Below are 50638 nucleotides of genomic sequence, written 5' to 3' on the forward strand. Positions count from 1 at the left end.
CTTCATCACCACCATCATCTGCATGCGCGCGCCCGGCATGACGATGTTCCGGATGTCGATCTTCGTCTGGAACGTCCTGCTGACCGCCGTGCTGGTGCTGCTGGCCTTCCCGGTCCTCGCGGCCGCGCTGTTCGCCCTCGAGGCGGACCGGAAGTTCGGGGCGCACGTCTTCGACCCGGCCAACGGCGGGGCGCTGCTCTGGCAGCACCTGTTCTGGTTCTTCGGCCACCCCGAGGTGTACATCATCGCGCTGCCGTTCTTCGGCATCGTCTCCGAGGTCATCCCGGTCTTCAGCCGCAAGCCGATGTTCGGCTACTCCGGCCTGATCGCGGCCACCATCGCGATCGCCGGTCTGTCGGTCACGGTGTGGGCGCACCACATGTACGTCACGGGACAGGTCCTGCTGCCGTTCTTCTCGTTCATGACCTTCCTGATCGCGGTCCCGACCGGTGTGAAGTTCTTCAACTGGGTCGGCACCATGTGGAAGGGCTCGCTGAGCTTCGAGACCCCGATGCTCTGGACGGTCGGCTTCCTGGTGACCTTCCTGTTCGGTGGTCTGACGGGTGTTCTGCTCGCCTCCCCGCCGATCGACTTCTCCGTCTCGGACTCGTACTTCGTGGTGGCGCACTTCCACTACGTGGTGTTCGGCACCGTGGTGTTCGCGATGTTCGCCGGCTTCCACTTCTGGTGGCCGAAGATGACCGGCAAGATGCTCGACGAGCGCCTAGGGCATGCCCCGCCGCTACGCCGACTACCTGGCCTCGGACGGCTTCACCACGCTGAACACCATCTCGACCGTCGCGTCGTTCCTGCTCGGTCTGTCGATCCTGCCGTTCCTCTACAACGTCTGGAAGACCGCGAAGTACGGCGAGAAGATCGAGGTCGACGACCCGTGGGGCTACGGCCGTTCGCTGGAGTGGGCGACCTCCTGCCCGCCGCCGCGGCACAACTTCCTCACCCTGCCCCGGATCCGTTCGGAATCCCCGGCGTTCGACCTGCACCACCCGGACATCGCCGCGCTCGACTACCTCGAGTACCACGGTGAGCCGGCCAAGCACTTCGAGGGCGTCACGCCCGCGAAGTACGACGCCCCTTCGCTGGGCAAGGGCCTGAAGAAGGAGGGTGACGCCTGATGAAGGAACAGGGCAAGATCTTCATCGGTTTCGCCGTCTTCATCCTGGCGATGGCCATCACCTACGGCGTGTGGACCAACCACTCCGACCTCGGTGTGGAGGCCGCCGGTACCACGGCGCTCTTCCTCGCCTTCGGCCTGTGCGCGATGGTCGGCTACTACCTCGCCTACACCGCCAAGCGGGTCGACACCGGCGCGGGCGACAACCCCGAGGCCGAGGTCGCGGACGACTCCGGCGAGATGGGCTTCTTCGCCCCGCACAGCTGGCAGCCGCTCTCGCTGGCGATCGGTGGCGCGCTCGCGTTCATGGGCGTCATCTTCGGCTGGTGGCTGCTGTACTGGTCGATCCCGATCATCCTGATCGGCCTGTTCGGCTGGGTCTTCGAGTTCTACCGCGGTGAGGACCAGAACCAGTAGGTTCCCCTCTCCTCCGCACCGGGCGGCCGGGCATCCCTGACGGGGTGTCCGGCCGTTCGCGTCGGACCGCCCCGTCAGGGCCCACCGGGTGGTCCGCTCACCCGGTCGGGCCAACCCGGACTGCGGGCGGAGGCTGCCCGGGGCTGACTGTTCTTACGATCTGATACGTCGTCGGTTCGAGGAGGCAGCCCGTGAAGACCAGGCACGGAGTCGCACTGACGGCCGTACTGATGCTGGCCCCGGTGGCCGGCTGCTCCTCCTCCGGGAGTGCCCCGGCCGCGATACAGCCGGTGGGGCCGGTGGACGTGAGCGGGCTGGTGCACACCTCGGCCGGCGGCGAGGTGGACCCGGCGAAACCTTTCAGCATCACCGCGGACCAGGGCGGCCACCTCACCGACGTCACCGTCACCGGAGCCGACGGCCGGGTGGTGGCCGGGCAGTTGGCGGCCGACCTGTTGAGCTGGCAGAGCACCAGCCGGCTCAAGGCGGGCACCAGGTACACGGTGCGGGTGGCCGCCGACGACGGCCGGGGCGGGCGGGGCGAGACCAGCAGCGAGTTCGGCACCGCGGCCGCGCAGCAGTTGCTCACCGCCGAGCTGGGCCCCGACTCCTCGGGCACCGGCCTCTACGGTGTGGGCCAGCCGCTCACCGTGAAGCTCTCCGAGGCGGTCAAGGACCCTGCCGGGCGTCAGGAGGTCGAACGCGGCCTGACGGTGGTCTCCGAGCCCGCCGTGACGGGTGCCTGGTACTGGGTGGACGACAGGAACCTGCACTTCCGGCCGAAGGAGTACTGGCCCGCCAACACGAAGATCCGGCTGGGCTACGACCTGCAGGGCGTGCCGGTCGCCGACGGCCTGTACGGCGGCGAGGCGGTCACCCGCTCACTGCGGACCGGCGACCGGGTCGAGGTGGTGGTGGACGCCGCCTCGCACTACCTGACGTACCGTCGCAACGGCCAGGAGATCAAGTCCATCCCGGTCACCACCGGCAAACCCGGCTTCGACACCCGCAACGGCATCAAGGTGGTGCTGGGGCAGGAGGCCCAGGTCCGGATGAACGGCGAGTCGATCGGCATCCGGGACGGCAGCACCGAGGCCTACGACCTCCAGGTGCAGTGGGCCACCCGGGTCACCTGGAGCGGCGAGTACGTGCACGCCGCCCCCTGGTCGGTCGGCTCGCAGGGCGAGGAGAACGTCAGCCACGGCTGCACCGGTATGAGCACCGACAACGCCAAGTGGTTCTTCGACCAGACCCGGATCGGCGACCTGGTCCAGGTCGTCAACAGCAAGGGCGCCACCATGGAGCGCTTCGGCAACGGCTTCGGCGACTGGAACGTCCCCTGGGACGAGTGGCTCAAGCACTCCGCCCTCGGCCGGCCGGTCGCCACCGCGGGGGCCCAGGCCGCGGCCGCGGGCGACGCTCCGGTGATCGGCTGACGGGGCCTCAGAGCCGCTCGCCGAGCAGCACTGCGAGGCCGTCCAGCAGGCGCTGCAGGCCGAACTCGAACAGGCTGTCCAGGTCGAACTCGTACTCGGCGGCGATGAGCCGCTCGAAGGCCGGGAAGCGGCCGTCGGCCAGCGCGGTCAGCAACGCGGGCTCCTGGGAGTCCAGCCACTCGGCTGCGTCCAGGCCGGTGGCGGCCTCGGCCTCGGTCTCCGCCTCGATGGCGACGGCGGTGCCCCGGATGTAGTTGAACAGGGTCAGGTGCGCGGTGAAGACCGTCGAGGTGTCGAGCCCGCGCCTCTCCAGCGAGGCCAGCACCCACTCGGTGAAGGGCAGCGCGGCCGGCACCGGCCGGGGGCGGGTCAGCGAGAGCACCGGGGCCAGCCAGGGGTGGCTGCGGAAGATCCGCCAGAGCTGCCGGGCGGCCAGTTCGAGCCGGTCCCGCCAGCCGTCCGGTGCGGTGGCGGGCAGCGGCCACTCGGCGAAGGCCGCGTCCATCATCCGGGTCAGCAGCTCGTCCTTGTCGGCGACATGGCGGTAGAGCGACATCGTCGCCACGCCCAGTTCGGCGGCGACCCGGCGCATCGAGGCGGCGGCCAGGCCCTCCCGGTCGGCGACGACGGTCGCGGTGCTGACGATCCGTTCGAGGGTGAGCGCCTGCGCGGGAGCGGTCCGCACCGGGGCGGGCGCCGGCGTGGGGGGCGCCGGACGGTGCCGGGCTGCGACCACGGTGCCGACGCCCGGGACGGCGTGCACCAGCCCGGCCAGGCGCAGTTCGGTGAGCACCTTGGTGGCGGTCGCCATCGCGACGCCCCACTGCCGGGTGATCTCCCGGGTCGAGGGCACCCGGTCGCCGGGGGCCAGCTCGCCGGTCTCGATCCGCTGCCGCAGCTCGGCGACGATCCGGCACCAGCCTGGCCCTGGTCGGCGCCTACGTGCTGGCGGGCGAGCTGGGCGCCGCCGGTGGCGACCACCGGGTGGCCTTCGCCCGGTACGACCGGGTGCTCCGCCCGTACGTGGCCAGGGCCCAGCAACTGCCGCCCGGCGGGGTGAAGGGCTACGCGCCGGACGGTGCGCTGGGCATCCGGCTGCGGGACGCCTCGATGCGGTCGATGAACCGCTGGCCGATGCGGAGGATACTCGCCGCGCAGTTCGCCAAGGCGGGGGACATCACGTTGCCCGAGTACCCCCTGACGGAGGCTCAGCGATAGGCGAGCCCCAGGGCGGTGGTGACGGCGGCGAGGGCGTCGGTGTGGGTGAGGCCGAGGCGGGCGGCGCGTTCGGCGTAGTCGGTGGCGGCTGCGGCGGCGAGGCGGTGGGCGGTGTCGCCGGTGGCGGCGATCAGGGTGCCGCGGCGGCCGTGGGTCTCGACCACGCCGTCGGCCTCCAGTTCGCGGTAGGCGCGGGCCACCGTGTTGGCGGCCAGGCCGAGTTCCTCGGCGAGGGCCCGGACGGTGGGGAGCTTGAGTCCGGCCGGCAGTGCCCCGCTCCGCGCCTGGTCGGCGATCTGGGCCCGGACCTGCTCGTACGGGGGAGTGGCGGCATCGTGGTCGACGGACAGCTGCACGGGATCTCCTGACGGTTCGTTACCACTCATTCTGCCGCAGGAAGGCCGATGGCCCCCCACCGTGAACGGTGGGGGGCCATCGGCTGTGGCGGTACGAGTATCAGTGGTGGCCGTGGCCGCTGGTGATCTCGTGGTGCTCCTCGGCGGTGGGCTTGGGGATCTGGGTCCCCTCGCCGTAGAAGCCCTGGGAGAGCTTCGCGCGGGTCTTGGCGATGACGCCGACCTTGCGCTTGACGCCGTTCTCGTCGAACTCGGCCGGCAGCTCGAGCGGCTGCGGCTGCTCGTGCGCGGTGTACGTGTGAAGCTTGGCCGCGGGCAGCTGGGCGTGCACCTCGACGAACTCACCGTGCGGCAGGCGCTTGATGACGCCGGTCTCGCGACCGTGCAGCACCTTGTCCTTGTCGCGACGCTGGAGGCCGAGGCACCAGCGCTTGGTGACGAAGAAGGTGATCACCGGCACCACGAAGAAACCGACCCGCACGAAGTACGTGATGTCGTTCAGCGAGAGGTGCAGGTGGGTGGCGAGCAGGTCGTTGCCACCACCGATCAGCAGCACCAGGTACAGGCTGATCCAGGCCGCGCCGAGACCGGTGCGGACCGGGGCGTTGCGCGGGCGGTCCAGGATGTGGTGCTCGCGCTTGTCGCCGGTCACCCAGCTCTCGATGAACGGGTAGACCGCGATGGCGACCAGCACCAGCGGGAAGACCATCAGCGGCACGAACACACCGAGGTTGAGGGTGTGGCCCCAGAGGCCGATCTCCCAGCCCGGCATGATGCGGATCAGACCCTCGGAGAAGCCCATGTACCAGTCCGGCTGGGCGTCGGTGGACACCTGGTCGGGGCGGTACGGGCCGTACGCCCAGATCGGGTTGACCGTGGCGATCGCCGAGCAGGCCGAGATGATGCCGAAGACCAGGAAGAAGAAGCCACCGGCCTTGGCCATGTAGACCGGCATCAGCGGCATGCCGACGACGTTCTTCTCGGTCTTGCCCGGGCCCGCCCACTGGGTGTGCTTGTGGTAGAAGACCAGGATCAGGTGCGCGACCAGCAGGCCGAGCATGATGCCGGGAATCAGCAGCACGTGGATGGTGAAGAACCGCGGCACGATGTCGGTGCCGGGGAACTCCCCGCCGTACAGGAACATCTGCAGGTAGGTGCCGACCAGCGGCACGGCCAGGACCGCGCCCTCCATGAAGCGGACACCCGTGCCCGAGAGCAGGTCGTCGGGGAGCGAGTAGCCCATGAAGCCGTCGAACATGCCGAGGAACAGCAGCAGGAACCCGAACAGCCAGTTGATCTCGCGCGGCTTGCGGAACGCGCCGGTGAAGAAGACGCGCATCATGTGCACGAGCATCGCGGCGACGAAGACGATCGCGGCCCAGTGGTGGATCTGACGGATCAGCAGGCCACCGCGGACCTCGAACGAGATGCGCAGGGTGGAGGCGTACGCCTCCGACATCCGGATGCCGTCGAGCGGGGCGTAGGAGCCGTGGTAGACGACCTCGCCCATGCTCGGGTTGAAGAACAGCGTCAGGTAGACGCCGGTCAGGATGATGATGATGAAGGTGTAGAGGCAGATCTCACCGAGCATGAAGGACCAGTGGTCCGGGAAGATCTTCCGCAGGTTGGACTTGGCCAGGGTGTAGAGGCCGAGCCGGCCGTCCACCCAGTCCGCGGCCGACTCCGCCTTGTTGGCGGGCTTGGCACGGGTGCTGGCCGGCTTTGCGGCACCCTTGGTGCTGCTCGCGGTCATCGGCTGCGCTCCCAGTAACTCGGGCCAACGGGCTCGTCGAAGTCGCCGGTGGCGACCAGGAAGCCCTTCTCGTCAACAGTGATCTTCAGCTGCGGCAGCGGGTGACCGGCCGGGCCGAAGATGACGCGGGCGCCGTCCGCCAGGTCGAAGGTCGACTGGTGGCAGGGGCAGAGCGCGTGGTGGGTCTGCTGCTCGTAGAGGCTGATCGGGCAGCCGACGTGGGTGCAGATCTTCGAGTAGGCGAGGATGCCCTCGAAGCCCAGTTCGGCGGACTGCTTGTCCTTGAGGTCCCCCGGAGCGATCCGGACGAGCATCAGGGCGTCCTTGGCGATCTGGACCTGGAAGTCGTGCGCGTCCTCCTCGAGGCCCTCGGGCTTCGCGAAGCTCAGCGAGCCGACGGTGATGTCCTCGGGCTTCATCGGCTCGTTGGTGTTCATGTTGATCAGCTGGATCGGCTTGGCCGGAGTGGCCTCGTCCCAGCCGGTGTGCTCCAGCTTGTCCTCGGGCAGCGGCCCGAGGTCGCGGAGCAGCACCACACCGGAGAGCGGCACCAGGGCCATCGACCCGATCAGGGTGTTGCGGATCATCTTGCGGCGGCCGAAGCCGGACTCGGCGGCGCCGGTCTTGAACTGCTCGATGACGTCCGCGCGGACCTCGTCGTCGGCCTCGATCGCGTGGCGCTCGGCCGGCAGCTCGTGGTCCGACATCAGGGTGCGGGCCCAGTGGACCGCGCCCGCGCCGATGCAGAAGAGCGCCACCCCGAGGGTCAGGCCCAGCGAGAAGTTCAGCGCGCTGACGTGACCGATCGGGAAGATGTAGACGATCTTGTCGATCGGGAAGATCACGAAGGACGCGATGAACCCGACGGTCGACAGCATCGACAGGATGAAGAGCAGCGAGACCTGACGCTCGGCCCGCTGGGCGGCCCGCTCGTCGATGTCGGTGCGACGCGGCTCGTGGGCCGGCAGACCCGGGTCGGCGAACGGGTCACCGTGGGCGGCGACTTCGGTGCCGTGGGAGTCGTGCGACTCCGGCAGGGTGTCCTTGGACATGTCGTGGCTCATGACTTCTTGGCCTTGGTGGTGTGGGCGGCGACCCAGATCGCGATCGCGATCAGGCTGCCGAGTCCGAAGATCCAACCGAACAGACCCTCGGTCACCGGGCCGAGGCTGCCCAGGGTCAGACCGCCGGGGTTGGGCTCGTCGTTGGTGGTGTGGCGGACGAACGCCACGATCTGCCGCTTCTGCTCCTCGGGCATGATGCCGTCGGGGAAGGAGGGCATGTTCTGCGGGCCGGTCTGCATGGCCTCGTAGATGTGCTTGGCGTCCACGCCGTCGAGAGCGGGAGCGTACTTGCCCTGCGAGAGGGCACCGCCCTGGCCCGCGAAGTTGTGGCACTGGGCGCAGTTGGTACGGAACAGCTCGCCACCCTTGGCGACGTCGTCCGGGTTGGTGGAGGTGTACTGCTCCTTGCCCGGAACGACCGGGCCCGGGCCGAGCGAGGCCACGAAGGCGGCCATCTGGTCGATCTCGGGCTGGGAGTAGATGGTCTTCTTCTTCGGCACCTGGGCGCCGGGCTGCTGGGCCGGCATCCGGCCGGTGCCGACCTGGAAGTCCACCGCGGCGGAGCCGACGCCGACCAGGCTCGGACCGTCCGAGCTGCCCTCGCCGTTCAGACCATGGCAGGAGGAGCAGCCCACGGCGAAGAGCTTCTTGCCCTCCTCGATCGCGAGCGTCTGCACCGAGCTGTCGGCCTGCGCCTTCTCGGCGGGCGCGAACGCGGCGTACAGCCCCCCGGTGGCCGCCAGGGCGAAGAGTAGGACGACCAGCGCCGCCAGTGGATGGCGCCGTCGTGCGGAGAGCTTTTTCACGGATTAACCCCGGGGTCAGGATCTGGTCGGCTGGTGGGCGTGCCTCGCGGCCCGGTCTGCCCGGGTCGGCTGCGGGGACGCGCGCGGTCGGTCGGTGCGGGTACGGCTCCGGCCGTCGGCCAGCGACCTGATCAGCTGGTTACTTGATCAGGTAGATGGTCGCGAACAGGGCGATCCACACGACATCGACGAAGTGCCAGTAGTACGACACCACGATCGCGGCGGTGGCCTGCTCGTGCGTGAACCGCTTGGCTGCGTACGTCCGTGCCAGGACCAGCAGGAACGCGATCAGACCACCCGTCACGTGCATGCCGTGAAAGCCGGTGGTCAGGTAGAACACCGTGCCGTACGCGTCCGAGGACAGCGAGAGGCCGTCCTTCTTGACCAGCTCGGTGTACTCGAAGATCTGGCCGCCGATGAAGATCGCGCCCATCACGAAGGTGATGATGAACCACGAGCGGAGCTTCTTCACGTCACCGCGCTCGGCGGCGAAGACGCCGAGCTGGCAGGTGAGGGAGGAGAGCACCAGGATCGTGGTGTTCACCGAGGAGAAGGGCACGTTGAGGGCGTGAGCCTTCTCGGCCCAGAACTCCGCGCCCTTGACCGAGCGGAGCGTGAAGTACATCGCGAACAGGGCCGCGAAGAACATCAGCTCCGAGCTCAGCCAGACGATGGTTCCGACGCTGACCAGGTTCGGCCTGTTGACCGCTCCGTGCGCGTGTCCGGTTTCTGTTGCTGTTGCTGTCGCCACGACGGACATTATGTCGGTCCCTTATTCCGTCTTCACGCCGGGGGGTGTACCTCGGAGTGTCCGGTGCGTGCGGTATGCCCTGTTGGCAGCCGACGGGGCGTCGGACGAGGGCTCCGAGGAGGCGGTGTCCCATTTCTGACGGTTCATTGACGGCAGGTGTACCCGTTCGCTCCGCGTGTTCCTGCGGGGCGCGGGGGTGCCGGTCGGCTAGCGGGTCCGCCGTACGAGTGGAACAGCACTTCTGGGGTGACGATCCGTCGCCCGTGTGCGCGACGGGCGTGGCGGCTCGTCGGACGGAGATCGCGCCAGGGGGTCACCACGGGGGGTGTGCGGGAGTAGCATCCGGAGGTGAACGTGGTCCGGGTCACACCGGGCCGGGTTGAGCCGACACACGGTACGACGCACGGTACAAAAATGAGCACAGCCATATAAGAGGACGAGTACCCGGGAGCAGGGCCCATGGCGCACACGACCGACGAGACGCTCACCGTCCTCGTCTACAGCGACGACCGGAACACCCGTGAGCAGGTCACCCTCGCGCTGGGCCGCCGCCCCGCCGCCGACCTCCCCGAGGTCGACGTGCTGGAGTGCGCCACGGTGCCCGCCGTGCTCCGCGCTCTGGAGAAGGGCGGGATCGACCTCTGCGTGCTGGACGGCGAGGCCGTCCCGGCCGGCGGCCTCGGGGTGGCCCGGCAGATCAAGGACGAGATCTACGGCTGCCCGCCGGTGCTGGTGCTGATCGGCCGCCCGCAGGACTCCTGGCTGGCCGCCTGGAGCCGGGCCGAGGCCGCGATCTCCCACCCGGTCGACCCGGTGGCGCTGGCGGAGGCCGCCGCCACCCTGCTCCGGGGCCGGGTGGCCAAGCGCACCCCGGCGCACCGCTGAGGGGCCGTCAGCCCGCGTCTCACCTGTAGAGAAGCACCCCGCATCCGGGCACCCCGGATCGCTAGGCTGGCTCCAGCATCCCCGATCGAGAGCTGGAGTCAGCCATGGTGAACGCACAACCTGCGAACGGCGGTAGCGACCCCACGCAGGTGGTCCGCACCTGGCCGGACCTGCTGAGCGCACTGCTGGCCGGGCAGGACCTCGGCCAGGGCGACACCGCCTGGGCGATGGACCGGATCATGGGCGGCGAGGCCACCCCCGTCCAGGTGGCCGGCTTCGTGGTCGCGCTCCGGGCCAAGGGCGAGACCGTGGACGAGATCGCCGGTCTGGTCGACTCGATGTACGCGCACGCCGTGCAACTGCACATCCCGGGCCCGGCGGTGGACATCGTCGGCACCGGTGGCGACCGTGCCAAGACGGTGAACATCTCCACCATGTCGGCGATCGTCGCGGCCGCCGCCGGAGCCAAGGTGGTCAAGCACGGCAACCGCGCCGCCTCCTCCGCCAGCGGTGCCACCGACGTGCTGGAGAAGCTCGGCATCAGCCCGGACGTGACGCCCGCCCGGGTGGCCGAGATCGCCGAGGAGGTCGGCCTGACCTTCTGCCCGGCGCCGATGTTCCACCCGGCGATGCGGCACGCCGCCCCGGCCCGCCGTGACCTCGGGGTGCCGACCGCCTTCAACATCCTCGGCCCGCTGACCAACCCGGCCCGGGTCACCGCGCACGCGATCGGCTGCTTCGACACCCGGCTGGCCGGGCTGATCGCCGGTGTGCTGGCCCGGCGCGGCGCCACCGCACTGGTCTTCCGGGGCGACGACGGCCTGGACGAGCTGACCATCTCCACCACCTCGCACGTCTGGCTGGTGAAGGACGGTCAGGTCACCGAGACCGTCTTCGACCCGCGCGAGGTCGGCATCGAGCCGGTGGGCATCGAGGCACTGCGAGGCGGCGACCCGCAGTTCAACGCCGACGTGGCCCGCCGGATGCTGGCGGGGGAGCGCGGCCCGGTCCGGGACGCCGTCCTGCTGAACAGCGCCGCCGCGCTGACCGCGCTGGAGCTGACCGACGCCCCGCTGGCCGAGCAGCTCGCGGCCGGGATGGCGCGGGCCGCCGCCGCCATCGACTCGGGTGCGGCGGAGGCCCTGCTGAAGGACTGGGCGGCGGCCACCACCCGTTCCTGAACGGTGAGTTGAGGGCCCGGCAGGCTACCTGCCGGGCCTTCCTGCTGTCCGGATGGCGGACATCTGTTTGACCACTTCTCGGCGGCTCGCCTAGAGTCCTCGGCAGGTCATGAGTGACAGCGACAAGCCCCAGCTTGCTGTCCGGCAACCCTCCGTCCGTGGCGGGGTGCCCTGGGTGAGGACCGGGCTCCGCGGCGAACCGTCCGCGTGGCAAGCGCGGACGTCGGCGGCACAGCTGCACCCCGAGGTCCCGGACCTTTCCAGGAGTGCACCCTCATGTCCGTTTCCACCGAACTCTGCGCCCCGCTCGCCGTCCTCGGCCACGACGTCCAGGTCCCGCTGGTCTCCGGCGAGAAGGTCACCTACGCCGCCCTGGACTACGCCGCCAGCTCCCCGGCGCTGCAGCGGGTCTGGGACGACGTCGCCGCCTACGCCCCGTACTACGGCAGCGTGCACCGCGGCGCCGGGTACCTCTCCCAGCTCTCCACCGACCTGTTCGAGCAGAGCCGCCGCACCGTCGAGGAGTTCCTCGACCTGCGGGAGGGTGACCAGGTGGTCTTCACCCGGGCCACCACCGACTCGCTCAACCTGCTGGCCGGTGTGCTGCCGGCGGGCACCCGGGTGTTCGCCTTCGAGACCGAGCACCACGCCTCGCTGCTGCCCTGGCGCCGGGACGGCCTGACCGTCAGTTACCTCCGCGCCCCGCGCTCGCACGCCGAGGCGGTCGCCGCACTGGACGCCGCGCTGGCCGAGCAGCCCGCCGAGCACCGGCTGTTCTGCGTCACCGGCGCCTCCAACGTCACCGGCGAGCTCTGGCCGGTCGCCGAGCTGACCGAGGTCGCGCACCGGCACGGCGCCCGGGTGGTGCTGGACGCCGCCCAGCTCGCACCCCACCACCGGGTCTCGGTGCGGGAGTTGGGCGTGGACTGGATCGCCTTCTCCGGCCACAAGCTGTACGCCCCGTTCGGCGCCGGGGTGCTGGCCGGGCGCAGCGACTGGCTGGACGCGGCCGAGCCGTACCTGGCCGGCGGCGGCGCCAGCCGGACGGTGGCCCGCGAGCTGGACGGCTCGGTCGCGGTCGAGTGGCAGACCGGCCCGGCCCGGCACGAGGCCGGCTCCCCGAACGTGATCGGCGCCTACTCCATCGCCTCCGCCTGCCGGGCGCTGACCGAGGCCGGGTTCGTCGCGCTGGAGGCGCGCGAGCAGCAGCTGATCGACCGTCTGCAGGCCGGGCTGGCCGCGATCCCCGAGGTCCGGGTGCTCAGCCTGTTCGGCGAGCAGGCGGCCCGGGTCGGGGTGCTCTCGTTCGTGGTGCAGGGGTGGAACAGCTCGCACTTCTCGGCGGCGCTCTCGGCCGAGTACGGGATCGGCGTCCGGGACGGGCTGTTCTGCGCCCACCCGCTGGTGCGGACCCTGCTCGGCGGTGAGGAGGCCGCACCGTCCGAGTGCGGGGCGCCGGAGCCGTCGCTGCCCGGCGAGCGCAGCCTGAACGCGATCCGGGTCAGCTTCGGGGCCGGGACTCCGGACGAGCACCTGGAGCGGTTCCTGGCGGCCGTCCGCGAACTGGTCTCCGACGGGGCGGCCTGGAGCTACCGCAACGAGGGCGGGCGCTGCGTGGCCGACACCCGGCGGTAGTAGGTGCACCACCAGGGGCTCGGGGAACGGCGACGGTTCATGGCAGGCGGGTCACATGCGAAAGTGCCTGACCCGGTACGCACGGATCACCTTTTACGAGGTCGGCGTCGCAGTTCCCCGAGCCCCTGCCTTCCGAACCTGGGTGTCTATTCGTCGAGGCCCAAGGCGAAGGCTGCTTCGAGGTCGTGCTTGGAGTAGGTGCGGAAGGCGATCTGGGTCTCGGTGTGCTCGACGCCCGGGATCTTGTTGAGGCGGCCGGGGATCACTGCGGCGAGGTCGTCGTGGTGCCGGACCCGGACCATCGCGACCAGGTCGTAGCCACCCGTCACCGAGTAGACCTCGCTGACGCCCTCGATCGAGGCGATCGCCTCGGCGATCTCGGGAATCCGGTCGACGCTGGTCCTGATGAGCACGATCGCGGTGATCACTCTGTCGCTCCTGTCCGTGGGTTCCGGGTCAGCGTAACGGTGACCCAGGTGGCCAGGTACCCGGCGGCGAAGCCGATGACGTGCACCGGGTAGGCCACCCCGGGGCCGTCCTGCCGGACCGAGAGCCACTGCAGCAGGAACCACAGCCCGAGCACCAGCCAGGCCGGGAAGCGCAGCGGCAGGAAGAGCAGCAGCGGCACCAACGTGGTGACCCGGGCCCGGGGGTACAGCCGCAGGTAGCTGCCGAGCACCCCGGCGATCGCGCCGGAGGCCCCGACCAGCGCCCGGACCGAGTCCGCCCCGTGCGCCTCCGCCAGCGCCCAGCCGTAGGTGGCCAGGTAACCGACCGTCAGGTAGCCGAGCAGGAACCGCACCCGGCCGAACCGCTGCTCGACGCCGGGGCCGAAGACGAACAGGAACAGTATGTTCCCGAGCAGGTGCAGCCACCCCGCGTGCACGAACAGCGAGCTGAGCACGGAGAGCACCGGGATCTTCCGGGGCGTCACCGGCGGCGGGCAGTCCGCGGTGGCCGGGGGCAGCCGGCCCAGCTGACCCGCCGTCAGCGGCCGGTTGGACAGCAGCTCGGCGGGCACCGCGCCCCAGCGCTGCTCGTACCGCTGCTCGGCGCAGACCCGGGCCGCGCCGGTGCCGTAGCGGGGGTTGAGGCCGAAGCTCGGGCCGATCAGCAGGGTCAGCGCGCTCAGCCCGATCAGGGTGAAGGTGACGATCGGTGGGCGCTCCGGCGTCCTGCCGTCCGGGGCGTCGAGGTGGTCCAGGACGGGGGTGGCCATAGCGGAGAGCATTCCTCCGGGCGCCGCCGCCGACACCGTCGGGTACTGCGAGTGGCCTACTGCCCGCATCACGGACCAGGTGGACCCGGGTGAACCCGCAGGCAATAGGCTTGGCCTTCCGGACCCTGGGTGACCGCCGTAAGGCGGCACCAACGAGAGGACTTGGCAGAATGACGATCGCCGCCCCGACCGCTGAGACCCGCTGGCGCTGCACCCTCTGTGGCAACCTGACCCGCTTCGACGTGACCCGGTCCTCCAAGGTGGTGGAGTTCCTGCACTTCGACCTCGCCGGTGACTCGAAGGTGGAGGAGACCGAGGTGCTGACCGAGACGCTGGAGTCGGTCCGCTGCCGCTGGTGCAACGCGGTCGACCAGGTCGAGCTGGTGGCCCGTCCGGACGCCGAGCAGGCGGCCCAGGAGCAGCAGGAGTCCTGACGCAGTGCACCGCCCGGGCCCGCGCGGAGTGTGGCGCGGGTCGGGTCGGGGCACGGTAACCGCGACAATTGCAGAGAGCGGTGTGTTTGAGGGCAGCGGCAACCGGCCGTACGGACCCCGCGCAGCAGGATCGGAGCCGAGGACGTGGTGGACGCAGCAAGGGGGGCGGCCGAGTCGCAGGAGCAGCCTCCCGCGGCCACGACCCCGGCCGCCCAGGGACCGGACGACGCTCTGCCACCCGCTCCTGCCGGCAGCCCCGCTTCCACGGATGACGCTGCTCCCGCTGGCGACGTAGCTCCCGCCGGCGGCCCCGAACACCTCGGCCGGCCGCTGCCCGAGGGCGTGCGGCACCGGGTGGTGGGGATCGCCGCCGACGCGCTGGGTGGCCTGCCGGCCGCCGAACTGCCGGTCTCGCTGCGCCAGTACGCGAAGTTCACCCCGGCCCGGCGGGCCAAGTACGCGGCCACCGCGCTGGCCGCCGCGCTGGAGGCGGACCCGGCCTTCCGGGTGCGGATAGCCGATCGGCTCCGGCTCGGGCAGCCGGATCTGGTGAAGGCGCTGGAGGCGGGCAGTGTGCCGGGCGCCGCCGACCCGATGGACGTCGCGGCGGCCGCCTATCTGCTCCGGCCGACGGGCTGGGCCCGGCTGGTCACCGAGGCGGGTGAGCAGGTCGAGCGGGCCGGCGCCGAGGGCGCGGCGGCCGAGGCGGCGCGGCTGGTCGAGAAGCTCCAGGAGGAGCTGGCCGAGCTGCGTACCCAGTCCAGGGCTGACCTGGACCGGCACCGGGCCGACTCCGAGGGCGTACGGCGCGAGGCCGAATCGCTTCGGAAGAAAGTCCGCACGCTGGAGAGCGACACCCGGCGGGCGCAGGCCGAGGCCCGCAAGGTGCAGGCGGAGCTGGCCGAGGTGCGGGCCGCGGCGGCTGTCGAGCACGGTACGGCCGAGGCCGAGGCCCGTCGGCTGCGGCACCGGATCGCCGAGTTGGAGACCGCCCTGGAGGCGGGCCGCCGCTCGGCCCGGGAGGGCCGCAGTGTCGAGGACATGCGGCTGCGGCTGCTGCTGGACACCGTGCTGCAGTCCGCTCAGGGGCTCCAGCGGGAGCTGGCGCTGCCGGTGGCGCAGATCCACCCGGCCGATCTGGTGGACGCGGTGGCACCGGCCTCGGCCTCGCCGCACGACGTGGCCCGCCGGGCGCTGGCCGAGGACGACCCGGCGCTGCTGGACCAGTTGCTGGCGATCCCTCAGGTCCACCTGGTGGTGGACGGCTACAACGTGACCAAGACCGGGTACCCGACGCTGCCGCTGGAGCAGCAGCGGATCCGGCTGCTCGGCGGCCTGGCGATGCTGGCCCAGCGCACCCAGGCGGAGGTGACCTGCGTCTTCGACGGCCAGGACCTGGACGTGCCGGTGATCCTGGCACCACCGCGCGGGGTCCGGGTCCGCTTCAGCCGGACCGGCGAGACGGCGGACGAGCTGATCCGGCGGCTGGTCAGGGCCGAGCCGCAGGGGCGTCCGGTGGTGGTGGTCTCCACCGACAAGGAGGTCGCCGACGGCGTGAAGAAGGCCGGCGCGCGCCCGGTGGCCTCACTGCTCCTGCTGAAGCGGCTGGCCAGGCCGTGAATGTGGCTGACGGCTGGTCAGGGCGGGGTGACCGGCTTGTGTCGGTCCGGTGAATTCCGGTCTGCGGACGGAAGTTCGTGGCGGTAGGGGAGTGGCGCACCCGTGACAACTTCACTAGGGTCTGGCGTCAAACCTATATTCTGGACATGCACCCGAACGGGTGAGATCGGGTCCAGGAGTGATGAAGGAGCTCTTCCTTTGGCTTCCCACCGTCGTCCCAAGCAGTCGAGCCGTGCACGGGTGTCCGTGTTGACCGCTGCCGCTGCGACCGCGGTCGCGCTGTCGGCGCAGGCGGGTGCGTATGCGGCGCCGGCCAAGCCGAGCAAGGACGAGGTCAAGGTCCAGGTCGACCAGCTCTTCAACGAGCAGGAGCAGGCTGCGGAGCGGTTCAACGGTGCCAAGGAGCGGACCGAGCAGCTGCGTAAGCAGGCCGATCAGCTGCAGGACCAGGTGGCTCGTGGCCAGGAGCAGATGACGCAGCTTCAGGGCGGTCTGGCGGCGGTGGCGGCGCAGGAGTACCGCGACGGCGGGGTGGATCCGTCGGTCGCGTTGATGCTCTCCTCCGATCCGGAGAACTACCTGACCAAGGCGTCCAGTGTCGACCAGGTGAACCAGACCCAGACGCAGACCCTGAAGTCGCTGCAGGACCAGCAGCGCCGCCTCGACCAGCAGAAGCAGGAGGCGGCGGCCGTCCTGGCACGCCGAAGGTGACCNACCTGACCAAGGCGTCCAGTGTCGACCAGGTGAACCAGACCCAGACGCAGACCCTGAAGTCGCTGCAGGACCAGCAGCGCCGCCTCGACCAGCAGAAGATCGAGGCCGCGGAGACGCTGGCCGAGCTGGACCGCAACACCAAGGTGCTGAACGACGCCAAGGCCGAGGTGCAGAAGAAGCTCGCCGAGGCCCAGCAGCTGCTCAACTCACTGAGCGCGGCCGACCGGGCGGCGATCCAGGGCGACCGCTCCTCGCGCGGCGCCGAGCGGATCGACGTCGGCTCGCTGCCGCGCGCGGCCGGCTACGCGGGCGTGGCGGTCGCCGCCGCGATGGGCAAGCAGGGCAAGCCGTACGTCTGGGGCGCCACCGGACCGAACTCCTTCGACTGCTCCGGCCTGATGGTCTGGGCCTACGCGCAGGCCGGTGTCTCGCTGCCGCGCACCTCGCAGTCGCAGGCCACGGTCGGCACCAACGTCGGCACCAACGTCGCCAACGCGCAGCCGGGCGACCTGGTGATCTACCACTCCGACGCGCACCACGTCGGGATGTACATCGGCAACGGCCTGGTGGTGCACGCGCCGCACACCGGTGACGTGGTGAAGGTGATGAAGGCCGACGCGATGACGATCAAGACCATCCGTCGGGTCTGATCCACCGTCAGCCTGATGCGGCATAACGGACATCTCCCCATCAAGGTGAACAACTGACGCCTTGTGACACGCGCGGGCCCGCCAAAACCTCCCTGTGATCTGGGACACCTTTGGCGGGCCTCGCTGTGACCACATCCTGAGAATTCATCGGCGCAGCGTGCATTTTCGATCACACTCGGTCGCAATCACCAAAGAATCACGACTTCATTCCGACTTTTTTCTTACAAGGATTTGAACCGATCACGGTTGGGTTACTAGGGTCCTTCTCGAACCACCGCACAGTCGACCACCCAACCTGGGTGGCGGCGGGGGTTACCGCCGAGTCCGAGACACAGCGAGGCAGTCCAACTGCCTTACGGGGAAGCCCCTGCGAGGGCGCTGTCGATCGGAGCCGGGGAACCACGTTCCTCGGGGTGAATCGGCGCCAGGCTGACGGACCGTCGCGAGACGGCTCGGCGGTGAGGCGTCGTAGGGCATCTCTTCCAGCCCGAACCCGTCAGCTCACCCGGTAGGCGGACGTAGGAAGAAGGAGCCCGCCTTCGTGGCGTCCCATCGTCGTCCCAAGCCTGCCAGCCGCACCCGCGTCTCGATCATCACGGCGGCCGCTGCTGCTGCAGTGGCACTGTCCGCCCAGACCGGTGCGCATGCCGACCCGACTCCCACCAAGGACGAGGTCAAGACCCAGGTCGACCAGCTGAACGAGCAGGCCGAGGTCGCGACCGAGAAGTTCAACGCGGCCACGGAGAAGCAGCAGACCCTGCAGAAGCAGGTCAGCGGCCTCCAGGACGAGGTGGCCCGGCAGCAGGCCCAGGTGACCACCCTTCAGGGCACCCTCGGTGAGATCGCCGCCGAGCAGTACCGGACCGGCGGGATATCGCCGACCGTCCAGCTGATGCTCTCCAGCAGCCCGGACGCCTTCCTCGGCCAGGCCGACTCGCTGAGCCAGCTCGGCACCTCGCAGGCCGACACCCTCAAGACGCTGAAGGGCGAGCAGAACAAGCTCGACCAGCAGAAGTCCGAGGCCCAGAACAAGCTCGCCGACCTGGAGAGGACCACCCAGGAGCTCAAGGCCGGCAAGGACGAGATCCAGGGCAAGCTGGCCAGCGCGCAGGCGCTGTTCGACTCGCTCAGCAAGAAGGAGCAGGACGACCTGCGGGCCGCCGAGGCCAAGGCCGCCGCCGAATCGGCCGCCAAGGTCGCCGCCGCCCCCAAGGCCGACGCTCCGGCCCGGGCCACCCGCTCGGAGACCCGCACCGACCTGAGCGGTCTGCCGGCCGGCTCCTACGCCGCCACCGTGATCGCCGCCGCCGAGGCGCAGATCGGCACGCCGTACGGCTGGGGTGCCACCGGTCCGAGCGCCTTCGACTGCTCGGGTCTGATGGTCTGGGCCTTCAACAAGGCCGGGATCTCGCTGCCGCGCACCTCGCAGTCGCAGGCCGGCGCCGGTCAGAACATCGGCACCAACATCGCCGACGCCAAGCCCGGCGACCTGATCATCTACTACGGCGACCAGCACCACGTCGGCCTGTACGTCGGCAACGGCCAGATCGTGCACGCCCCGCGGACCGGCACCCTGGTCCGGCACGAGTCCGCCACGGTGATGCCGATCAGCCGCATCGTCCGGGTCTGACCACCTGTCCGTAGTAACGCTCGCAGGCCCGGCCCCGTGCCGGGCCTGCGGCGTTTCCGGGGAGCCGAGCAAATGTCCGATTGGTGGTCAAATATTCGGCGCTGTAGGGGTTTGGACTAGATCGCTGCGACTCGCTAACGTCTGCCCCCGGACCTTCGCAAGGACAGCCGCCCGACCGGGGCGGCGGCGGTGGCCCGGCGCAGGAACGGAGCCGCCGCCGGTATGTCGACGTACAGTCGTTCTCCCCTGCCAGGTGCCCGCCGGTTCACCCGGGCGCTGGTGTTCACCGCTGCGGCCACCACGGTGCTCGGAGTGGCCGCGACCGGTGCCGCCGGGGCCGCTCCCGGCACCCCGGCCGAGCCGCCCACCCGCAAGGACGTCAAGGCGCAGGTCGACCAGCTCTACGAGGAGGCCGAGCAGGCCTCGGAGAAGTTCAACGCGGCCCTGGAGCAGCAGCGTCAGCTGCAGTCCGACACCGGCTCGCTGCAGAACCAGGTGGCGGCCGGCCAGGACGAGCTGAACCAACTGCGTTCCGGGCTCGGCTCGGTGGCCGCCGCCCAGTACCGGGCAGGCGGCATCGACCCAGCGGTCCAGCTGATGCTGGACTCCGATCCGGCCGGCTACCTGTACCGGGCCCGCACCCTGGACCAGTCGGCGGAGCGGCAGAACGACACCCTGCGCCAGGTGATCGACAGTCAGCGGCGGCTCGACCAGCGGCGGGCCGAGACCACCGCCAAGCTGGCCGAGCTGGAGTCCGTCCGGCGCACCCTGAACGAGAGCAAGCAGGAGGTCAGGCAGCGGCTGGCCAAGGCCCAGCGGCTGCTGAACTCCCTGGGTGCGGGGGAGCGGGCCAGGATGGTCGACGACGACGCCAGGGACGCCGCCAAGCGGGCCGCCCGGGGCGCCGAGCGGGTCGACCTCGGCGACCTGCCCGCCGCCTCCGGCCGGGCCGCCGCAGCGCTGGCGGCCGCCAGCAGCAAGATCGGCTCGCCGTACGTCTACGGCTCGACCGGGCCCCGTACGTTCGACTGCTCCGGTCTGATGTACTGGGCCTGGCGGCAGGCCGGAGTGACCCTGCCGCGCACCTCGCAGCAGCAGGCCGGCGCGGGGCAGCGGATCAGCCTTGCCGAGGCCCGGCCGGGAGACCTGGTGATCTTCTACAGGGACATGCACCACGTCGGGATGTACGCCGGCGGCGGTGTGGTGGTGCACGCGCCGTACCCGGGCGCGCGGGTCCGCTACGAGAGCGTCAGCGCGATGCCCGTCTCCGGGGTGGTGCGGGTCTGAGCGGTGCCCGGCCGTCGGCCGCCGACCCGACCCCGGAGGCCGGGGCGCGGGCCGGCGGCGCCGTGCTGTCCCGCCGGGCCGCGCTGCTGCTCGCGGCGGCCGGTCTGGTGCAGCTCTCGCCGCCATTGGCCCGGCCGGTCGCGGCGCCCCTGGTGGCCCCGGCCACCTCGGCCGGGGCCGAGACGGTCCCGGTCCGGCCCCGGATCGAGGCGCTGCTCGCCGACCGGGCCACGGCCCTGCTCCGGCTGGACCGGACCGCGCTGGCGGCCGGGGTCGCCCCGGTTTACCGGGCTGCCGAGCAGGCCGGGCTGGCCCGGCTGGCCCAGCTCCCGCTGGCCGAACTCTCCTACCGGATCACCGACTTCACCGAGCCGGTCGGTGCCACCCTGACCCTGACCGCCGAACTCGGCTGGCGGGTGGCCGACTTCGACGACCACCCGGCCGTCCTGACCCGGCGGATCGGCTTCGAGCTGACGGACGGCGAGTGGCTGCTGACCAGCGACCAGCCGGTCGGCGGCGCCGCGCTCTGGGACCTCGGCGAGGTCCGGGCGGTCCGTGGCGGGCACAGCATCGTGCTCGGCCAGGCCGATCCGGCCGCGCTGGCCGCGGCGGCGGCCATCGCCGACCGGGCCGTCCCCCTGGTGACCGAGGTCTGGGGCGGGGACTGGGCGGGCCGGCTGCTGCTCGGCCTCCCGGCCACCGGCGAGCAGTTCGCCGCGCTGCTCGGGGTCTCCGCCGCCGGGTACCAGGGCATAGCCGCCGTCACCACGGCCGCCGCCGGGGCACCGCTGCACAGCCCGGCCGACCGGGTGCTGATCAACCCGCAGGCGTACGCCGGGCTCAGCGAGCTGGGCCGCCGGGTGGTCACCGTGCACGAGGCGACCCACGTCGCGACCCGGGCCGACACCCGGCCGTGGACCCCGCTCTGGCTCTCCGAGGGGGTCGCCGACTACACCGGCTACCGGGGCACCGGCCGGAGCCCCCGGCAGATCGCGCCGGAGCTCGCCAGGGCGGCCGCGACCAAGGGCTTCACGGCGGTGCTGCCGACCGACGCCGACTTCGCGGCCGGCTCGGCCGGCATCGGCCTGGCGTACGAACTCGCCTGGTCCGCCTGCGACCTGATCGCCCGCCGGTTCGGCGAGCAGCGGCTGGTCGGCTTCTACCGGGCCGCCGGGGCCACCGAGCCCGCCGGCGGCCGGGAGGAGTGGCTGGACGGGCTCTGCCGGGCCCGTCTCGGCCTCGGGCTGGCCGACTTCACCCGGCAGTGGGGCGAGGACCTGCACCAGCGCTACGCGCACTGAGCGCGGGGATCACTGACGGACGCTCGCGCTGTCGATCCCGTCCAGCAGGTCCTGCTCGTAGGCGATGCCGGGCCGGACCGGATATCCGGCCGGCACCGGTGCCTCCAGCGCGGGCGGCAGCACCAGCGTCCGGACCGGCTCCAGGGCCCGGGTGGAGCGCCAGAGCCGGATGCAGGACAGGATCGCGGCGGCCAGCAGCAGCAGGTTACGCACCGTCAGCGCCACCACGCCCCACAGCTGACTGTTCACCACCTGGTTGAACAGCATCGGGAACTCGAGCGTGGTGAACAGCGTCGCGGCCAGCACCAGCAGGGCCACCGGCCGCTGGCTGGTGCCACGCACCGTCAGACAGACCGCCGTCAGGCCGACCACCCAGACCAGGTACTGCGGGCTGATCACCCGGCTGGTCACGGTGAAGATCAGCAGCGCGGCCAGCGCCGCGTCGAAGGTGGTCGCGGTCTGCCAGCGCTTGGCCCGCAGCCGCCAGAACAGCAGCCAGGCGAAGCCGGCCACGCTGGCCCCGACCGAGACCTTGGAGATCACCGTGACCCACGGCCCGAGCATCTCCACCGAGCCGTAGTTCATCTTCACCTCGCCGTGCCAGCCACCGGCCAGCCGGGCGAAGTGCAGCGGCAGCGCGCCGAGCGACTCCACCTCGATGCCGCGGTCCCGCTGGAACTTGAGGAACTCGAAGGCGCCGTTCATGCCGGCCGCGAGCAGGAAGCCCAGCGCGCTGAACGAGGCCACCGCCGCCGTCCAGGACCGCCTGGTCCGCCGCCCCTTCGGGGTGCCGATCAGCGCCAGCACCGGCCAGACCTTGATCAGCCCGCCCAGACCCAGCAGCGCACCGCCGAGCGCGGGCCGCCGCAGCACCACCAGCAGCCCGGCGACCGCCAGCGCGGTCACCACGATGTCGTACCGGCAGTAGACCGTCGGCCCGAGCAGCGGCACACCCGCGACCCAGACCCAGGCGCCGGTGAAGCTCCGGCCGCGCCGCGTCCCGGCCCGCATCAGCAGGCCCATGGTGAGGGCGTCCACCAGCCCGCAGACCACCCAGAACGAGACCAGGTAGGACCAGGGCAGCAGGCCGGGCAGCAGGATCACCAGGGCGGCGCCCGGCGGGTACTGCCAGGTGACGTCGTCCAGCGGGAAGGTGCCGGTCTGCAGCACCTGGTACCAGCCGTGGTAGATCACCGAGACGTCGGCGGTGACGTCGGCACCGGAGATGCTGACCAGGCCGAGCACCATCAGCACGATCAGCACCCGGGTGGCCAGCCAGCCGCCCGCCAGGCCCCAGAGTGCGCCGCCCGCCGGTGACGTCGCCGGGCCGCGGTCGGCACCGCCCGCGCTGATACCGGTACTCCCGGTCGGGGCCAACTCCACCGCACTCCCTCGTTCGACTTGGTGCGCGCCGCGCAGATCCACCCCCGGGCCCCCGTCCGTTCTCGCCGTGCCGTCTCCGCAAGCATCGACCGGCCCGGGCTGCCCACCCTAATCAACAGCGTGGCCGCACCTGCCGGTCGCGTTCCCGGCACACCGGGGCGTTGACCTATGGTACGGATCAGCGAGCGGTACACCGAGCACCCCCCGACCGAGCGAGCCGTGGCATGCACAAGACCTTGATCGTCACCAACGACTTCCCGCCCCGGCCCGGCGGTATCCAGGCCTTCGTCCACAACATGGCGGTGCGCCAGCCCGCCGGCAGCATCGTGGTGTACGCCTCGACCTGGCGGGACGGCTCCGAGGTGGCGAAGTTCGACGCCGAGCAGCCGTTCCCGGTGATCCGGGACCGGACGAAGATGATGGTGCCGACCCCCCGGGTTACCCGGCGGGCCGCCGAGATCCTCCGCGCCGAGGGCTGTGACTCGGTCTGGTTCGGCGCCGCCGCACCGCTCGGCCTGATGGCCCCCGCACTGCGCCGGGCCGGCGCGGGCCGGCTGCTCGGCATGACGCACGGTCACGAGGCCGCCTGGGCCCAGCTGCCGGTCGCCCGGCAGCTGCTCCGCCGGATCGGCGCGGGCACCGACACCCTGACCTACCTCGGCGAGTACACCCGCTCCCGGATCGCCGCCGCGGTCGGCCCCGAGGCGGCCGCCCGGATGGTCCAGCTGCCGCCCGGTGTGGACGAGCAGACCTTCCGCCCCGACTCCGGCGGTGCCGAGATCCGGGCCCGGCTCGGCCTGACGGACCGTCCGGTGGTGGTCTGCGTCTCGCGGCTGGTTCCGCGCAAGGGGCAGGACACCCTGATCGCCGCGCTGCCGCAGATCCTCCGGGACGTGCCGGACGCGGTGCTGCTGATCGTCGGCGGCGGCCCCTACCAGGGTGAGCTGGAGAAGCTCGCCGAGGCCACGGGTGTCAGCGCCTCGGTCCGCTTCACCGGGGCGGTGCCATGGTCGGAGCTGCCCGCCCACTACGGCGCGGGCGACGTCTTCGCGATGCCCTGCCGCACCCGCCGGGGCGGCCTGGACGTCGAGGGCCTGGGCATCGTCTACCTGGAGGCCAGCGCGACCGGCCTGCCGGTGATCGCCGGGGACTCCGGCGGGGCCCCCGACGCCGTCCTGGAGGGCGAGACCGGCTACGTCGTCCCCGGCGGCTCGCCGGAAGCGGTCGCCGAACGGACCGTACGGCTGCTGCACGACCCCGAACTCCGCCGCACCATGGGCGAAGCGGGGCGCCGCTGGGTCGAACGCTCCTGGCGCTGGGACCTGCTGGCGGGGCGGCTGACCGCACTGCTCGCTGCCGAGTGACCCGCGCTGTCCCCGGCGAAAACCGCTTCGTCTGCCTGAGCTGCCCCCGGCCAGAGGGCGAGCGCTATATTGAACGCGTTCAAAGCTCGGCTGCTGCCGGGCAGGGCGGGAACAGGGGGCTTCGCCATGGGCGAGAAGGAGTTGTTAGGTCTGTTCGGAGGGTGGCTGATGGCCTCGCCCTTCCTGGTGCTGCTGGGTGGCGGTTGGCTCCTGTGGCGGACCCTGACGCGAGGATGGTCGGCGCTGCCGAGGATGCCGGGAGCCGTCGGGCTCGTGGCGGCCGGGATGGCGGGCTGTGCCTACATCGCGGGAGTTTTCTCGGTGCCGTGGTTCGACCCGGGGAATGTCTGCCCGTCCCTGCACCTTCATGACGCTGTCGTCAAGGAGCGCATCTTCCCGATGAGTGCGCAGTGCATGGAGCGCGGCGCGGACAGCGGTGTCGAGCTGGTGCCGGGATGGGTGAATCCGGTGGTCGTCGTCGGCCTGCTTGTCGCCGTGACGGGGTTCGCTGTCGCAGCCGTCCGCTGGGCCGGCCGGCAGCGGGCCGAGCGCCGGTACCGGGAGGAGCTGGCCTGGGCCGAAATGGAGGCCGCGGGTTGGCAGCTGATCCCGGATCAGACGCTCCTGCCGGGCACGCCGGGCACCGTGCCGGACGTGCCCGCGCAGCGCCTCAGCGGCGGTAGAGACCCTCGACCTCGGCGGCGAAGTCCTTCATGACGACGTTGCGCTTGAGCTTGAGCGAGGGCGTCAGGTGCCCGCTCTCCTCGGAGAAGACGGTGTCGAGGATGCGGAACTTCTTCACCGCCTCGGCGTGCGAGACCGCCTGGTTGCCCTCGTCCACGGCGGCCTGAACGGCCGTCAGCAGGTCGGGATCGTCGCGGAGTTCGGCGAGGGTCGCGTCGGTGGGCTTGCCGGTGAGCTCCTTCCACCTCGGGAAGAAGTCCTCGTCGATGGTGATCAGGCAGGCGATGAACGGCTTGCGGTCGCCGACCACCATCACCTCGCCGATCAGGGCGTGGGCCCGGATCCGGTCCTCGATCACGGCGGGGGCGACGTTCTTGCCGCCTGCGGTGACCAGGATCTCCTTCTTCCGGCCGGTGATGGTCAGGTAGCCGTCGGCGTCCAGGCTGCCCAGGTCGCCGGTGGCGAACCAGCCGTCGCGCAGTGCCTCCGCTGTGGCGGTCGGGTTGTTCCAGTAGCCGGTGAAGATCTGCGGGCCCTTGAGCAGCACCTCGCCGTCCTCGGCGATCCGCACTGCGGAGCCGGGCAGCGGCTGCCCGACGGTGCCGATCTTCGGCCGGTCGTGCGGGTTGAAGGCGGTGGCCGCGCAGGTCTCGGTCAGGCCGTAGCCCTCCAGCACGGTGAAGCCGATGCCCCGGTAGAAGTGGCCGAGCCGCTCGCCGAGCGGGGCGCCGCCGGAGATCGCGTGGGTGGCCCGGCCGCCGAGGGCGGCCCGCAGCTTGCTGTAGACCAGCTTGTCGAAGACCGCGTGCTTGAGCCGCAGACCGAGGCCAGGGCGGCCGTGGTCGAGGGCGCGGCTGTACGCGATGGCGGTGTCGGCCGCCCGGTCGAAGATCTTGCCCTTGCCGTCGGCCTGCGCCTTGGCTCTGGCGGTGTTGTAGACCTTCTCGAAGACCCGGGGCACGCCGAGGATCAGGGTGGGCCGGAACGCGGCCAGCTCGGCGGTGACGTCCTTGATCTCGGAGACGTGGCCGAGCTTGATCGGGGCGATCACGGCGGCGATCTCGGCGATCCGGCCGAGCACGTGGGCCAGCGGCAGGAAGAGCAGCACCGAGCTGTGCCCGGTGCGGAACAGCGGCTCCAGACGGGCCGTCACATTGCCCAGCTCGGCCAGGAAGTTGCCGTGGGTGAGCTGACAGCCCTTCGGGCGCCCGGTGGTGCCCGAGGTGTAGACGATGGTGGCGATCGAGTCGGCGGTCGGCACCGAGCGGCGCTCGGTGACCGTGCTGTCGGCGACCTTCGTGCCGGCCGCGGCCAGCTCGGCCAGGGCGCCGCGCTCGATCTGCCAGGTGTGGGCCAGCTCCGGCAGCCGGTCGCGCAGCCCGGCCACCACGGCGGCGTGGGTGTCGGTCTCGGTGACCACGGCGACGGCGCCGGAGTCGCCGAGGATCCAGGCGACCTGCTCGGCGGAGGAGGTCTCGTACACCGGCACGGTGATCGCACCCGCGCACCAGATGGCGAAGTCCAGCACGGTCCACTCGTAGCGGGTGCGGGACATCACGCCGACCCGGTCGCCGGGGGCCACGCCCGCCGCGATCAGGCCCTTGGCGGTGCGGCGCACCTCGGCGAGGAACTGGGACGCCGTCAGATCCACCCACTGTCCGTCCAGCTTGCGGCTGAGAACCGCCACGTCCGAGTGCTGCTCGGCGTTCTGGTGGACCAGGTCGGAGAGGTTACCGCCGCTCGGTACCTGGTAGCGGGCCGGAAGGCTGAACTCGAGCAAGACTGCTCCTCGTCTGCGACGCTGCGGGACGGCAGGACGTTACTGCCCGGTAGGTGAGATTGGCCAGAGTTGTCCGGCCCGGTGTTCGAAGAGTCACACCGGCGACCTGGTCCGGTACTCCCGACTCGCACCCTATGACAGCGCACACGTGACCCGCCGGTAGCCCGGACGGCTGTGACCTGGACCGATGGACCGGCGGCTGGGGGAGCGACGGTGGCGCGATAGCCTTCCCTGGGCGCAACACCTGTAACAGGACAGCGGAGGCCGTGTCATGGCGGAACACACCAGGTCGAGCATCACCATCGACGCCACCCCGGCCGAAGTCATGGCGGTGATCGCGGACTTCGCCGCGTACCCGGCCTGGACCGGTGAGGTCAAGGAGATCGAGGTCCTGGAGACCGCCGAGAACGGCCGGGCCGCGCAGGTGCGACTGCTGCTGGACGCCGGGGCGATCCGCGACGAGCACGTGCTGGCCTACACCTGGGACGGCGACCGCGAGGTCAGCTGGACCCTGGTGAAGAGTCAGATGCTGCGTTCGCTGGACGGCTCGTACGCGCTGGCCCCGGCCGGGAGCGGCACCGAGGTCACCTACCAGCTGGCCGTGGACGTCAAGATCCCGATGCTCGGCATGATCAAGCGCAAGGCCGAGAAGGTCATCATCGACCGCGCGCTGGCCGGGCTGAAGAAGCGCGTCGAGAGCTGACGCCCGCCATGCGGACCATCCTGGTCAGCGGCGACGGGGCCGAAGAGGTCGCCGCTGCCACCGCCCTGCACCACGCGCGGCAGGGGCTGACCACCCATCTGCTGGCCGCCGACGACCCGCACCGGGTACTGGACACCGTGCTCGGCACCCGGCTGACCGAGCAGGCCGTCCGGTACGCCGACGCCCTGACGGTGGCCAGGACCGACGGACCGTCAGCCTTCCGGGCGGCGGTCGGCGGGCTCTCCGGCGTCCTGGGCCCCGCCTTCGACCTGCTCGGCGCCACCCCGCTGGACCCGGAGGAGCTCACCCCGCTGCCCGGCACCGGCCAGCTCGCCCTGCTCCGCTCGCTGCGCACCGTCCGGGCCCAGGTGCTGGTGGTGGCCGCCCCCCGCCCCGCCGAGCTGATCGCCGCGCTCGCACTGCCCGAGCAACTCGACCGCTACCTGGCCCGGCTGCTCCCCGAGCAGCGGCAGGCCGCCCGGGCGCTGCGCCCGCTGCTGGCCGCCGTCGCCGGGGTGCCGATGCCCGCCGAGTGGCTGTTCGAGGCCCGCACCCGGGCGGCCGCCGCACTGGCCGAGGCCCGGGCGGTGATCGAGGCTCCCGGCACCACCGTCCGCCTGGTGGTGGACGCGGCCGCCCCCCGCCCGGCCGAGCTGCGCCGGATCCGGGCCGGGCTCGCCCTGCACCGGCTCCGGCTGGACGCGGTGGTCGCCCACCGGGCGCTGCCCACTGCCGCGAGCGACTCCGCCGACCCCTGGCTGGCCGGGCAGACCGCCCGTGAACGGGACACCCTGGCCGAGCTGGCCGCCGAGCTGGACGTACCGCTGCTGACCAGCCGTCAGCCCGGGCCCGCCCTGGAGGCGGTGGCCGAGCAGCTGTACGGCGGCGCCGCCGCCCCGCAGGCGGCCGAGCACCCCTGGTGGGTGGAGGACCGGCTGGCCGAGGACGGGCTGCTGCTCTGGCACCTGGCGCTGCCGGGCGCCGACCGGGCCGAGCTGGAGCTGGTCCGGCGCGGCGACGAACTGGTGGTCGGCCTGGGCGCCTACCGCCGGCTGCTGCCGCTGCCCGCCGCACTGCGCCGCTGCACGGTGAGCGGGGCCGGGCTGACCGACGGCGTGCTGGTCGTGCGCTTCGCCCCCGATCCCGAGCTCTGGCCCCGGGCCATCGGGTAGCGTCGGCAGGCATCCACTGAAGGAGGGCCCGATGGCCGACGAGCAGTCAGACCGCGCAGCCGGAGCCGACCTGGTGGAGGAGGTGCGCCGGTTCGCCGCGGTGGTGGGGGAGAAGGCCCAGGAGATCGGCGGCCGGCTGCGCGAGCAGAACCCGGAGGTGTACGGCCACCTGGCCGCTGCCGGGGGCGAACTGCTGGCCGCCTACCGCGCGGCCGTGAGCGGCCACGAGCGCAGCTGGTCCGCGCCCGGACACGCCGACGCCGAGCGCATCGACCTTGACGGAGCGTCGGACAAGTAGTGAACCCGCTGGTCAGAGGCGGTGACCGGCCGCCCGCGCGGAGTTACCGAACGAGGCAAATCGTACGACTTCTGAATGCTCGTTCCGCTTCTTCCGGGAAATTGTCTTCGAATAATGTAGGCAGCGGTGTGTACGGGAGCACCCCTGGGCGGGTACCGTTTCCGCTCAGCGGGAACGAGTGAATAGCTGAGGGACACATGGTTCTGACCATCGGCGTCGATGTCGGCGGTACGAAGATCGCGGCCGGCGTGGTCGACGAGAACGGCGAGATCCTCGCCCGGACTCGGGTACCCACCCCGGCCGACCCCCAGTGGGCGGTCGACGCCATCGCGCAGGCCGTACGCGAACTCAAGGAGCAGCACCCGGAGGTCGCGGCGGTCGGTGTCGGGGCTCCCGGCTTCGTCGACCGGGACCGTTCCACGGTGATCTTCGCGCCGAACATCGCGTGGGAGAACGAGCCGCTCAAGGTCCGGATCGAGGAGCTCACCGGCCTCACCACCGTGGTCGAGAACGACGCCAACTGCGCGGCCTGGGCCGAGTTCAGGTTCGGCGCGGCGGCCGCCCACGAGGACGCCGTGCTGATCACCGTCGGCACCGGGATCGGCGGCGGCATCGTGCTGGACGGGCGGCTGCACCGCGGCCGGTTCGGCGTCGCGGGCGAGATCGGCCACCTCAACATGGTGCCGGACGGCCTGCTCTGCGGCTGCGGTGGCAAGGGCTGCTGGGAGCAGTACGGCTCGGGCCGCGCGCTGCGCCGCTACGGCCGGGAGAAGGCCGCCGGTGACCCGATCGCGGGCAAGCGGATGCTGGAGCTGAACGACGGCCTCGCCGACACCATCCGGGGCATCCACATCACCGAGGCCGCCGCCGAGGGCGACCCGCTGGCGCTGGAGTGCTACGCCGAGCTGGCCGACTGGCTCGGCCGCGGCATGGCCGACCTGGCCGCGCTCTTCGACCCCGCCGTCTTCGTGCTCGGCGGCGGCGTCTCCGACTCCGGCGACCTGCTGCTCGCCCCGGTCGCGGCCGCCTTCGAGACGTACATCACCGGCGGCGTGCACCGCCCCCGCGCCGAGGTGGTGCTCGCCACCATGGGCTCCGCCGCAGGCATCGCGGGCGCGGCCGACCTGGCCCGGATCTGACGCTGGATCACCTCGATGGGCGGGCGCTCGGACACCGGGTGCCTGCCCATAGACTCGTCGGATGGACAACACCCCCGACCCGCTGATCGGTACGCTGCTGGACGCCCGGTACCGGGTGGAGCAGCGGATCGCGGTCGGCGGGATGGCCACCGTCTACCGGGCCACCGACACCCGGCTGGACCGGGTGGTGGCGGTGAAGGTGATGCACCCTTCGCTGGCCCAGGACGCCGAGTTCACCGGCCGGTTCATCCGGGAGGCCAAGGCGGTGGCCCGGCTCGCCCACCCCAACGTGGTGAACGTCTTCGACCAGGGGGCGGACGGCCGCTCGGTCTTCCTGGCGATGGAGTACGTGCCGGGGCGGACCCTGCGGGACCTGCTCCGCGACCGGGGCGCGCTGAGCGTCCGGGGTGCGCTGGACGTGCTCGAACCGGTGCTGGCCGCGCTCGGCGCCGCGCACCGCGCGGGCCTGGTGCACCGCGACGTGAAGCCGGAGAACGTACTGATCACCGACGGCGGCCTGGTCAAGGTCGCCGACTTCGGCCTGGTCCGGCTGCTCAGCGGCGCGGACGGGGTCACCGAGACCACCTCGGCCGGCACCGTGCTCGGCACCGTCTCCTACCTCGCCCCCGAGCAGATCCAGCCCGGCCTGCCGACCGACCAGCGGGTGGACGTCTACGCGGCGGGCATCCTGCTGTACGAGATGCTCACCGGCTCCAAGCCGTACCAGGGCGAGAACCCGATGCAGGTGATCTACCGTCACCTGCACGAGGACGTCCCGCCACCGTCCCTGGTCGCCCCCGGCGCGGGTGCCGAGCTGGACGCGATAGTCGCCGCCGCGACCTCCCGCGACCCCGGCGCCCGGCCGTACGACGCGGTGGAGCTGCTGGCCGCGCTGCAGCGGGCCCGGCGTCACCTGACGCCCGCTCAGCTGGACGCCGAGCCGCCCGCCTCCGCCCGGCGCAGCCCGCTGCACCCGACCACCGAGGCCACCTCGGTGCTCAACCCGGTGGAGCGCACCAGCGTGCTGGACGTGCCCACCATGATGCTCACCCGGCCCCGGGCGTACGACGAGCCCGCTCCGGCCAGGCGGTCCCGGCCGCGCCGTTCGCGCAAGCCGCTGATCTGGACCGCGGTGCTGACCGCCGTGCTGCTGCTGGTCGGCGGGACGACGTACACGCTGTCCAGCGCGCTCTACGCCGAGGTGCCCGCGATCGTCGCGCAGACCCAGGCGCAGGCGGTGCAGACGCTGGACGCCGCCGGGCTGCAGGGGAGCTTCGTCCAGCAGTTCAGCGAGACCGTCCCGGCCGGGCAGGTGATGGCGACCGACCCGGGGGTGGGCGCGCGGGCGCGGAAGAGCGACCCGGTGCGGGTGACGCTCTCCAAGGGCCCCGAGCGGGTGTCGGTGCCCGGGGTGGCCGGCCGGCCGCTGGAGGACGCCAGGAAGGAACTGACCACCGCCCGGTTGACGCCGGGAACGGTCACCGAGGAGTACAGCGACACGGTGGCCCAGGGTGCGGTGATCGCCACCCTGCCGGCGGCGGGGACCCCGCTCGCGGTCGACGCGCCGGTGGCGCTGACGGTCAGCAAGGGGATGAGGCCGGTGCCGAACGTGGTCGGGCTGACCAAGGACGAGGCCGAGAAGGCGCTCAAGGACGCCGGGTTCAAGTCGCAGACCTCCGGGCTGAACCTGTTCGGCACCGGCAAGGTGACCAGTCAGAACCCGGCGGCCGGTCAGCCGGCCAAGCAGGGGGCGACGGTCACCGTCACCTTCCCGTTCATCTGAGTCGCTCGACTCGCTGAGGGACCGTCAGCGCAGCGGGCCGTCGCCCGGCTCCTCCTGGTAGGAGAAGCGCTGCTCGGCCCACGGGTCGGCCAGGTTGTGGTAGCCGCGCTCCTCCCAGAAGCCCCGGCGGTCGGCCCGCATGTACTCCACCGCGCGGACCCACTTGGGGCCCTTCCAGGCGTACCGCCCGGGGACCACCAGGCGGACCGGGAAGCCGTGTTCGACGGTGAGCGGCCGGCCGTCGTGGTGGGTGGCGAAGACGGTCGAGGGGGCGGCGAACTCGGCCAGCGTGAGGTTGGCGCTGTAGCCGTACTCGGCCCAGACCATCACATGGGTGACCTGGTCGGCGGGCGGCACCTGTTCGAGGATGGTGGCGGCGGCGATCCCGCTCCACTCGTTGTCGAGCATCGAGAACCGGGTCACGCAGTGGAAGTCGCCGTGCACGGTGACCCGGGGCAGGGCGTGGAAGCCCTCGAAGTCCCAACTGTGCTTCTCCGCCGAGGCGGTGGCCCCGAACACCTGGAAGTCCCAGGTCAGCGGCTTGAACCGGGGGACCGGGCCGTAGTGCAGCACCGGCCAGCCGCGCTGCAGACGCTGGCCGGGAGGGAGCCTCGGGTCAGGCGGCTGGACCTCTTCGTGTTCTGACTGACCCATGGCTCCATGGTGACAGACGGCGGACGCCCTGCCGCGCGCGCCCCTCGGCGCACCATCGCTCGAACGGTATAAATCGGATATTCCGATACATGTTCCAGTAAGTGTGAACTTACTGGAAATTACGCCCGGGACAGTGCCACGATGCCGTCAGCCGTGGTTCCGCGTGTGTTGTAGACGAAGAGCAGGAGGGCACCGCCATGAAGGGCGACGCCGAGGTCATCGAATTCCTCAACGAGCAGCTCACCGCCGAGCTGACCGCCATCAACCAGTACTTCCTGCACGCCAAGATGCAGGAGAACTTCGGCTGGACCAAGCTCGCCAAGTACACCCGGCACGAGTCCATCGACGAGATGCGGCATGCGGAGACGCTGACCGACCGGATTCTCTTCCTGGACGGGCTGCCGAACTACCAGCGGCTGTTCCATGTCCGGGTCGGACAGACCGTCAAGGAGATGTTCGAGGCGGACCGCCAGGTCGAGGTCGAGGCGATCGACCGGCTCAAGCGCGGCATCGTGGTGATGCGGGCCAAGAACGACGTCACCTCGGCCAACATCTTCGAGTCGATCCTGGCGGACGAGGAGCACCACATCGACTACCTCGACACCCAGCTCGAACTGCTGGAGAAGCTCGGCGAGGCGCTCTACCTGGCGCAGCTCATCGAGCAGCCGGAGAGCTGACCTGAGGAGCGGTCAGGCTGCCCTGGCGGCCGGCTGCTCGGGCTCGGCCAGACCGAGCTTCGCGGCCAGCCTGGCTGTCGGGCACGGGCGGGCCCCGTGCTCCCCGAGCAGGGCCTGGATCCGGCGGACGCAGGAGCCGCAGTCCGTACCGGCCTTGCAGCCCTTGGCTATCTCGCGGGGGGTCTGCGCGCCGTCGTCGATCTGCTGCTTGACCTGGGCCTCGGTGACCGCATGGCACATGCACACGTACATCGCGGTTACTCCCAAGGACTAGTCCGGCGCATTGAGCTAAGGCTTACCTTACCCAATAATGCGGGCACGAAAAAGCCCCTCCGCCTTCCGTCATCCGGAAAGCGGAGGGGCCTTCGTCACATCGGGGGTCAGTGACCCCGGTAGAGCTCGGCCACCTGGAAGGCGAGGTCCAGCGACTGGCTCCGGTTCAGGCGCGGGTCGCAGGCCGTCTCGTAGCGCTGGTGCAGGTCGTCGACCATGACCTCGTCGCCGCCGCCGACGCACTCGGTGACGTCGTCACCGGTGAGCTCGACGTGGATGCCGCCCGGGTGGGTGCCGAGGCCGCGGTGCACCTCGAAGAAGCCCCGGACCTCGTCGAGCACGTCGTCGAACTTCCGGGTCTTGTGACCGCTGGAAGCCTCGAAGGTGTTGCCGTGCATCGGGTCGCAGATCCAGACCGGCTGGGCGCCGGAGGCGGTGACCTTCTCCACCAGGGTGGGCAGGTGCTCGCGGACCTTGCCCGCGCCCATCCGGGTGATGAAGGTGAGCCGGCCGGGCTCGCGGTCGGGGTCGAGCTTCTCGATCAGGGTGAGCGCCTCGTCGACCGTGGTGGTCGGGCCGAGCTTCACGCCGATCGGGTTGCGGATCTTCGAGGCGAACTCGATGTGCGCGTGGTCGAGCTGACGGGTGCGCTCACCGATCCAGACCATGTGGCCCGAGACGTCGTAGAGGTCACCGGTCCGCGAGTCGACCCGGGTCAGGGCCGTCTCGTAGTCCAGCACCAGCGCCTCGTGCGAGGAGTAGAACTCGACCGTCCGGAACTCCTCCGGGGCCACCCCACAGGCGTTCATGAAGGCCAGCGCGTTGTCGATCTCACGCGCCAGCTGCTCGTAGCGCTGCCCGGCCGGGGAGTTGCGCACGAAGTCCTGGTTCCAGGCGTGCACCTGGCGCAGGTCGGCGTAACCACCGGTGGTGAAGGCCCGGACCAGGTTGAGCGTCGCCGCGGAGGCGTTGTACATCCGCTTGAGGCGCTCGGGGTCCGGGATCCGGGACTCGGGGGTGAAGTCGAAGCCGTTGACCGAGTCGCCTCGGTAGACCGGCAGGGTGACGCCGTCCCGGGTCTCGGTCGACTTGGAGCGCGGCTTGGAGTACTGGCCCGCGATCCGGCCGACCTTCAGGACCGGCACCGAGGCCGCGTACGTGAGTACGGCGGCCATCTGGAGCAGGGTCTTCAGCTTGTTGCGGATGTGGTCGGCGGAGACGCCGTCGAATGCCTCGGCGCAGTCGCCGCCCTGCAGCAGGAACGCCTCACCACGCGCGACGGCACCGAGCCGGGCGCGCAGCTGGTCGCACTCGCCGGCGAAGACGAGCGGCGGATACGAGGCGAGGTCCGCAAGAGCCTTGCGCAGCGCCTCAGGATCCGGCCATTCAGGCTGCTGCGCCGCGGGCAGGGACTGCCAGGAGTGCTGATTTGTCACGGTCACGGGGTCAAGGCTACGGGTTGCCACCGGAAATAAGGCCACACCGCCCGATGGGTGAGACACCTGATGGACAATGAGCCGAACAGCCTCACCTGTCCCCGACTTGGGTTAGGCTCGCGCCGTGAACACGCCGCACACCTTCTCCTGGTGGTGGACCAACCCCGTGGGTGGTCCACAAGTCGCGCGTTCCTAGACGCACACGACGGCCGCCCCTCGGGGCGGCCGTCGGCGTATGGACAGCCGGACGGCCCTCCCCGGAAGCGGAATCCCACCCCGCACGCCTCCCGGAAGGACCAGTCGAACCGTGACCAGCCTCACTTCGCTGCTGCACCGCCTCTCGGCCGCCGACGCCCCGGCGTACGCCCTGCTGCACCGCCGCACCCCCCGGCACGCGCCGGACACCATCGAGGTCCTGATCGGCACCGCGGGCGCCTACGACGAGCTGGCCGACCTGCCGGTGCCGCTCGGTGTGCCGGCCGGCGGCGGGCGGCACGACCTGCTCGCCCTGGTGCCGTACCGGCAGATCCGCGAGCGCGGATTCGAGGCGCACGACGACGGCACCCCGCTGCAGGGCATCCGGGTCGAGGAGCAGTACACCTTCCCGCTGGCCGAGGTGCTGGCCGCGCTGCCGCAGCTGCCGATCTCGCTCGTCGGCGGTTCGTTCGACATCGACGACCGGGAGTACGCGGAGATCGTCCGCACGGTGATCGCGGACGAGATCGGCCGGGGCGAGGGCGCCAACTTCGTGATCCGGCGGGACTTCACCGCCCGGCTGGACGACTTCGGGCCGACCACCCCGCTCAGCCTGTTCCGCCGGCTGCTGGACCAGGAGCGCGGGGCGTACTGGACCTTCCTGGTGCACACGGGGGAGAGGTACCTGGTCGGCGCCTCGCCGGAGGTCCACGTCCGGCAGAGCGGCGGCACCGTGGTGATGAACCCGATCTCCGGGACGTACCGCTACCCCGCCTCGGGCCCGGGCATCGATTCGCTGCTGGACTTCCTGAACGACCCCAAGGAGCTTGAGGAGCTCACCATGGTGGTCGACGAGGAGCTCAAGATGATGTGCACCGTCGGCGACCTCGGCGGGCAGGTGCTCGGCCCCCGGCTCAAGGAGATGGCGCACCTCGCGCACACCGAGTACGAGCTGCGCGGCCGGACCTCACTGGACGTCAGGGAGGTGCTCAAGGAGACCATGTTCGCCGCCACCGTGACCGGCAGCCCGGTGCAGAACGCCACCCGGGTGATCAAGCGCTACGAGCGCACCGGGCGCGGCTACTACTCCGGCGCGCTGGCCCTGATCGGCCGCACCGCCAGCGGCGGGCAGCAGCTCGACTCGCCGATCTGCATCCGCACCGTCGACATCGACCCCACCGGCGGCCTGGTGGTCCGGGCCGGGGCCACGCTGGTCCGGCACTCCGACCCCGACTCCGAGGTGGCCGAGACGCACGCCAAGGCCGCCGGGGTGCTGACCGCGATCGGCGCCCGCCCCGCACCGACCCACCGCACCACGCGCAAGGGCGGCCCGGTGCTGGCCGACGACCACCGGGTGCAGGCCGCGCTGGACTCCCGGCGCACCAGGCTCGCCCCGTTCTGGCTGCGGATGCAGGAGCCCGCCACCGTCACCGCCGAGCGGGAGACCCTGGTGGTGGACGGCGAGGACACCTTCACCTCGATGCTGTCCCACCTGCTCACCTCGCTCGGCCACCGGGTCCGGGTGCTGCGCTTCGACACCCCCGGCCTGCGCGAGCTGGTGGCGGCCCACCAGGGACCGCTGGTGCTCGGCCCGGGCCCCGGCGACCCGGCCGACCCGGCGGACCCCAAGATGGCGATCCTGCGGCCGATCGTGGCCGAGGCGCTGGCCGCCGCCCGCAGCGGAGCCCGGACGGCCCCGCTGCTCGCGGTCTGCCTCAGCCACCAGCTGGTCTCCGCCGAGCTCGGCCTGCCGCTGGCCCGCAAGGACGTCCCCTACCAGGGCGCCCAGGAGAGCATCGACCTGTTCGGCACCCGCCGCACCGTCGGCTTCTACAACACCTTCACCTCGCGCTGCACCGACGCCGACGCCGCCCGGCTGGCCACCGAGGGCATCGAGGTGGCCCGGGCCGACGACTCCACCGACGTGCACGCGCTGCGCGGCCCCGGCTTCGCCACCCTGCAGTTCCACCCCGAGTCGGTGCTCACCCGCGAGGGCGTCCTGCTGGTCGCCGAACTGCTGGCGGCCATCGGCGTGGTGGCGGTCTGAACCCTGGACGGCGCGCTCTCAGAGCGCGTCGTCCAGCCCCTGTTCGATCACGTACCTGACCAGCTCGACCCGGTTGTGCAGTTGGAGCTTGCCGAGGGTGTTCTGCACGTGGTTCTGCACCGTGCGGTGGGAGAGCACCAGGCGGTCGGCGATCTGACGGTACGACAGCCCCTTGGCGACCAGCCGGAGCACCTCGGTCTCCCGGGCGGTCAGCTGCGGGGCCGAGGGAGCGGACGGGCCGGTGGCCAGGCGGCGGAACTCGCCGAGCACCAGGCCGGCCAGGCCCGGGGTGAAGACCGGGTCGCCGAGGGCGGTGCGGCGGACGGCGTCGATCAGTTCGTCCCGGTGGGCGGACTTGACCAGGTAGCCGGTGGCGCCGGACTTCACCGCCTCCAGTACGTCGGCGTGCTCGCCGCTGGCGGAGAGCACCAGCACCCGGACGGTCGGGTCCTGGGCGACGGCCTGGCGGCAGACCTCGACGCCGGGCAGGGTGGGCAGGTTGAGGTCGAGCACGATCACCTGGGGGGTGCTGGCCCGGGCCCGGCGGACCGCCTCCTCGCCGTCCCCGGCGGTGGCCACCACGTCGAAGCCGGCCTCGGCCAGGTCCCGGGAGACCGCCTCGCGCCACATCGGGTGGTCGTCGACCACCATGATCCGTACCTGACCGTCCATCAGCCCTCCGGTCTCTCTGGGGTGTCATCGCCGAAGCGGCGGGTGCGGGGCACCCGGAGTTCGATCTCGACGCCCTCGCCAGGGGCGGAGTACAGCTCGGCGGTGCCGCCGAGGTCGAGCAGCCGGCCCCGGATGGACTGTGAGACGCCGAGCCGGCCGGCCCGCTCCGCCTCGGCCAGCCGCCCGGCCGGGTAGCCGGGGCCGTCGTCGCGGATGCTCACGGTGACTGCCTCCGGTTCGTCCTCGACCAGGATCCAGGCCCGGGCCGACCCGCCCGCGTGGCGGCGGACGTTGTCCACGGCGGCGCCGACGGCGGCGGACAGCTCGGTGGCGACCTGACTGGGCAGCTGCACGGGGGTGGCCGGGGCGGAGAGGGTGATCCGCTCGTCGGTGTACGGGCCGAGCAGGGGCAGCAGGTCCTGCTCGCCGTCCTCGCCGGGGCCGGGCTGACTGCCCGTCATCAGTGTGCGCAGGGCGCGCTCCTGCTCGCCCGCCAGCCGGCTCAGCTCGCCGAGGTCGCCCTCACGGCGCTGGACCAGTGCGAGCACCTGGAGCACCCCGTCGTGGATGTCCCGGGAGAGCCGCTCGCGCTCCCGGGTGGCGGCCTCGACCTGGAGCGCCCTGGTGAGGGCGGCCTCGCTGGCCCGGGCCAGTTCGATCACGTAGCCGATGGCGCAGCCCGCGACCATCAGCAGCACGATGTTGTGCAGGTTGTCCGGGGTGATCCCGCCGTGCCCGGCGATGTTGGCCACCCCGACCACCGCCCCGGCGAAGGCCGCCCAGCGCCAGCCGCCCTTGCCCGCGAAACCGAGCACGGTGCCGGCCGCCCAGATGGTCGGCAGGGTCGGGGCGCCCGCGTGGATCCGGGCGGCGGTGTCGATCACGCCGCTCATCACGATGCCGGTCACCGCGAAGCTCAGGTCGGTGCCCAGCACGTACCAGGTGCAGCGCTGCGGACCGGCGAAGGCCCGGGAGCTGGCCAGCGTCCAGAGGGTGAGCGCGCCGAGGAAGATCCAGCCGGAGACCGGGTGCAGGAAGTCGTGGAACGAGCCGACGTAGCGGAGCACCGCGTAGGCCAGGGCCATCACGCGGAAGAAGGAGATGGCCCGCCAGAGCGGCATCTCCACCGACATGCCCCCGGCGGCCACCGTGCCGCCATACCCCGGCCGGTGATCGGCCATCGTCCCCCCTCGGTCGGCCGACTACTCGGCCGTGGCGTCCTTCTCGGCCTGCGCGGCGGCCTCGGCCTCGGCGGCCTTCTTCTCGGCCTCCTGCTGGGCCTTGATCGCCTTCTGCTCGGCCTTGCGCTCCGCGTCGGTGCGCTTCTTGTCCTCGGCCATCTGGCGCTTGGCGGCGGTCGCGTAGATGTCGACGTACTCCTGGCCGGACAGCCGCATGATCTCGTACATCACCTCGTCCGTCACGGAGCGGAGGATGAAGCGGTCGTTCTCCATGCCGTGGTAGCGGGAGAAGTCGAGCGGGCGGCCGATCCTGATGCCGGGGCGGACGCCGAAGTTCGGCACCACCTGGCCGGGCGGCTGGACCTTCTCGGTGTCGATCATCGCGACCGGGATCACCGGCGCGCCGGTGGCCAGCGCGACCCGGGCCAGGCCGCCGACCTTGCCCCGGTAGAGCTTGCCGTCGGGGGAGCGGGTGCCCTCGGGGTAGACCCCGAACAGCTCGCCCCGCTCGATCACCGCGACGGCGCTGCGGATCGCGGCCTCACCGGCGCCCCGGACACCCGAGCGGTCCACCGGGAGCTGGCCGACGCCCTTGAAGAAGGCGGCGGTCAGCTTGCCCTTGATGCCGGGGGTGTTGAAGTACTCCGCCTTGGCGATGAAGGTCACCCGACGCTTCATCAGGGCAGGCAGGAAGAACGAGTCCGAGAACGACAGGTGGTTGCTCGCGATGATCGCGGGGCCGTCGTCGGGGATGTTGTCGGCACCCTCGATCCAAGGCCGGAAGAAGATCCGCAGCAGCGGTGCGACGATCATCTTCATCAGTCGGTAGAACAACCGGGGCCTCCTGTTGTGCGGACCGGTCGATCCTAATGCTTCCGGCCGGTCCCGCAGCACCGGCGGGGCTGTACGAGTCGCCGCCGACCATGGGACGATTCGCCTGCCCGTGCCAGAAGTCGCCACCAGAGCCCGCCGCCGACGCCCCGTCAGGGCCCGGGCGGCTCCGCACCGCGAAGGAGTCCGCTGATGCCGTTGCTGCCCGGAGCCGAGCCGTTCCGTCACCAGGGGGGCCGGACCGGCGTGCTGTTCGTGCACGGCTTCACCGGCTCGCCGCAGTCGCTCCGGCCCTGGGCGGAGGAGTTCGCCGCCGCCGGGTACTCGGTCTCGGTGCCGCTGCTCCCCGGCCACGGCACCCGCTGGCAGGACATGCAGCTGACCCGCTGGGAGGACTGGTACGCCGAGGTCGAGCGGGCGTTCAAGGAACTGGCCGCCGAGTGCGACCAGGTCTTCGTCTGCGCCCTCTCGATGGGCGGCGCGCTCGCCCTGCGGCTGACCGCCCGGCAGGGTGCGGCGGTGGCCGGACTGGTGCTCGTCAACCCGTCCGTGCGTTCCGACAACCCCGCAAGTGTGCTGTTGCCGGTGATCCGGCACCTCGTCCCGAGCCTGGCCGGGGTGGCGAACGACATCGCCAAGCCCGGCTCGTACGAGCTCGGCTACGACCGGACGCCGCTGCATGCCGCCTGGTCACTGGCCCGGCTGTGGAAGACCGTGCAGGCCGAGCTGCCCGACGTACGCCGGCCGGTGCTGCTGCTGCACAGTCCGCAGGACCACGTGGTCTCCCCGGCCAACTCCGAGTTGGTGCTGGCCCGGATATCCTCGACCGATGTGACCGAGCTGCTCTGCGAGCGCAGCTACCACGTGGCCACGCTGGATCACGACGCCGGACTGATCGTCGAGGCAAGCCTCGACTTCGTCCGGCGGCTGACCCCGGCGGCCCACGCGGAGGCGAGTGCCGTGGACGCGAGCGCCGAGGACCACCTGGGCTGAAGGGCCGGCAGTGCAGATGAACAACACCGCGGGCGACGACGAGGAACTGCCCCTGGACGGCCAGGCCAAGCCTGAGCCGACGGGGGCTTCCGACGCGCCCGCGCGCCGCCCGGTGGGGGGCAGCCAGGCCGAGCAGGACGCGATCTTCGCCGCTCTGGTGGCGCAGTTCGACGACCCGGTCGACCTCAACAACCCGGAGTGGCCGGAGATCGAGAACCTCCGGGCCAAGGAGGTCCGACGCGCGCCGAAGGGCGAGCTGGACGACCTCGCCCCGCAGCCCCGGCCCCGCCCGGCCGCCGGTGCCGTCGGCGATCCCCGGGCCTACGTGGCCGCCGAGGACCCGGACGAGGGCCACTTCGTCCCGCCGGAGCCGCCGCCGCTGCCGCCGATGGACACCACCGCCCGGTTCGCCTGGCTCGCGGTGCTCGGCGGCCCGGCGCTGCTGCTGTTCGACGTGCTGGTCTGGCGCGAGGTCTCCGGCTGGCCGGCCTGGGTCGGCGTCAGCGCCTTCCTCGGCGGCTTCGTGACGCTGGTGGCCCGGATGAAGGACCGCGACGAGGACGAGCCGGAGGACCCGCACGGCGGGGCCGTGGTCTGACGTCCGGTCAGGCCGGCGCCCCGCGGTGGTCGCGGTTCCGGCTGAGCTTGGAGAGTTTGGCCAGCAGCAGGACCAGCCCCGCCGCACAGCCCACCGCGCCCCAGGCCGGCAGGGTCAGGGTCGCGGGCAGCAGCAGGCCGGGCGTCAGCACCAGGCACGGCAGGTACCAGCGCAGCACGGTACCGAGGCCGTCGCCGTAGCGCAGTGAGATGGCGGCGTTGGCGGTGTAGAAGGCCAGCACCCCGCCGCAGAGCGCCCAGCGGGCGCCGGGCGGCAGGTGGTGGTCCGGCTCGGCGACGGCGGTGCCGAGTGCGGCGGCGATCACCGTGATGCCGGAGACCAGCACGAACGGCAGGTACATCACGGTGTCCCTGATCGCCCGGACGGCGTGGCCGCGCTGGGCCCGGGTCAGGCCCCGGGCGGCGCTGCCGGTGCCCCAGGTGAAGAAGATCAGCGCGAGCTCGGCGGCCACCAGGAAGCCGAACAGGGCGGCCGCCGCGGACGGTCCGGTGAAGTGTTCGGCGAGTGCGGCGACCGTGGTGAAGACGCTCTCGCCGAGCACGATGACCACGAACAGGCCGATCCGCTCGACCAGGTGCTCGACCGTCAGCCGGTCGTAGAAGCCCTCGGTCATCCCGCTCTGCACCACCAGCAGCACGATCTCCAGGGCCATCGCCGCACCCCACAGCACGAACCGCCAGGGGTTGGGCACCGCCGCCGAGACCGCCCAGACCAGCGCGGGCACCAGGCAGTAGAGCATCGGCCGCCAGAGCGGCAGCGGGCTGCCCGGCTCCCGGGCCCGGCCGAACCAGAGCACGAAGAACAGCAGCCGGATCCAGGCGGCGCCGAGCGCGTACGCCCAGGCCCGGTCGCCCAGGCCCTCGGGGGAGGCTGCCGCCATCAGGCCGAGGGCGGGCATCGCGGCGAGCAGGACGGTCCTGACCCGGCCGCTGCCGGAGCCGAAGACGTTCACGGTCACCATCAGGTTGGCCCAGGCCCACCAGGCCGGGAAGAACAGCACCAGGAAGGTCCAGAAGTCCTTCGGTCCGGGATCACCGTGCAGGCCGTGCGCCAGCACACTGACCGTCACCACGAAGACCAGGTCGAAGAAGAGCTCGAACCAGCCTGCCCGGCGATCGTCCTGCGCTGCCACCGCTTCGCTCATCCGCCCACTCTGCGGACCACCCGCCCGGTCGGGGCGGCAGGCGCACGGGTGGCGCCGGGGGAATGACCCGTCCAGAGGCGTCCCGTACTGACGGTTGGTCAGTTCGGTTGCCGGCAGGACGAATTCGGAAGATCACGGAGTGGACACGGGGAAGGGACTTCACTACGGTCTGAGGACAAACCTATATTCCGGATTATCGCCTCAACGGGTTAGTCCAGTAGGAAGAAGGAGCACCTCCCTTGACTTCCCACCGCCGTCCCAAGCAGTCGAGCCGTGCATGCGTCTCCGTGTTGACCGCCGCCGCAGCGACCGCGGTCGCGCTGTCGGCGCAGGCGGGTGCGTACGCGGCGCCGGCCAAGCCGAGCAAGGACGAGGTCAAGGTCCAGGTCGACCAGCTCTACGCCGAGCAGGAGCAGGCTGCGGAGCGGTTCAACGGTGCCAAGGAGCGGACCGAGCAGCTGCGCAAGCAGGCCGATCAGCTGCAGGACCAGGTGGCTCGTGGCCAGGAGCAGATGACGCAGCTTCAGGGCGGCTTGGCGGCGGTGGCGGCGCAGGAGTACCGCGACGGCGGGGTGGATCCGTCGGTCGCGTTGATGCTCTCCTCCGACCCGGAGAACTACCTGACCAAGGCGTCCAGTGTCGACCAGGTGAACCAGACCCAGACGCAGACCCTGAAGTCGCTGCAGGACCAGCAGCGCCGCCTCGANACCTGACCAAGGCGTCCAGTGTCGACCAGGTGAACCAGACCCAGACGCAGACCCTGAAGTCGCTGCAGGACCAGCAGCGCCGCCTCGACCAGCAGAAGCAGGAGGCGGCGGCCGTCCTGGCCGAGCTGGACCGCAACACCCAGGTGCTGAACGACGCAAAGGGCGAGGTGCAGAAGAAGCTCGGCGAGGCCCAGCGGCTGCTCAACCAGCTCAGTGCCGTGGACCGGGCAGCGATCCAGCGCGACACCGACGGCGCCGGCGGCGCCGCCTCGCGCAGCTCCTCCCGGATCGACCCCTCGACCCTGCCCCCGGCCAGCGGCTACGCCGCGATCGCGGTGAAGACCGCGCTCGACCAGCAGGGCGACCCGTACAAGTGGGGCGCCACCGGCCCGGACACCTTCGACTGCTCCGGCCTCATGGTGTACGCGTACGCGAAGGCCGGAGTCTCGCTGCCGCGCACCTCGCAGGATCAGGGCAACGTGGGCACCAACGTGGGCACCGACTGGCGCAACGCCCTGCCGGGCGACCTGGTGGTCTACCACTCCGACCGGCACCACGTCGGGATGTACATCGGCAACGGCCTGGTGGTGCACGCGCCGCGCGCGGGTGACGTGGTGAAGACGATGAAGGCCGACGCCATTCAGATCTCCACCATCCGCCGGGTCTGAGAACGGCTAGCCGGGCGGCAGCCGGAGGACGGCGAGCAGCGGCAGGTGGTCGGTGGCGGCCAGCAGGTCGGCCGGAGCCACGCCCGGGAGTTCGTGCGGGACGCCGCAGGCGAGCACGGTGACGCCGGGGGAGGCGAAGACGGCGTCGATCCGCTGGTACGGATTCGACGGCACCGAGGTGTTGGTGCCGCCCCAGGGCGCCACCACGTGGCCGTCCTGGTAGGCCGCGGCGAGGCGCTGCCAGCCGGGGCCGTCCGGGTGCTCGTTGAAGTCACCCGCGATCAGGGCGAGTTCGCCGTCCTCGGCCTGGCCGGGGAGCAACGCGAACTGCCGCAGCCGTTCGTCCTGGTCCAGGCTGAGGTGACAGCTGGTCAGCACGAACGGTGCCGAGCGGCCGATCCTGACCTTCGCGGTGGCGAAGCCCCGGGCGTGCAGGCCCCGGGTCTTCGGCAGCAGCCTGTCCCGGGTCTCCAGCACGTCCACCGCCAGCCGCCCGAGCAGCAGCGGCCCGGCGGCGATCCGGCCGCCACCGGACAGGATCACCGTGCCGGTCCGCCGGGCCAGCCAGGCGGCCTGGCCCTCGGGCCGCCAGTACCGGGGCGACTCCTGGATGCAGACCAGGTCGGGGCGGCAGGCCCGGATCACCCGGACCAGCGCCTCGCGGTCGTCCCGCAGCGAACGGACGTTGTAACTGAGCAGCCGGACCACCTGCGCCCCGTCGGGCTCGGTTCCGGACACGGGCAGCTGGGTCACGTCGTAGATCGTAGATGACCCACCGTCAGAAAGCGGGCCGTTCGCGGGTGTCGAGGTCGGCGCGGCCCGCCATCGCCGAGGAGGCCTCGGCGTGGAAGCGGCGCGGGATGCGGCCGGCCCGGAAGGCCAGCCGGCCCGCCTCGGTGGCGCGGCGCATCGCGTCGGCCATCAGCACCGGCTCCTGGGCCCGGGTGACGGCGGAGGCCAGCATCACCGCCGAGCAGCCCAGCTCCATCGCCAGCGCCACGTCGGAGGCGGTGCCCGCGCCCGCGTCCAGGATCACCGGGACGCCCGCGCTCGCCACGATCAGCTGGAAGTTGTGCGGGTTGCGGATGCCCAGACCGGAGCCGATCGGCGAGCCGAGCGGCATGATCGCCGCGCAGCCGACGTCCTCCAGCTTGCGGGCCAGCACCGGGTCGTCGTTGGTGTACGGGAGCACCGTGAAGCCGTCGTCGACCAGGGTCTCGGCGGCGTCCAGCAGCTCGATCGGGTCGGGCAGCAGGGTCCGTTCGTCGGCGATCACCTCCAGCTTCACCCAGTCGGTGCCGAGCGCCTCGCGGGCCAGCCGGGCGGTCAGCACCGCCTCCCCCGCGGTGTAGCAGCCGGCCGTGTTGGGCAGCACCCGGATGTTGTTGCGGGTCAGTACGTCCAGCACCGAGCCCTGGGTGCCCGGGTCGACCCGGCGCATCGCGACGGTGGTCAGCTCGGTGCCGGAGACCCGGAGCGCCTGCTCCAGGATCTCCAGGCTGGGGGCACCGCCGGTGCCCATGATCAGCCGGGAGTCGAAGGTGACCCCGGCGATGGTGAGGGTGTCGTCGGCCATACCGGTCAGCCTCCCTGGACTGCGGTGAGGATCTCGACCCGGTCGCCCGCGTCGAGTGCGGTGGTCTCCCAGGCGGAGCGTGGCACCACGGCCTCGTTCAGCGCGGCGGCCACGCCGGTGGGAGCGGTGCTCAGGGTGGCGACCAGCTCGGCCAGGGTGGTGCTCGGGGACACCTGGCGGGGGGTGCCGTTGACGGTCAGCGTCAGCTCGTTCATATCGTTCATGGCGTTCATGCGGCGGCCTTCGGGGTGAAGCGGCTGGGGGAGAACGGGGCGGCCAGGGCCGGTACGGCGCCGGTGGCCAGGTGCTCGGCGATCAGGTCGGCGGTCACCGGGGTGAGCAGCACGCCGTTGCGGTAGTGGCCGGTGGCGGCCACCAGTCCTGGTAGCGCGGTCGGGCCGAGCAGCGGGGCGTTGTCCGGCGACCCCGGCCGCAGGCCCGCACCGGTCTCCACCAGCGGCAGCTCGGTCAGCCCGGGGACCAGCTCGTGCGCGTCCCGGAGCAGTTCGTAGACCCCGCCCGCCGTGACGGTGGTGTCGTAGCCCTGCTCCTCGCTGGTCGCGCCGATCACCAGCTCGCCGTCGGCCCGCGGCACCAGGTAGATGTGCTGCCCGCGCACCACGGCCCGGACGTTGCGGGACAGGAACGGCGCGTACCGCTCCGGCACCCGCAGCCGCAGCACCTGCCCCTTCACCGGGCGGATCGGCGGCAGCACCCCGGTGGGCAGCCCGGGCAGCAGGTGGCTCTGCGCGCCCGCCGCCAGCACCAGCTGAGCGGCCGTCAGCCGCTCACCGGTGCTCAGCCGGACGCCGGTGGCCCGGTCCTGCTCGACCAGCAGCCCGGTGACCGAGGCCCGGTGCAGCGTGACGCCGGAGCGTTCGCAGGCCAGCACCAGGGCGGCGGCCAGCCGTCGGCCGTCCACCTGGTGGTCGCCGGTCACGTGCAGGCCGCCCCGGACGCCCGGGGCCAGCATCGGCTCGAGCCTGCGGCACTCGCGGCCGTTCAGCCAGTGCGACTCCAGGCCGAGCCGTTGCTGGAACTCGTGCAGCTCGCGCAGCTCGGCCCGGTCGTCGGAGTCCAGCGCGACGGCCAGCGTGCCGGTCTCCCGGTAGCCGGTGTCCAGCTCGGTCAGGTCGGCCAGCTCGGCGACGAAGTCGCGGTAGCGGTCGTTGGAGGCCATGCCCAGGCGGAGCAGCGGCTCCTCGCCGTACTGCAGCTCGGTGACCGGGGCCAGCATGCCGGCCGCGACCTGGGCCGCCCCCCGCCCGTGCTCCGGGTCCACCACGGTGACCTGCAGCCCGCGCTGGGCGGTCCGCCAGGCGACCGCGAGGCCGATGATGCCGCCGCCGATGACCAGGACATCGCTCTCGGTGCGTGTCAAAGTACTTCGCTCTCCCTTCGCCGGTATGACCCGGATCAGGTTCGGACGGTCGCAGGCTGCCCCAGCCCGCCTCTCAGCCCGGTGCACCGGGCTCCCGTGTAACGGCACCCACCATAGCCCCGGCCCCGGGGCAGCCCGAAGACCACTGTTCGAGGGGTGGACGACTCCGGTGGGTAGGGTGACCGACGTGGCAGAGCTGACGGGTGGACAGATGATCGTGGTCGGCAGCGGCATGGCGGGCGCGCAGACCGCGCTGGCCCTGCGGCAGGGGGGCTGGGCCGGGCCGATCAGGCTGCTCGGCGCGGAGCGCGAGCTGCCGTACGACCGGCCGCCGCTCTCCAAGGACGTGCTGCTCGGGCAGCGCGACAGCACCACGCTGGACATCGACTGGGCGGGTGTCGACCTGATGCCGGGTTGGCGGGCCACCGGGCTGCGCCACCGGCGCCAAGCCGGTCACCCTGCCCGGCGCCCGGACGCTGCGCACCCTCGAGGACGCGCTGGCGCTGCGCGCGAGCCTGCGGCCCGGGCGGCACCTGGTGCTGGTCGGCGCGGGCTGGATCGGCGCCGAGACCGCGACGGTGGCCCGGCAGCTCGGCTGCGAGGTGACGGTGGTCGAGGCCGCCGCGACGCCGCTGGCCGGAGCGCTGCCCGCCGAACTCGGCGGCCTGATGACGCGGTGGTACGCGGACGCCGGGGTGGAGCTGCGCTGCGGGGTCGGGGTGGCGGCGGTCGAGCCGGGCGCGGTGCTGCTGGCCGACGGCACCGAGCTGGCCGCCGACGAGGTGGTGGTCGGCATCGGCGCCCGCCCCGCCACCGGCGCCAAGCCGGTCACCCTGCCCGGCGCCCGGACGCTGCGCACCCTCGAGGACGCGCTGGCGCTGCGCGCGAGCCTGCGGCCCGGGCGGCNGCTGGCGGGCTCGCCGGTGGAGCTGGACCGGGCCGGGGCGGTCCTGACGGACGATCAGCTGCGCACCTCGCTGCCCGGGGTCTGGGCGGCGGGCGACTGCGTCTCGTACCCGTCGGCCCGGCTGGGCACCCGGGTGAACGTCCAGCACTGGGACCACGCGCTGCAGTCCGGGCGGGCGGTGGCGGCCTCGGTGCTCGGGGCGGGCACGCGGTACGACCCGGTGCCGTACTTCTGGTCGGAGCAGTTCGGGCGGATGGTGCAGTACGCCGGGCGGCACGCCGAGACCGACCTGATGCTCTGGCGCGGCTCGGCCGAGGACCCGGCCTGGACGGTGCTCTGGCTCCGGGACGGGCGGCTGACCGGGCTGCTCTCGGTGGACCGGCCGCGCGACGTCAACCAGGCCAAGAAGCTGATCGAGCGCGGCGTCGTACTGGACCCGGCGGCGGCCGCCGACCCGTCGGTGCAGCTGAAGGCGGCGGTCGGCCCGAACGCGCTGTGAGATTCTGGTGCCGTGAGCGAGATGACGTCAGAGAAGATCGAAGCCCTTGTCCCCGCGTGGATGTACCTGCCCGACATCAGTGAGCAGTGGGGTGTCCCCGTCACCGAGGTCCGCGACATGGTGAAGTCCGGAAAGCTGATCGCGGTCCGCCGCGGTCCGAACAAGTCCCTCCAGGTGCCCGCCGCCTTCATCGACGGTCCCGGCCTGGTCAAGCACCTCTCCGGCACGCTGACCCTGCTGCGGGACGCCCAGTTCTCCGACGAGGAGGTGCTGGAGTGGATGTTCACCGAGCAGCCCTCGCTGCCCGGCAGCCCGATCCAAGCCCTGTGCGAGAACCGTGCCACCGAGGTCAAGCGCCGTGCCCAGGCGGAGCTGATCTGATGACGGACGCCCGCACGCGGCTGGCCGACGCCCGGCTGTACCTGTGCACCGACGCCCGCCGCGAGCAGGGCGACCTGCCGGAGTTCCTCGACGCCGTGCTGGCCAACGGGGTGGACATCGTCCAGCTCCGGGACAAGGGCCTGGAGGCGAAGCAGGAGCTGGAGTACCTGGAGGTCTTCGCCGACGCCGCCCGCCGGCACGGCAAGCTCTTCTCGGTGAACGACCGGGCCGACGTCGCGCACGCGGCCCGTCCCGACGTCCTGCACCTCGGCCAGGACGACCTGCCGGTGCCCGCCGCCCGGGCGATCCTCGGCGAGGACGTGATCTTCGGCCGGTCCTGCCACGCCGAGTCCGAGGTCGACGCAGCCGTCGCCGAGCCGGGCGTCGACTACTTCTGCACCGGCCCCGTCTGGCCCACCCCCACCAAGCCCGGCCGCCACGCCCCCGGCCTCGACCTGGTCTCGTACGCGGCCAAGGCCGTGACGGACCGCCCGTGGTTCGCGATCGGCGGCATTGACCTGGGGAACCTGGACCAGGTGCTCGCTGCGGGTGCCACCCGCGTGGTCGTGGTCCGCGCCATCACCGCCGCCGCCGACCCGGGCGCAGCCGCAGCCGAACTGGCCCGGCGCCTACGAGCCTGATCCGTCACGCTCAGGACTGACACCCCCCGCGTGCCCGCGCACACCTTCCGTCCCTGACTGGTAGTCATGGGGCAGCCACCGGCTGTCGGCCGAGAGGTCCGACCCGAGCACGGAAGGTGCGGCACGTGACACTTCTGCCAAGTGAGGTCGTGGTGGCGCCACCACGCGGGCCGCGTCGGGGGCGGGCGGGCCGGGGCCAGGTGCTGGTCTCGTGGCTGACGACCACCGATCACAAGAAGATCGGCACCCTGTACCTGGTCACCTCGTTCGCGTTCTTCCTGGCGGCCGGGCTGATGGCGATGGTGATGCGGGCGGAGCTCGCCCGGCCGGGCCTGCAGCTGGTGTCGAACGAGCAGTTCAACCAGCTGTTCACGATGCACGGTACGGCGATGCTGCTGATGTTCGCGACGCCGTTGTTCGCCGGTTTCGCGAACTGGATCATGCCACTGCAGATCGGCTCCCCCGACGTGGCGTTCCCCCGGCTGAACATGTTCGCCTACTGGCTCTACCTGTTCGGCTCGCTGATCGCCATGGCCGGCTTCCTGACGCCGAACGGTGCGGCGGATTTCGGCTGGTTCGCCTACGCGCCGCTGAACAGCGCGGTCCGTTCGCCGGGTATCGGCGCCGACATGTGGTTCATCACCACCATCATCTGCATGCGCGCGCCCGGCATGACGATGTTCCGGATGTCGATCTTCGTCTGGAACGTCCTGCTGACCGCCGTGCTGGTGCTACTGGCGTTCCCCGTCCTGGCCGCCGCACTGCTGGCCCTTGAGTCGGACCGTCAGTTCGGTTCGCACGTCTTCGACGCGGCCAACGGCGGGGCGCTGCTCTGGCAGCACCTGTTCTGGTTCTTCGGTCACCCCGAGGTGTACATCATCGCGCTGCCGTTCTTCGGCATCGTCTCCGAGGTCATCCCGGTCTTCAGCCGCAAGCCGATCTTCGGCTACACCGGCCTGATCGCCGCCACCATCGCGATCGCCGGCCTGTCGGTGACGGTGTGGGCGCACCACATGTTCGTCAGCGGGCAGGTGCTGTTGCCGTTCTTCTCGTTCATGACCTTCCTGATCGCGGTCCCGACCGGTGTCAAGTTCTTCAACTGGATCGGCACCATGTGGAGCGGTTCACTGAGCTTCGAGACCCCGATGCTCTGGTCGATGGGCTTCCTGGTGACCTTCCTGTTCGGTGGTCTGACGGGCGTTCTGCTCGCCTCCCCGCCGATCGACTTCCACGTCTCGGACTCCTACTTCGTCGTCGCCCATTTCCACTACGTGGTGTTCGGCACCGTGGTGTTCGCGATGTTCGCCGGCTTCCACTTCTGGTGGCCGAAGATGACCGGCAAGATGCTCGACGAGCGCCTT

General features: G+C 71.5%; 48 protein-coding genes, 5 pseudogenes and 3 riboswitches. Of the genes and pseudogenes, 32 read left to right on the top strand and 21 right to left on the bottom strand.

Annotated elements, in window-relative coordinates:
• From ASC99_RS40590 to ASC99_RS17325, 3 genes and pseudogenes are all read left to right on the top strand, one after another.
• A pseudogene (locus ASC99_RS40590) lies at positions 1 to 1133 on the top strand (cbb3-type cytochrome c oxidase subunit I); the annotation flags it as partial.
• Positions 1133 to 1549, top strand: a complete 417-nt coding sequence (locus ASC99_RS17320) for a cytochrome c oxidase subunit 4 (RefSeq protein WP_057233005.1) — start codon at positions 1133 to 1135, stop codon at positions 1547 to 1549. The pseudogene ASC99_RS40590 and the gene ASC99_RS17320, both read left to right, overlap by 1 nt.
• Before the next feature lie 230 nt (positions 1550 to 1779).
• Positions 1780 to 2985, top strand: coding sequence for an Ig-like domain-containing protein (locus tag ASC99_RS17325; protein ID WP_057233104.1), 1206 nt, complete (start codon positions 1780 to 1782; stop codon positions 2983 to 2985).
• A 7-nt stretch (positions 2986 to 2992) separates the two neighbouring features.
• Here ASC99_RS17325 and ASC99_RS17330 read toward each other — a convergent pair whose 3' ends face one another.
• Positions 2993 to 3838: a TetR/AcrR family transcriptional regulator C-terminal domain-containing protein gene (locus tag ASC99_RS17330; RefSeq protein ID WP_235502534.1), complete on the bottom strand. Its 846-nt coding sequence runs from the start codon at positions 3836 to 3838 to the stop codon at positions 2993 to 2995.
• 89 nt (positions 3839 to 3927) lie between these two features.
• Here ASC99_RS17330 and ASC99_RS17335 point away from each other — a divergent pair, with 89 nt between their 5' ends.
• On the top strand, positions 3928 to 4203 hold the full coding sequence (locus ASC99_RS17335; RefSeq protein WP_057233007.1) for a hypothetical protein: 276 nt from the start codon (positions 3928 to 3930) through the stop codon (positions 4201 to 4203).
• Here ASC99_RS17335 and ASC99_RS17340 read toward each other — a convergent pair.
• The 5 genes from ASC99_RS17340 to ASC99_RS17360 form a co-directional block, all read right to left on the bottom strand.
• Positions 4194 to 4589, bottom strand: a complete 396-nt coding sequence (locus ASC99_RS17340; protein ID WP_057233008.1) for a GntR family transcriptional regulator — start codon at positions 4587 to 4589, stop codon at positions 4194 to 4196. The two genes, ASC99_RS17335 and ASC99_RS17340, sit on opposite strands and share 10 nt — an antisense overlap.
• Positions 4590 to 4659: 70 nt before the next feature.
• Positions 4660 to 6312 carry a cytochrome bc complex cytochrome b subunit gene (locus ASC99_RS17345; protein ID WP_057233009.1) on the bottom strand — a complete coding sequence of 551 codons (1653 nt, stop codon included), beginning with the start codon at positions 6310 to 6312 and terminating at the stop codon, positions 4660 to 4662.
• Positions 6309 to 7376 (bottom strand): ubiquinol-cytochrome c reductase iron-sulfur subunit, encoded by a 1068-nt coding sequence (locus ASC99_RS17350; protein ID WP_082598404.1) that lies wholly within the window; start codon positions 7374 to 7376, stop codon positions 6309 to 6311. The genes ASC99_RS17345 and ASC99_RS17350 overlap by 4 nt, the downstream gene beginning before the upstream one ends.
• Positions 7373 to 8182, bottom strand: coding sequence for a c-type cytochrome (locus ASC99_RS17355; protein ID WP_057233010.1), 810 nt, complete (start codon positions 8180 to 8182; stop codon positions 7373 to 7375). Before ASC99_RS17355 ends, ASC99_RS17350 begins: the two co-directional genes overlap by 4 nt.
• Positions 8183 to 8321: 139 nt before the next feature.
• On the bottom strand, positions 8322 to 8942 hold the full coding sequence (locus ASC99_RS17360; RefSeq protein ID WP_057233011.1) for a heme-copper oxidase subunit III: 621 nt from the start codon (positions 8940 to 8942) through the stop codon (positions 8322 to 8324).
• Positions 8943 to 9392: 450 nt separating this feature from the next.
• Here ASC99_RS17360 and ASC99_RS17365 point away from each other — a divergent pair, with 450 nt between their 5' ends.
• The 3 genes from ASC99_RS17365 to ASC99_RS17375 all read left to right on the top strand — a co-directional run bounded on the left by ASC99_RS17365 (position 9393) and on the right by ASC99_RS17375 (position 12634).
• Positions 9393 to 9818, top strand: a complete 426-nt coding sequence (locus ASC99_RS17365; protein ID WP_057233012.1) for a response regulator transcription factor — start codon at positions 9393 to 9395, stop codon at positions 9816 to 9818.
• Between the two features lie 104 nt (positions 9819 to 9922).
• Complete coding sequence (gene trpD / locus ASC99_RS17370; RefSeq protein ID WP_057233013.1) at positions 9923 to 10999, top strand: anthranilate phosphoribosyltransferase; 1077 nt, start codon at positions 9923 to 9925, stop codon at positions 10997 to 10999.
• A gap of 105 nt (positions 11000 to 11104) precedes the next feature.
• Positions 11105 to 11222: riboswitch (SAM riboswitch) on the top strand.
• Positions 11223 to 11275: 53 nt separating this feature from the next.
• Entirely contained in the window at positions 11276 to 12634 is a 1359-nt protein-coding gene (locus ASC99_RS17375) for an aminotransferase class V-fold PLP-dependent enzyme (RefSeq protein WP_057233014.1), read from the top strand.
• Positions 12635 to 12780: 146 nt separating this feature from the next.
• Here ASC99_RS17375 and ASC99_RS17380 read toward each other — a convergent pair whose 3' ends face one another.
• Entirely contained in the window at positions 12781 to 13062 is a 282-nt protein-coding gene (locus ASC99_RS17380; protein WP_057233015.1) for an Lrp/AsnC family transcriptional regulator, read from the bottom strand.
• On the bottom strand, positions 13059 to 13853 hold the full coding sequence (locus ASC99_RS17385) for a rhomboid family intramembrane serine protease (RefSeq protein ID WP_057233016.1): 795 nt from the start codon (positions 13851 to 13853) through the stop codon (positions 13059 to 13061). Before ASC99_RS17385 ends, ASC99_RS17380 begins: the two co-directional genes overlap by 4 nt.
• Before the next feature lie 170 nt (positions 13854 to 14023).
• On the opposite strand from ASC99_RS17385, the gene ASC99_RS17390 reads away from it, so the two are divergent.
• From ASC99_RS17390 to ASC99_RS17420, 7 genes are all read left to right on the top strand, one after another.
• Positions 14024 to 14287 (top strand): hypothetical protein, encoded by a 264-nt coding sequence (locus ASC99_RS17390; RefSeq protein ID WP_057233017.1) that lies wholly within the window; start codon positions 14024 to 14026, stop codon positions 14285 to 14287.
• Between the two features lie 231 nt (positions 14288 to 14518).
• Positions 14519 to 15907: an NYN domain-containing protein gene (locus ASC99_RS17395; RefSeq protein WP_063857113.1), complete on the top strand. Its 1389-nt coding sequence runs from the start codon at positions 14519 to 14521 to the stop codon at positions 15905 to 15907.
• A 249-nt stretch (positions 15908 to 16156) separates the two neighbouring features.
• Positions 16157 to 16618 (top strand): hypothetical protein, encoded by a 462-nt coding sequence (locus ASC99_RS17400; protein WP_200948345.1) that lies wholly within the window; start codon positions 16157 to 16159, stop codon positions 16616 to 16618.
• Between the two features lie 401 nt (positions 16619 to 17019).
• A complete protein-coding gene (locus tag ASC99_RS40595; protein ID WP_235583052.1) occupies positions 17020 to 17271 on the top strand; it encodes an NlpC/P60 family protein in 252 nt (83 codons plus the stop codon).
• 366 nt (positions 17272 to 17637) lie between these two features.
• Positions 17638 to 17802, top strand: a riboswitch (cyclic di-AMP (ydaO/yuaA leader).
• A gap of 10 nt (positions 17803 to 17812) precedes the next feature.
• Complete coding sequence (locus ASC99_RS17410; protein ID WP_057233019.1) at positions 17813 to 18901, top strand: NlpC/P60 family protein; 1089 nt, start codon at positions 17813 to 17815, stop codon at positions 18899 to 18901.
• A gap of 222 nt (positions 18902 to 19123) precedes the next feature.
• Positions 19124 to 20188 carry an NlpC/P60 family protein gene (locus ASC99_RS17415; protein WP_057233020.1) on the top strand — a complete coding sequence of 355 codons (1065 nt, stop codon included), beginning with the start codon at positions 19124 to 19126 and terminating at the stop codon, positions 20186 to 20188.
• 62 nt (positions 20189 to 20250) lie between these two features.
• Positions 20251 to 21489, top strand: coding sequence for a hypothetical protein (locus tag ASC99_RS17420; protein ID WP_057233021.1), 1239 nt, complete (start codon positions 20251 to 20253; stop codon positions 21487 to 21489).
• A gap of 9 nt (positions 21490 to 21498) precedes the next feature.
• Here the strand turns inward: ASC99_RS17420 and ASC99_RS17425 are convergent, their stop codons facing one another.
• Complete coding sequence (locus ASC99_RS17425; RefSeq protein WP_235502531.1) at positions 21499 to 22872, bottom strand: glycosyltransferase family 87 protein; 1374 nt, start codon at positions 22870 to 22872, stop codon at positions 21499 to 21501.
• 224 nt (positions 22873 to 23096) lie between these two features.
• On the opposite strand from ASC99_RS17425, the gene ASC99_RS17430 reads away from it, so the two are divergent.
• Together ASC99_RS17430 and ASC99_RS17435 are read left to right on the top strand one after the other, a co-directional pair.
• Positions 23097 to 24236, top strand: coding sequence for a glycosyltransferase family 4 protein (locus ASC99_RS17430; RefSeq protein WP_057233022.1), 1140 nt, complete (start codon positions 23097 to 23099; stop codon positions 24234 to 24236).
• 126 nt (positions 24237 to 24362) lie between these two features.
• Positions 24363 to 24953 (top strand): hypothetical protein, encoded by a 591-nt coding sequence (locus ASC99_RS17435; RefSeq protein WP_057233023.1) that lies wholly within the window; start codon positions 24363 to 24365, stop codon positions 24951 to 24953.
• Here ASC99_RS17435 and ASC99_RS17440 read toward each other — a convergent pair.
• A complete protein-coding gene (locus ASC99_RS17440) occupies positions 24907 to 26700 on the bottom strand; it encodes a long-chain fatty acid--CoA ligase (protein ID WP_057233024.1) in 1794 nt (597 codons plus the stop codon). The genes ASC99_RS17435 and ASC99_RS17440 overlap by 47 nt on opposite strands.
• A 271-nt stretch (positions 26701 to 26971) precedes the next feature.
• Between ASC99_RS17440 and ASC99_RS17445 the strand changes: the two genes are divergently transcribed.
• From ASC99_RS17445 to pknB, 5 genes are all read left to right on the top strand, one after another.
• The gene (locus ASC99_RS17445; RefSeq protein ID WP_057233025.1) at positions 26972 to 27403 is read left to right on the top strand and encodes an SRPBCC family protein; all 432 of its coding nucleotides are present in this window, start codon (positions 26972 to 26974) and stop codon (positions 27401 to 27403) included.
• 8 nt (positions 27404 to 27411) lie between these two features.
• A complete protein-coding gene (locus ASC99_RS17450; RefSeq protein WP_057233026.1) occupies positions 27412 to 28575 on the top strand; it encodes an ArsA family ATPase in 1164 nt (387 codons plus the stop codon).
• A 31-nt stretch (positions 28576 to 28606) separates the two neighbouring features.
• Entirely contained in the window at positions 28607 to 28873 is a 267-nt protein-coding gene (locus ASC99_RS42135) for a DUF5304 family protein (RefSeq protein WP_057233027.1), read from the top strand.
• 197 nt (positions 28874 to 29070) lie between these two features.
• Entirely contained in the window at positions 29071 to 30012 is a 942-nt protein-coding gene (locus ASC99_RS17460) for an ROK family glucokinase (protein WP_057233028.1), read from the top strand.
• A gap of 61 nt (positions 30013 to 30073) precedes the next feature.
• Positions 30074 to 31795 carry a Stk1 family PASTA domain-containing Ser/Thr kinase gene (gene pknB / locus ASC99_RS17465; protein WP_057233029.1) on the top strand — a complete coding sequence of 574 codons (1722 nt, stop codon included), beginning with the start codon at positions 30074 to 30076 and terminating at the stop codon, positions 31793 to 31795.
• A 24-nt stretch (positions 31796 to 31819) separates the two neighbouring features.
• Here the strand turns inward: pknB and ASC99_RS17470 are convergent, their stop codons facing one another.
• Complete coding sequence (locus ASC99_RS17470) at positions 31820 to 32449, bottom strand: sulfite oxidase-like oxidoreductase (RefSeq protein ID WP_057233030.1); 630 nt, start codon at positions 32447 to 32449, stop codon at positions 31820 to 31822.
• Positions 32450 to 32646: 197 nt separating this feature from the next.
• Here ASC99_RS17470 and bfr point away from each other — a divergent pair, with 197 nt between their 5' ends.
• On the top strand, positions 32647 to 33126 hold the full coding sequence (gene bfr / locus ASC99_RS17475; RefSeq protein ID WP_057233031.1) for a bacterioferritin: 480 nt from the start codon (positions 32647 to 32649) through the stop codon (positions 33124 to 33126).
• 12 nt (positions 33127 to 33138) lie between these two features.
• Here bfr and ASC99_RS17480 read toward each other — a convergent pair whose 3' ends face one another.
• Both ASC99_RS17480 and ASC99_RS17485 read right to left on the bottom strand, forming a co-directional pair.
• The gene (locus ASC99_RS17480; RefSeq protein WP_057233032.1) at positions 33139 to 33378 is read right to left on the bottom strand and encodes a bacterioferritin-associated ferredoxin; all 240 of its coding nucleotides are present in this window, start codon (positions 33376 to 33378) and stop codon (positions 33139 to 33141) included.
• 128 nt (positions 33379 to 33506) lie between these two features.
• Positions 33507 to 34841 (bottom strand): class II 3-deoxy-7-phosphoheptulonate synthase, encoded by a 1335-nt coding sequence (locus tag ASC99_RS17485; RefSeq protein ID WP_057233033.1) that lies wholly within the window; start codon positions 34839 to 34841, stop codon positions 33507 to 33509.
• A gap of 229 nt (positions 34842 to 35070) precedes the next feature.
• On the opposite strand from ASC99_RS17485, the gene ASC99_RS17490 reads away from it, so the two are divergent.
• The gene (locus ASC99_RS17490) at positions 35071 to 37077 is read left to right on the top strand and encodes an anthranilate synthase family protein (RefSeq protein WP_082598405.1); all 2007 of its coding nucleotides are present in this window, start codon (positions 35071 to 35073) and stop codon (positions 37075 to 37077) included.
• Positions 37078 to 37095: 18 nt separating this feature from the next.
• On the opposite strand, the gene ASC99_RS17495 is transcribed toward ASC99_RS17490, so the two are convergent.
• Genes ASC99_RS17495 through ASC99_RS17505 form a run of 3 tightly spaced genes read right to left on the bottom strand, consistent with a single transcriptional unit; the run spans position 37096 to position 39764 of the window.
• Complete coding sequence (locus ASC99_RS17495; RefSeq protein ID WP_057233035.1) at positions 37096 to 37749, bottom strand: response regulator transcription factor; 654 nt, start codon at positions 37747 to 37749, stop codon at positions 37096 to 37098.
• Entirely contained in the window at positions 37749 to 38930 is a 1182-nt protein-coding gene (gene macS, locus ASC99_RS17500; protein ID WP_235502530.1) for a MacS family sensor histidine kinase, read from the bottom strand. The genes ASC99_RS17495 and macS overlap by 1 nt, the downstream gene beginning before the upstream one ends.
• Before the next feature lie 21 nt (positions 38931 to 38951).
• Positions 38952 to 39764 (bottom strand): 1-acyl-sn-glycerol-3-phosphate acyltransferase, encoded by an 813-nt coding sequence (locus ASC99_RS17505; RefSeq protein WP_057233036.1) that lies wholly within the window; start codon positions 39762 to 39764, stop codon positions 38952 to 38954.
• A gap of 189 nt (positions 39765 to 39953) precedes the next feature.
• Here ASC99_RS17505 and ASC99_RS17510 point away from each other — a divergent pair, with 189 nt between their 5' ends.
• Both ASC99_RS17510 and ASC99_RS17515 read left to right on the top strand, forming a co-directional pair.
• The gene (locus ASC99_RS17510; RefSeq protein WP_057233037.1) at positions 39954 to 40754 is read left to right on the top strand and encodes a carboxylesterase; all 801 of its coding nucleotides are present in this window, start codon (positions 39954 to 39956) and stop codon (positions 40752 to 40754) included.
• 16 nt (positions 40755 to 40770) lie between these two features.
• Positions 40771 to 41352 carry a hypothetical protein gene (locus tag ASC99_RS17515; protein WP_057240935.1) on the top strand — a complete coding sequence of 194 codons (582 nt, stop codon included), beginning with the start codon at positions 40771 to 40773 and terminating at the stop codon, positions 41350 to 41352.
• Between the two features lie 7 nt (positions 41353 to 41359).
• Here the strand turns inward: ASC99_RS17515 and ASC99_RS17520 are convergent, their stop codons facing one another.
• A complete protein-coding gene (locus ASC99_RS17520) occupies positions 41360 to 42517 on the bottom strand; it encodes a low temperature requirement protein A (RefSeq protein WP_057233039.1) in 1158 nt (385 codons plus the stop codon).
• 239 nt (positions 42518 to 42756) lie between these two features.
• On the opposite strand from ASC99_RS17520, the pseudogene ASC99_RS40605 reads away from it, so the two are divergent.
• A pseudogene (locus ASC99_RS40605) lies at positions 42757 to 43223 on the top strand (coiled-coil domain-containing protein); the annotation flags it as partial.
• A gap of 1 nt (position 43224) precedes the next feature.
• A pseudogene (locus ASC99_RS40610) lies at positions 43225 to 43892 on the top strand (C40 family peptidase); the annotation flags it as partial.
• 6 nt (positions 43893 to 43898) lie between these two features.
• Here ASC99_RS40610 and ASC99_RS17535 read toward each other — a convergent pair.
• From ASC99_RS17535 to thiO, 4 genes are all read right to left on the bottom strand, one after another.
• Positions 43899 to 44645, bottom strand: coding sequence for an endonuclease/exonuclease/phosphatase family protein (locus ASC99_RS17535; RefSeq protein WP_200948346.1), 747 nt, complete (start codon positions 44643 to 44645; stop codon positions 43899 to 43901).
• A gap of 25 nt (positions 44646 to 44670) precedes the next feature.
• Positions 44671 to 45468 (bottom strand): thiazole synthase, encoded by a 798-nt coding sequence (locus ASC99_RS17540; protein ID WP_057233043.1) that lies wholly within the window; start codon positions 45466 to 45468, stop codon positions 44671 to 44673.
• A 5-nt stretch (positions 45469 to 45473) separates the two neighbouring features.
• Positions 45474 to 45692: a sulfur carrier protein ThiS gene (gene thiS / locus ASC99_RS17545; RefSeq protein WP_200948350.1), complete on the bottom strand. Its 219-nt coding sequence runs from the start codon at positions 45690 to 45692 to the stop codon at positions 45474 to 45476.
• 5 nt (positions 45693 to 45697) lie between these two features.
• Positions 45698 to 46849 carry a glycine oxidase ThiO gene (thiO, locus tag ASC99_RS17550; protein ID WP_057233044.1) on the bottom strand — a complete coding sequence of 384 codons (1152 nt, stop codon included), beginning with the start codon at positions 46847 to 46849 and terminating at the stop codon, positions 45698 to 45700.
• Positions 46846 to 46957: riboswitch (TPP riboswitch) on the bottom strand. (Overlaps the previous gene by 4 nt.)
• A gap of 103 nt (positions 46958 to 47060) precedes the next feature.
• Here thiO and ASC99_RS40615 point away from each other — a divergent pair.
• From ASC99_RS40615 to ASC99_RS17570, 5 genes and pseudogenes are all read left to right on the top strand, one after another.
• Positions 47061 to 47755: pseudogene (locus ASC99_RS40615) on the top strand (NAD(P)/FAD-dependent oxidoreductase); the annotation flags it as partial.
• 1 nt (position 47756) lies between these two features.
• Positions 47757 to 48255: pseudogene (locus ASC99_RS40620) on the top strand (oxidoreductase C-terminal domain-containing protein); the annotation flags it as partial.
• 21 nt (positions 48256 to 48276) lie between these two features.
• Positions 48277 to 48636 carry an Rv2175c family DNA-binding protein gene (locus tag ASC99_RS17560; protein WP_057233117.1) on the top strand — a complete coding sequence of 120 codons (360 nt, stop codon included), beginning with the start codon at positions 48277 to 48279 and terminating at the stop codon, positions 48634 to 48636.
• Positions 48636 to 49277 carry a thiamine phosphate synthase gene (gene thiE / locus ASC99_RS17565; protein WP_057233045.1) on the top strand — a complete coding sequence of 214 codons (642 nt, stop codon included), beginning with the start codon at positions 48636 to 48638 and terminating at the stop codon, positions 49275 to 49277. The genes ASC99_RS17560 and thiE overlap by 1 nt, the downstream gene beginning before the upstream one ends.
• Positions 49278 to 49426: 149 nt before the next feature.
• Positions 49427 to 50638: cbb3-type cytochrome c oxidase subunit I (locus ASC99_RS17570; protein WP_235583053.1), on the top strand; the 1212-nt coding region annotated here is incomplete at its 3' end.

It is taken from the genome of Kitasatospora sp. Root107 (assembly GCF_001424875.1).
Classification (GTDB): Bacteria; Actinomycetota; Actinomycetes; order Streptomycetales; family Streptomycetaceae; genus Kitasatospora.

Coding starts and splice junctions, on each gene's coding strand:
- ASC99_RS17350 (WP_082598404.1), bottom strand. CDS start 7,376: ATGAGCCACGACATGTCCAAGGACACCCTGCCGGAGTCGCACGACTCC.
- ASC99_RS17360 (WP_057233011.1), bottom strand. CDS start 8,942: ATGTCCGTCGTGGCGACAGCAACAGCAACAGAAACCGGACACGCGCAC.
- bfr (WP_057233031.1), top strand. CDS start 32,647: ATGAAGGGCGACGCCGAGGTCATCGAATTCCTCAACGAGCAGCTCACC.
- ASC99_RS17320 (WP_057233005.1), top strand. CDS start 1,133: ATGAAGGAACAGGGCAAGATCTTCATCGGTTTCGCCGTCTTCATCCTG.
- ASC99_RS17460 (WP_057233028.1), top strand. CDS start 29,071: ATGGTTCTGACCATCGGCGTCGATGTCGGCGGTACGAAGATCGCGGCC.
- pknB (WP_057233029.1), top strand. CDS start 30,074: ATGGACAACACCCCCGACCCGCTGATCGGTACGCTGCTGGACGCCCGG.
- ASC99_RS17560 (WP_057233117.1), top strand. CDS start 48,277: ATGACGTCAGAGAAGATCGAAGCCCTTGTCCCCGCGTGGATGTACCTG.
- ASC99_RS17515 (WP_057240935.1), top strand. CDS start 40,771: ATGAACAACACCGCGGGCGACGACGAGGAACTGCCCCTGGACGGCCAG.
- ASC99_RS17490 (WP_082598405.1), top strand. CDS start 35,071: ATGGACAGCCGGACGGCCCTCCCCGGAAGCGGAATCCCACCCCGCACG.
- ASC99_RS17430 (WP_057233022.1), top strand. CDS start 23,097: ATGCACAAGACCTTGATCGTCACCAACGACTTCCCGCCCCGGCCCGGC.
- ASC99_RS17495 (WP_057233035.1), bottom strand. CDS start 37,749: ATGGACGGTCAGGTACGGATCATGGTGGTCGACGACCACCCGATGTGG.
- trpD (WP_057233013.1), top strand. CDS start 9,923: ATGGTGAACGCACAACCTGCGAACGGCGGTAGCGACCCCACGCAGGTG.
- ASC99_RS17375 (WP_057233014.1), top strand. CDS start 11,276: ATGTCCGTTTCCACCGAACTCTGCGCCCCGCTCGCCGTCCTCGGCCAC.
- ASC99_RS40595 (WP_235583052.1), top strand. CDS start 17,020: ATGGTCTGGGCCTACGCGCAGGCCGGTGTCTCGCTGCCGCGCACCTCG.
- ASC99_RS17520 (WP_057233039.1), bottom strand. CDS start 42,517: ATGAGCGAAGCGGTGGCAGCGCAGGACGATCGCCGGGCAGGCTGGTTC.
- ASC99_RS17445 (WP_057233025.1), top strand. CDS start 26,972: ATGGCGGAACACACCAGGTCGAGCATCACCATCGACGCCACCCCGGCC.
- ASC99_RS17415 (WP_057233020.1), top strand. CDS start 19,124: ATGTCGACGTACAGTCGTTCTCCCCTGCCAGGTGCCCGCCGGTTCACC.
- ASC99_RS17345 (WP_057233009.1), bottom strand. CDS start 6,312: ATGACCGCGAGCAGCACCAAGGGTGCCGCAAAGCCGGCCAGCACCCGT.
- ASC99_RS42135 (WP_057233027.1), top strand. CDS start 28,607: ATGGCCGACGAGCAGTCAGACCGCGCAGCCGGAGCCGACCTGGTGGAG.
- thiS (WP_200948350.1), bottom strand. CDS start 45,692: ATGAACGATATGAACGAGCTGACGCTGACCGTCAACGGCACCCCCCGC.
- ASC99_RS17435 (WP_057233023.1), top strand. CDS start 24,363: ATGGGCGAGAAGGAGTTGTTAGGTCTGTTCGGAGGGTGGCTGATGGCC.
- thiE (WP_057233045.1), top strand. CDS start 48,636: ATGACGGACGCCCGCACGCGGCTGGCCGACGCCCGGCTGTACCTGTGC.
- ASC99_RS17325 (WP_057233104.1), top strand. CDS start 1,780: ATGCTGGCCCCGGTGGCCGGCTGCTCCTCCTCCGGGAGTGCCCCGGCC.
- ASC99_RS17480 (WP_057233032.1), bottom strand. CDS start 33,378: ATGTACGTGTGCATGTGCCATGCGGTCACCGAGGCCCAGGTCAAGCAG.
- ASC99_RS17390 (WP_057233017.1), top strand. CDS start 14,024: ATGACGATCGCCGCCCCGACCGCTGAGACCCGCTGGCGCTGCACCCTC.
- ASC99_RS17470 (WP_057233030.1), bottom strand. CDS start 32,449: ATGGGTCAGTCAGAACACGAAGAGGTCCAGCCGCCTGACCCGAGGCTC.
- ASC99_RS17385 (WP_057233016.1), bottom strand. CDS start 13,853: ATGGCCACCCCCGTCCTGGACCACCTCGACGCCCCGGACGGCAGGACG.
- macS (WP_235502530.1), bottom strand. CDS start 38,930: ATGGCCGATCACCGGCCGGGGTATGGCGGCACGGTGGCCGCCGGGGGC.
- ASC99_RS17365 (WP_057233012.1), top strand. CDS start 9,393: ATGGCGCACACGACCGACGAGACGCTCACCGTCCTCGTCTACAGCGAC.
- ASC99_RS17340 (WP_057233008.1), bottom strand. CDS start 4,589: ATGAGTGGTAACGAACCGTCAGGAGATCCCGTGCAGCTGTCCGTCGAC.
- ASC99_RS17540 (WP_057233043.1), bottom strand. CDS start 45,468: ATGGCCGACGACACCCTCACCATCGCCGGGGTCACCTTCGACTCCCGG.
- ASC99_RS17450 (WP_057233026.1), top strand. CDS start 27,412: ATGCGGACCATCCTGGTCAGCGGCGACGGGGCCGAAGAGGTCGCCGCT.
- ASC99_RS17510 (WP_057233037.1), top strand. CDS start 39,954: ATGCCGTTGCTGCCCGGAGCCGAGCCGTTCCGTCACCAGGGGGGCCGG.